A 57,671-nucleotide genomic window follows, 5' to 3' on the forward strand; every position below is an offset into this window, starting at 1 on the left:
AAACTGTTTTGACAAGGTCTTGATAGACTGGCCACTTTGACGTAGTTCATAGATTTTGATTTTATCTTCATAGCTCAATTTCATAAAAATAACACCCCAAAAGTTAGATTTTGTCTGTCTAACTTTTGGGGTACGGTTCAAGGTCAGCGTTTTTCCTTATTTTTTGGTCAGTGTAAAGGGTTGTCCAGCAGCCAAAACCTGGATACGTTCAGGATTTGTGACCTTTTCATAGAGGTCAGCTGGGTCCATGTTGAAAGTATTCATGTCTGGAGCATCCACCGTTCCCCAGTGCTGGCAAATCAAATCGGCATTTGGATAGGTATTGGCCAGGCGGACTGCATTTTGGAAGCCGATATGCCAGAAATTGTCCGACCAATCAAAGAAAATGGCATCTGGCGCAGGCATTTCATATTGCTCTGGAAGGGCTTTTGAATCACCAGGAATGTAGATAGAACCATCCTCAGTCCGAATATAGAAGCCGCATAGATCCTCCACGGCGTACTTACGGCCATATTTTGGAAAATCACTTTTCCAGTTGTGCCAGGCCCTAGTCACCTCAACCTCCACATTCCCAACTGAAAAAGTAGAACCAATGTCATGGCCTTGGGCAAGGAGGCCTTCTTTCCTAATCAAGTCTGCCACAAAGTGGGGCGCGTGATAGAGGTCAACAGTCTCTTTTGTATTGACACGGAAGCTTTTGCTAAAATGGTCATTATCATCATGGGTAATCAAAACAGCATCCAAATGAGGAATCTTGTCAGATGTGATGGGCATCTCAATCAAGAGCGGCATGTCAAAATCTTCCACCACAGGGTCAATCATCAGATTAGTCCCACGACTATTGATATGAAGACCAGAATTTCCCAACCAGCGAAGGACTGTTTCATCCCTTGCTCCAAAGGCGTCTGCACCATAAAACTGGGTTGCTGGCGGAGTTGCTTGTTTTTTAATGGAATTTGTCATCTGAATACCTCCAAAATTTTGCTTTCTAGGGATAGTTTATCCCATTAAAGATGGAATATCAAGACACAAGAGAAAAGTTGAAACCATATTTCACAAAAAAGGCGCACCTTCGTGCGCCTCTTATTAATCTCGCCAGTTTTCCTGGTTTTCCTTGAATTTTTTGAGCAAGGTCAGACCATCAGCATTGATATATCCCTGTACCTTAGCTACCTTGATCAATTCGCTGTAATTGGACAGAGTCACCAGTTTAACCCCAGCATTAGCAAAGTTTTCCTCAGCTTTTGGCAATTCATAAGTGAAAATTGCCACCACACCAAGAACATCGGCCCCTTCCCGTTCAGCAGCTGCCACAGCATCCAAAACAGAGCCTCCAGTCGAAATCAGGTCTTCGATAACCACCATTTTCTGGCCCTTGAAAATACGACCTTCCACCTGATTTCCTGCCCCATGATCCTTTGGTTTAGAGCGAATATAGGCAAAAGGCAGGTCCATCCGGTCTGCAATAATGGCTCCATGTGGAATCCCGGCCGTTGCCGTACCTGCAATGACCTCCACATCAGGAAACTCTTCCTTGATTTTTTGGACAAATCCATCCTCAATCAAGGTTCTGGTATCTGGATAAGAAAGGGTCACACGGTTGTCCGTGTAAATCGGCGACTGGATGCCTGATGCCCAGGTAAAGGGATTATCCGGCTGCAGATAAACGGCCTTAATGTCTAAAAGGTGTGATGCGATTTCTGTTGCTAATGTCATAAATTTCCCTGCTTTCTATGTTTAAATCCGTGCGCTTTCTCTATGGCCATCATAGCGAATGACCCTGTAACCCCCAAGGAAGGTCGGCTCCATCCGCGAACCCTTGTCCCCCTTGTAGCCTTGAAGGAAGACATTTTTGAGAAAATGCTCTGTCTTACCATCATTGTAACGATAAGTAAAGCCATCTAAAATGACATCCTTTGAAATGACCCTTCCCATTTTTACCTCCTAAATGAGTTCAATCCATGAATCGAAATATTGCTCCAAAAAATGCGTTGCTTCTTGGATACCCTCTTTTGTCAGCATTTCATCTTGACTGGTGATAACAAACTTGTCTTCAACGTCATCACGGCGATGAATAATAGCAGCAAGTTTTCCTTCAAAAGTAGAGAGTGGACCATTGACTGAATCAGAGATAATATAAGCATCCTGCTCCTCACCATCTCCCGCTAGCAACCCCGGAATATAGCCGTAGTTAATGGGGTAAATGGTTCCGAAGGAATCCTGATAACCTACTGACCTATCAACAAGGACTTTGTACCTCTTATTCAGCATTCCATTCCTCTTTAATCTGTAAGTAGGCCGCAACCGGATCGTCAGCCTGTGTGATAGGGCGGCCAACCACGATGAAATCACTGCCGATGGCTCGAGCTGCTGCTGGTGTCATGACCCGCTTTTGGTCACCGACTGCTGCACCAGAAGGCCGTATGCCTGGTGTCAGACAGATAAAGTCCGCAGTTGTTGCCTGCTTGATCAGCTCCACCTCTTGGGCTGAACAGACAACGCCATCCAAACCCGCTTCTGCGGTTTTTTTAGCATAGTGGACCACAGACTCTGCCAAACTGGTCTGGATATTTTGAAAGTCTTTCATTTGCTCCTCTGAAGTGGAGGTCAGCTGGGTCACCGCAATCAGTTTGGGACCAGTACCCAAACCAGCCCTAGCAGCCTTCATCATTTCAACCCCACCAGCCGCATGAATATTGGTCATATCAACACCCAACTTGGCCAAAACTGCCATGGCTGACTGGACCGTATTGGGAATGTCGTGGAGTTTCAAGTCCAGAAATACCGAGTGTCCCAACGATTTAGCATAGCGAACAATCTCAGGACCGACAGCATAATAGAGCTCCATCCCAATCTTGACATAGAGTTTTTCATCTGACGGAAAGCGAGCCAAGAAAAACTTGACCTGATCAAACGATGGGAAATCCAGGGCAATAATGGGACGTGATTCTCTCATATTTCTCCTTTCAGACTTACGACTCACGTGGAGTCCATTCCGGAACCTAGTCCGAGCCCAGCTCGAACTGCATCAATATCTCTAAGCTCTGCTGTATCCTTCGGATTTGCAATCGCTAAGAGATATAGAAAAGCCTCGCCAAAGAGGGCGAGGCTACACAAAATATGGGTACACTGCACCCTTTTCCTGTAGACCTTTGATGCCTCTCTGGACATGATTAAAGGTTATTTAATTACCAACATTGTAACAAGATGGTCATCAAATGTCAAGGTAAAACAGAGTGTTATGGGCTTATTAAATGTCTTTTCTACGACCAAGGGTAAGCGCAAGCACAACCACCTCTTCATCTACTATCTCACAGATGACTCGGTAATCTCCAATTCGATAGCGCCATTGGCCCGACCGATTGGCAGCAATTCCAACCTCTTTTGCAATGTTTTCAAGCCATAGAAATTCCTTCAACTTTGCCACAAGATCAACATGCCACAATCCGAATGGAATGACCTAGGTAGTTCATGATTTTTTCAAAATCTGAGTAGGCAATGTTGAGGGTGGTTGAGTTTATAAAAGGATGAAAACCAACCGTCAGAGAGTGGTCCACTGCTTCATCTACTATCACCTGAATCCGCTTTTCACCATCAAACATAAGCCCAAAAGGCGTTACAGTCCCCGCGGGTACATGGAGAAGTTCCTCCAGTTGCTCATCACTGGCGAAGGACAAACGCTTCTCGCCCAGGCGCTCCGCTAAGTCAGCCAGATTGGCCTGTTTTTCGTCATGCAGAATGACCATGTAAAAGTTTCTGCTTTTCTTGGTTTTCAAGACGAGATTTTTCACCTGTTGACCAGGCAGGGTAAAGTCCAAATCCTGAACTGAGGTAATAGCCTTATGGTCATGGCGATCATAGGAAATATGAAGTTTATCCAGCAAGTCATAGGCCTGGTCTTCTGTCGCAAATACCATAAATCCCTACTTTCTCAAAGAAGCCCTTACTTGCGCCCGCAAGCTTTCCAAATCAGAAATTCCATACTTATCCATGACAGTCGGCAGGTCATCGATGATGGTTGGGCAGGCATAGGGGTCCGTAAAGTTTGCCGTCCCAACACCAATGGCAGATGCTCCGGCAATCATCATCTCGATAGCCGCCTCTGCCGAATCAACCCCGCCCATCCCAATAATGGGCAGATCGGAAGCTAGGGCTACCTGACGAATGAGTTTGAGCGCCACTGGAAAGACAGCTGGCCCTGACATGCCGCCCTGACCATTGGCAATGATGGGCTTGCGAGTCGCCAAATCATAGCGGGTGCCAACCAGAGTATTGATCATGGTGAAACCAGTCGCCCCTGCTTCTTCCACTGCCTTTGCCACAGTGGTGATATCCGCTACACTGGGGGTCAATTTGACATAGACAGGCACTGCTGAGTTCTCTACACTAGCTTTGACTGCCGCATAGGCCAATTCTGGAACCTGCCCGATGAGGAGACCCGCATTGCCATGGTCCACATTTGGACAGGAAATGTTTAGCTCAATAGCCTTGACATTTGGAGCCTGAGAAACCTTTTCAGATACATAGGCATACTCGTCGTTTGAAAAACCAGCTACATTAGCAATGATAGGCAGGTCTGGATAATGCTCCTCTAGCCAGGTCAATTTATCCGCCAAAACAGCCTCCACCCCAGGATTTTGCAAGCCAATGGCATTGAGCATGCCAGATGGGGTTTCAGCTACCCGTGGAGTTGGATTGCCGAAACGGGCATGCTGGGTGGTGGCCTTAATCATGATAGAGCCCAATTTGTTTAAATCATAGTACTTGGCATATTCTTGCCCAAAACCAAAGCAGCCCGAGGCTGGAATGATGGGATTTTTCAAGTCCAAACCTGGCAGCTGGATGGCTAAACGATTTTTTGACATAAACCCTTCCTCCTATAAGACAATAGTACCTGTTTCAAAGACAGGACCATCTTCACAGACCCGCTGGTTGGCAGCCTGGTCCTGATGACGCAGGGGCACCACGCAGGCATAACAGGCCCCCATCCCGCAGGCCATCCGTGCTTCCATAGATAGGTATGCATGGGGATGATTCTCAAACTTGCTGTCTACATATCGGAGCATACCAGGAGCCCCACAGGAATAAACCGCATCAGGCTGCCAGTCCAATTCATCCACGACTGTAGACACATAGCCCGTTCTCCCATAGGAGCCATCATCCGTGGTCACATAGACATCACCATAGGAGCGCAGCTTTTCCTCCAAAATAACCGCATCCTTAGTGGCAAAACCAATGACCGAAGTCACCGTAACGCCCTTGGCCTGAAGCTGCTTAGCTGTCTCCACAAGGGGAGGAACACCGATTCCCCCGCCAATCAAGAGAGCCCGCTGGCCAGCCTCCAGAAAGGAAAGGTCAAAGCCATTGCCCTGAGGACCCATGGTATCCACCGAGTCACCAGTTGCCAAGCCAGACAAAATAGCCGTCCCAGCCCGCTCAACTCGGTAGACGATGGTCACCTGACCCTTTTCTTTATCAATCTCCGAGATGGAAATGGGCCTGCGCAGGAGCTTACTTGGATCCGGCACGCGCAGATGCAGAAATTGTCCTACTTCCATCTCCGCAACCATTTGTCCAGCCAGGACCATCTCAAAAATGCGAGGAGCAATCTCCCTCTGACCAACGATGGTCAAATCCTCTTTCAAAAACTGTTGTTTGGTGTGGCAACCACTGGTCATAATCTTTTCCTTTCCACAAAAAAGAACCCCGCCCCGAGGGCAAGGTTCATGAAAGGGCAGAGCTCACAAAAACTCCATCTTCTTCTCACTTGATTAGTCCGCAGACCATCCACCTTGCCAGCCTCACAGGACTTCGTTAAAGGTTATACTTACCTGCATTATAGCCTAAAAAAGAGGGAAGGTCAAGGGAGAGCTGGTAAAGAGATCGGAGGACCTTCACAATCATCAGGACCAAATTTTACAACTGTACCACTTATTCTTCAAGTCGAATTTTTTCTCAATGAATTCAAGTAGCCTCACAAAAACCATTGAGATAATAAGACTAATCAAGAAAGTCAAAATCGAGACTATAAGAATCATCAGAAGTTCATTCTCCACATTCAAAAAGGAAAGTGAAAATAAAATTTTATACACTAGTGTATGGAATAGATAGATATAAAAAGTAAGGGTAGAAAGTTTTGTTAGATTAGTAGAAATAGATAATGAACGGAATAGACTAAAGGTTAGTATTGAAAATAGTACAATAGCTGGAGAAAAGAAATTTGATTGAAAATCAAAAAGGAAAAAATCAAATCCCATAAATCGAATACCGAACGTTATCAAAAATAAACATATTAATGCTGCAAGTTTGATAGGAACATTTTTCGAAGCCACCTTCTTATTCTCACCATAAAACAGGCTACCAATCATATAATAGGGAAGGAATGCAAAAACAATTCCCAAATTATAAGAAATGGTAGAACTGGAGGTGATCTGAGATAGCATAGCCCAAATCATCAATACGATACTTGCAAATGTAAAAGTTCTCCTGCTAACCCTTTCCTTGACGAGAATAACGAAAGGTGTTATCAAGTACAAGCCCATTAACATGTACATATACCACAAATTATTGAAATTCCCACTTAAAATTCCTTTAATAGGAAGGAGCAAGCTTTCATGTTTTAAAAAGGCATTTAAAAGAGAAAAAAGGAAGTATATAAAGATGACAAGTATCGTTGGAAAAAGGACTTTATAGCTTGATTTTTTATAAAAACTTTTTATATCACTATTAGCAGCATTGTTTAATATAAAGTAGCCAGATAACATAACAAAAGCAGGAACTGAAAAACGAGTTATCAAGTTCAAACTACTTTGAACAACATAATTGACTTCAAACTGTGGCGATTGATACCTAAATTGGAAAAACTGGTAGTTGACATGAATCACGATAACAGATATCGTAGCAACTATTCTCAGTAAATCTAGATTATTTGAACGATTGCTTTGCATGTGTTACCTTAACTTTCTTTCAAGATGGTTTTTATATTTGTTGTCGCTTTTTTGATGGAGCTGGATTTATAAAATAGATAGAGACTGTAGCTGAAAAAATAAATGAGAAAGCCTACTAAAATAGACAAGGTCCATCCAGTAACTATAAAAATAAGTGCCATAGCTATTTCAAGAAAAACATCCTTTACTATCTCAATTTTTAGCCTCTTAGATAACAAAAACTCTGCCAAAAAACATCTAAACATAAGCAATAAGACAATACTTCCAATTGCCAGCTCAATATTTTTAAAAATCATCGTGGTCAAAATAGTTAAAGCAAAACTGCATAACATTGTCAAAACATTAACTCCTAGAATGACCCTCTCCATTCGCAAAGCTTTTAAATAAGTATTGATTAGTAGAGACATTTTTCCTTCAAAGATAGACATTGGAAAGACTAAAGCCATATATTTCAGACTATCGTTGTAGGCTGGCAGCCAGCCATCTAAAAAGAATCTTAAAGGATAATAAAGCAACATGACACCCAGCATTAAGACCATCAAATAATCTCTTAAGGCCTTATAGATAAGTGGAATATACTTCTCTTTCATCCGCTTAATCATAGGAAAAATCACAATACCGATTGCATTGATAAAAGTCATCATCAGATTTGAAATGCTCAACGTCAAGGAAACCTTTCCAAATGTTGCAACATCCCAGGTCCGCTCGATACCCATCCGAACAGTTCCAATAATGAGCATACTAGCAATATTTGAAAACATCAGATTGCTACCAGCTTTAATATTTTCAAAAATCTCAGACAAATTTAATTTGAACAGACTGAACTTGTTCCAAATTATACTCCTACATAAATATATCCCATACATCAAAGACATTAAACGACCAATGATATCAGCCCAAATCATCATCTGGTAATTTCTTTGTCCAAATAAGAGAAGACTTAATAATAAACAGATATAGATAAGACGATCAAAAATTAGAACTCGCGAACTTTCCTTAATGCGATTGGTTGTTTGAAGAATATAAACAATAAAAAATCTAAGATTTGTTAAAAAAAGTGTAATAGATAGGGTCAAAAAAATAAATTCTTTGTCACTACCACTAGAAATGAATGGTATTAGAATGAATAAACCAAGAGAAATCAGGCCTTGAAAAATAGCATAGAGAATAAATTGAGAATAAAAGTTAGAAACACCTAGTTCTGAATATTCTTTTCCACCATATTTAAGATAGATACCATCAATCCAACCTAAGTGAGCAAATCCCACATAACTCACGTAAAAAAGGTAGAGTTGCCAAAAACCATACTCCTCCACTCCAATCAGTCTTGGAAGAACAAGAATGACTAAAGTGGAGATAATTAGTTGAATCAAATTTGAGGCTACTGCATAGCTCGCATTGGAAAGAATTGGGAACAATTTTTCTTTTAGCATGGCTAGTTCCCCCATAATAAATTCTCAGTTAAAATAGGGAATGTTGTATATTTCATATCGCTCCAAACAAAAATTCGGTAAGCTAAAAATATCCAAGCAACTATCAATAGAATAATAAAGATTCTCTGCCTAGTAAATGGTGCCTTCATTCTAAAAAATACAGCTATCGTTGTCAGATATATAAAAACTGGAACTAATAACAGACGTTCAAAACTGATATTAACCAACATAAGAGGCATGGATAAAGTATTAATAAGGGTAGCTTTCAACGCTAACGATGCCAACTTTTGGTGCTTAGCTTGATAAAACTGAGAATTCTTCACAAAGTAATCATGTAGCAGCTGGAACAATAAAATACTAACAAGGGCAAATATCGCCTTTGCTAAAAATGAAATAAAGGAAGCGTCTATCCCTTTTGTATAGAGAGCAAATTTTGCCCCCAGTAATCTGGTAACAATTGGCAAAGCCATTGTTATCAGCGGATAACTAAGAACTAGGCCAATAAATGAACCATAATATAATTTTCTCAAACTGAACTTATAGGAGAAAAAATATAAGAAACTAAGCAGGGCACTAATATGAAATGAACTAGCTAGGACTAGCAAACTTAAACATACCAAGTTCTTCTGCCACTTATTATCTTCAGTCAAAAAAACAAAAGCAAGAGACACCAATGCACTGGCTATGAATTGTCTTAAAATAACTGCTTCGATGAAGAAAAAGCTAAATAAAAAGTAAAAGAAAAAATAAAAGTAATCTGCATTGTATCGTTTACAAACAAAAATAAGAATGGAAAAGATTAAAATCCCACATAATATAAGAAAACCTTGGTAGTCTAAGTTGAATCTATGTGCAAATGACATAAAATAGTTAAAACCGATATCCACTAAATTACCAAAATATCCCGGTCCCAATCTTCCAACATTACTATATCGAATCAAATACAGTGCCATGTCACCATTAGCAGTATTGAAAGAAAATAGAATAAACTGAAGCGCGATAATTGGGATGGCAAAAATAGTTGAAAGTCTGATTAGAACTTTCATTGTTAAACCCTCCTAAATAATATTAAAAGCTTTGTCAGAATTACCCACTTCTTACTCATCCCTTGAAAATATTGGCGTGAAGAAAAAGCAAATTTACTTGACTGAATAAAAGAACTCTGTGACTTTAGAAAGGCACGAATATAACCGCTATCGCTAGCTGGAACTGTTTCTAAATAAGTCAGTAATAACTGAGACAGTTGGGTACGTTGGTGTTTCCTTTTCTGAGAGACCATTCCTAATTTTTTCCAAATATAGCCAATCCGTCCTGTCAGACCAATGTAACTTCCAGCTGTATTGTGTGTGGAGACACGATACCCCATTGTTCTAGCATTATCAATATAAACCTGTCCAAGCGCATAAGCAAGGATTGTAATCCATGTATCATGCGCAGGAATAAATTCATTTGTATCCATCATTTGATAGGATGCCTTTAGATGTGTGTGTAAACTATCATTCCAAACCATCACACACCCGCGTTGATTTAAAGCAAATAACGAAGATTCTTTCGTAATCTTGTTCTGCTTATCTTCTTCATCACGGATAAATTGCCCTAGCTCATCAATAATCTGTTGATTTGAACAATATAAGATAGGCTCATTATTTCCCAGCGACTCTATATAATCTATTCCTTTAGCTAACTTGTCCTCATACCAGATATCGTCTTGGTCACAAAAAGCATAAAAATCAAATGATCTGCCTTCAGTTTTCAAAACTGCCGCCCTAAAAGAACGCTCAAAACCAACATTACTCTCTTTAAAAAGCAAAATGTCCATTTTATCAGAATAACTTTGAATCATCTCTACTGTCCTATCTGTAGAACCATCATCGCGGACAAATAAAGTTATATCAACACCTTCTTGTGAGAGTAGAGAATCCATCTGCTCTTTCAGATATTTTTCACCGTTATATGTAGACAGAATAACTGCAATTTTTTTCATTATATCTCCTTGATTGGTGAAACCAGAATATTTCTAAAGGTATCCTGGAGACCATCGGATAATTCAAAGACTTCTTCCCAACCCAAGGCTTTTAATTTCTGATTTGAAAGAAGAGAGTTTTGCACTGGAGAACCCGAATCTGTATTTTGAAGTTCAAACATCAATTCGACATCAGCAATCTCAGCTAATTTCTGTGCAAAATCAACTAGCCGCACATTGCCCGAATCAGAGGAGATATTATAAGCTCCACCTACTTCTCCTTTTAGAGCAACCGTTAGCATCGCTGATACACAGTCCAAGACATAGCAGTAAGATCTCTTCTGAGTTCCCTTAGATTTCATGACAATATTCTCTTTTGAGAGACATTTTTTTATAAAGTCAACATCAGCCCGAGTATTGGTCTCAGAAAATCTCGCTCCATAAATATAGGCAGGACGCACAATATTTGCTTCGACACCGAATTCTTTAATATAGGAGGCAATCATCGTTTCAGCCAATCGCTTACTTTCAGAGTAGCATGAGCGCGGGGACAAAATATCAATCATTCCATATTTATCTTCAAGATGAAACTCTGCTTTTTCAGGTAGTTCTCCATAAACTTCTGAACTTGAAACAAAAATAAGTTTGGCCGCCTTTTCTCTTGCTAGTTCTAGCGTATTCATTGTTCCCATCGTTGTCGTCATAATTGTCTCCACAGGGTACAAATCATAGGCTTTTGGATGAGCATTGCTGGCTGCATGAAAGATATAATCTAAATCAGATGCAAAGTGAATAGGTTCTTCAACGGACTGAATCATCTGGTTAATAACCTGATCGCGAAAAAAATCGTGAACATCCAGACGACTCCGCACGATAACTGACAGAGAAATATTTGCTTGATATTCTGAGTTTAAGAATAGAAAAAAATCAAGCAAAGTGCCACCGATTAAACCGTTGGCACCCGTAATCAAGATTGATTTATTAAAAAAATTCTTTGTTTCCTCTGTTACAATTTTATTTAAAGAAGAAAAGTAATTATCTTTATTGAATGGTCTCAACGGATAAAGTCATCCTTCCTAGTTGATAATAATGCTTTAAAGATTAACAAATCTTCCACAGTCGTGATTTTAAGATTCGTTTCCGCTCCTTTTGAGAAGTACACTTTCTTTCCTAATTCGTGCATCAAGACACATGTGGCTGCTGTATTGCTAATCCCTTTCTCTTTTGCCTCCTCATGTGCTGCCAGCACTTCTGAAATAGGATAAAGATGGGGAGTCTGAGTCCTGTAAAGCAGTTCCCGAGGCAAGGATTCTTCACTGATTAGCCCATCATGACTAGTAAATACCGCTTCAACAGTCGGAATGGCAGCAACTGCCGATCCGTATTTATTGAAAGTCGCTACAGCACTTGAAATAATTTCTGAAGAAACTAGGGGTCTATTGCCATCGTGAATCAAAACAGTGGAGTCATTGCCCGCAAAATTGACAATCGAATGAATACCATTCGCAATCGATTCCTGTCCCGTATTGCCACCGACAACAATATCCTTCAATTTTGTGATATTGAACTGCTTTGCATATGCTCGAACAACTTCAACCCAAGCTTCCAATGTCACTACAACAATACCATCAATGTTTGGGTCATTTTCAAACACTTCCATCGTGTAAATAATAATAGGTTTATTGTTCACATGAAGAAATTGCTTGGGAATGTCTTGACCCATTCTTGTCCCTGTTCCTGCTGCTGTTAGTAATGCCGTAATCATTTGATGATTTCCTTTCCATCTACTTTAAAATAAACGATACCATGGTTCATTTGATTTTCAACACTTGGAGGTGTCATATAATCTGGACCATACCGATTTGATAGATAGGCATGTATTTCTACTGGAGCACAAATCTGGTGGTCACAGAAGTCGATGTCCTTACCATTTCCAAAGACAGATTGAGGTAAAATTTCCCCAAAGTAATGTTTAGCGCCTCCAGGGAGGGTAATGTTTTTAGTTTGTTTATGCTGGTATTTCCCAAAACATTCAAAAGCCTTAGCATTCCAGTAGCTATAGGATTTAAAACCAAAGAATTTACCAATTAAGTTTACCAGTATTTGAGCTGGCTTCGATTTTCTGTCAAGCAGAAACCGACCATCTGTTGTAAAGAATACATACGAACCAAGCATGGAAAGAAATTCAGACTGGATACCGTGAATCATTTTTAGAATACCATTATCCGGAACATTTTCAATGGTAAAAATATCAATAAAAAGACGTTGGTCAAAAGCAACCTCATCATGGGTCTGTTTAAAAATAGAATTTTTTCGTAAAATTTTGGGAAAACGAACGTAATTTCCTGTCGAATCAATCTTGGGAATGTGGAGGTCGTATTTATCAGAGTCCTCTATGAGTTTTGACAACTTAACCAAATCACTTCTTCTTAGTGCAAAATCCAAATCATCATCCCACGGGATGAAGCCTTTATATCTGACAGCACCTAGCAACGTCCCCCCTACTGCATATAGGGGTATATTTGCTTGATGACACAGTTCTGTGATGTCCAGAACCATTTCAAGCAGATAGTCTTGCACAATTTTTAAATCACTTGATTCCATTATTCATCCTTTTCTTGAATCGATTTTCCTAAAATACTTTTTCTAGTTGTGAGTCCATTTATCTGTTATAAATTTCATGCATCTCTTTCATCACTGTTTCTTCCGAATACATGGTTGATTTCTCAAGACTACTTTGCCCATAACGTTCCAAACACTGCGGGGCATCCAGCAGTTCACAAATGGCCTTGGTCCAATCTTCTTTTGTGTTCTCCGAAACAATCATACCATTCACCTGGTTTTCAACTAAATCACTATTTCCACGACAGTTTGAAACAATCAGTGGCAATCCAGTTCCCATAGCTTCCATCAAATTGACCGGCAAACCTTCTTGCAAAGAACTCGACAGGGCAATATCAGATATCTGCATCAATTCTGCAATATCATCGCGATAGCCCAATAAACGAACATGTTCAGAAAGCCCCAAATTGGAAATTTTTTCTTTGTATTCAGATTTTAATGATCCTCGACCAACCAGTAACAGATAGGTATTCGGATGTTTTTTTAGGATGTCCGCCATTGATTCAATCAACACCATCTGATTTTTCCGCTTACTGAGCTCACCTACATATATTAAAACAGAATCTCTATCTGTCAGCGAAAGATGGGTTCGCTTTTCAACTTTTTTTTGAATCGAAACAGGAGTAAACTTGTTGTAATTCACTCCAATACCAGATACCAAATCCAATTTCTTCATCTTAAATTTACTGTTAGCTAAAGCAAAATCTTCATGATTGATAACAATTAACTGATCAGTGTACTTAGATAGAATTTTTTCAACCGGATAAAACAGGAGCCAATTTAGTATTGATGCGCCTTTGTAAAAATGAAAACCATGAGCTGTGTAGATAACTTTGGTATTCGGAAACTTCATTCCAACCAGTCTGCCAAGTACACCACCCACAGGTGCATGGCAATGAATGATATCGAACTTCTCTTTTTCAACTAATTTCAATAATTCTCTATAGGCTTTGAAATTGGCAACTGAAAAAGGGGAACGCTGAAAAGGAATATGGTGTTCAATAATATTCACTTCTTTTAATCGTTCACTTCTATCATCAAAGTTGGCCGCTCCATGTACTTCGTATCCGAGCTCCCTTAAAACACGAATATTGACTTGTTCAAATAAATAAAATTGACGGCTAACCGTTGACACGATAAGAACCTTCTTCATCTCAACTCCTTTTTATCCAATGGTGATAAACACTTGTAGCAGATTGAAAGATATAGCCATTTTTTGTATAGAAACGGATAGCTTCAACATTATTTATCTGTGTGCCAACTTTAATTCTCTCTACTCCTGACTTACTTGCATAAGCCTCTAGGTTTTGAAGCAACTTTGTCCCAATTCCCTTTTGAAGTGTTGATTTTTTGACTGCAATCAATTCAATTATAATCGTTTTTTCTTGTTTTGAGAAAAGGATGAAGCCATGACACTCCGAATCATGGATAAATTGAGCAAAATATTTTTCTTCTTTTCCAAAAGATGATTTGACCCAATTCCAGTAAACCAAGCTAGCCTTGTCTTTATTCAAATAAGGATCATTAAAAAAACGAGAATAATTAAAAGATTGGCTCGCAATCTCAAGAATATCATCCGTGGTAGGTAAAGCATTTGATATAATGACATGCTCAACCGATTCCTGAGAAAACTCTTTTGATGTTTTTAAAAATTGAACATTGATATCTGTTAGACTAGCTGAAGTTTCTTCTCCAAGCCAGATATTATTTGCTGCTAGATTGTTTTCATTGTAGATGACTGTAAATTGATTCTCCAGCAGTTTTTCTTGAATCAGCTTTTGATTTGAGCTTGAAATTTCTTCTTTTAAAACTATGCGTCCAGACGAAACTCCAAAAAAATCAGAATCCCAATTCAGATATGTATAATCAAATGAGTTACTGCTCATTCTTCTCCTCGACTTCTATAAATACTGATTTCCGACTTAGAATAGACCAAGCAGTTTTGAAGACAACACGGATATCCATCCAGAATGATAAGTGGTCAATGTAATAAATATCATTCTGGATCCGTTCTTTCCATGGAATCGTATTTCTAAAATACGCTTGGTTGTACCCTGTAATCCCAGGTCGAACTGATAACTTTCTTTTTTCAGATTCCGAATAAGCATTAAAGTGTTCAGGTAAATCTGGACGAGGTCCGACAATACTCATATCCCCTTTTAATACATTTAAAATTTGAGGGACCTCATCAATACTTGTTTTGCGAATAAATTTTCCGATACTTGTCAAACGGGGGTCATCTTCAGAGTTAAAGGTGGAACCATCTTCATTACGAATATCTGGTGCGTTCAATTTCATAGAACGAAATTTATACATTTTAAAAACTGTGCCATTCATCCCAAGGCGCTCAGCATTATAAAAAATGGTACCCTTGTCAGAGAAGTAAATAAGCGGACCAAAAATGAGCAGGATGATGAAAAAGATTGGTAGACACAATAAAGAAATCAGAACATCAAAAAATCTCTTAAAAATATGCTTATACATGTTTGACACTTTCTACTATATTTTTTAGATTTTCAATAATGTAATCTACTTCTTCATCACTTAGCTGGGTATGAAGAGGCAATGTGATCTCATTGACAAAGTAATCATAGGCATTTGGGTAATCTTCAATAGAAAAACCTATATTTCGGTAGGCTGTCAACATGGGAAGAGGTTTGTAGTGGACATTACAAGCAATCCCTGCTTCAGCCATCCGTTCAATAATAGCATTTCGCTGCTCTAAATCGATTCCCTCAATATGTGTAATATAGAGGTGCATCGAGGACTGATAATCTGCTCCTTGATGTTTCAAAGCTTTAATGCTACTTCCAGAGAAGCCGGCATCGTATCGTTCAACAATCGCTTTTCGGCGGTTAAGTAACTCTGGATAGCGTTTCATTTGGGCAAGCCCAATCGAAGCCATGATATCAGTCATATTGCACTTGTATGCTGGAAGAATAATATCATACTCCCAGGAACCTAGTTTTGTTTTTGCCAGAGCATCTTTGGTTTGACCGTGAAGGGAGTACATTTGAAATTCTTTGTATAATTCCTCGTCATCAAGCTTATCAGATCGTTTCCAGGTGACACTACCACCTTCAGCAGTGGTAAAATTTTTAACAGCATGAAATGAAAAAGAACTAAAATCTGCTATACTACCCGCTGGTATTCCTTTATAGACTGTTCCTAGAGCGTGCGCACTGTCGGATACAATAATGACTCGATTAAAGGCTTTTTGCCATTTAGTAGTTGCTTTAAACAGACTGGCCTTGCGATCAACAATCTCATACAATTTCTCATAGTCACAGGGGATGCCGGCAAGTTCAACTGGAATGATAACTTTTGTCTTAGAATTAATTGCATCTTCCAGCTGAGTATAGTCCATCTCAAAACCATCTTTTTGAATGTCAACAATCACTGGAGTAGCTCCCACGTGAGTAATAACACTGCATGAAGCTGTATAAGTCATTGCAGGGACAATTACCTCATCGCCCGGACCTACACCTAAGACTCTCAAAATCAACTCTAAACCAGCAGTTGCAGAGTTCAGACAGACCGTTTTATTGGTTCTTGTGAAATCAGATAATTGACGTTCTAACTCTTTCGTCTTTGGACCCGTAGTAATCCATCCAGATTGTAAGGTGTCTACCACTTCATCAATTTCCAGTTGAGAAATATCTGGTGGAGAAAATGGAATATTCATCTTACTCATTTTTCTTCTCCTAACTTTCCTATATTATTGTTTGGCAAATTCAACTAACATTTCTTTCAATGTGGCATTGTCCAAGTCTAGTAGACCTTCAATAAAAGCTTCAACTTCAGACAATGGCTTAGCAGTTACTTTACCGACAAAAATTTTCTCATGAACTTGATCGCTGATCCGTTCATCAGATGACAACAACTCCTCATAGAGCTTCTCACCCGGACGAATGCCTGATTCAACAATACCGATTTCATCAACAGTATGTCCACTTAACTTGATAACTTTTTCAGCTAAATCAACAATCTTGACTGGATCTCCCATGTCCAGCACGAAAATTTCGCCACCTTGAGCCAAGTAACCAGCTTGGATAACCAGACGACTAGCTTCTGGAATGGTCATAAAGTAGCGAGTCATTCTGAAATCTGTAACCGTTAGCGGGCCACCTTTGGCAATTTGCTCTTTGAAAACTGGGACCACACTGCCGCGACTGCCAAGTACATTTCCAAAGCGAACAGAAACAAATTGAGTTTTTCCCTCTTCGTTTAAACCTGTTACAATCATCTCGGCAACTCGTTTTGTTGCCCCCATGACATTTGGGGGATTAACAGCTTTATCAGTTGATACCATAACAAACTTAGCAACACCAGCAGCCTTCGCAGCTTCTGCGATGTTTTTTGTCCCAAATATATTGTTTTTGACAGACTCTTTTGGGTTATACTCCATCAATGGAACATGTTTATGAGCTGCTGCATGATAGACAAAATCAGGCTTGAATTCATTCATAAGATGAAACATGAGCTGCCGATCCTGAATATCTGCAATCACTGGGACGATTTCAAAACTATTTTTATAGCGAGTTGTTAACTCACGATGAATCAAATAGATAGAGTTCTCACCATGTCCCATCAAAAGAAGCTTCTTGGGATGGAATTTGGAAATTTGACGACAAATTTCTGACCCAATCGATCCACCTGCCCCTGTGACCAAAACAGTTTTTCCTGTAAAGTAACGATTAAATTGGCTCTGATCTAAGAACACTTCTTTCCGACCTAACAAATCAGCAATATCAATTTCTTTCAACTGTTGGGTGGATACTTTACCAACCACTACATCTTCTACACTAGGCATGGAGTTGACCGTCACATGAAGGTCATTACAGATTTCAACCAATTTTTCCCGTTCTGTACCATTAAGTGATGGAATGGCAATGGTTACTTGTTGAACATCATAGTTGTTCACAATTCGAGGGATATCATTTCGATTTCCCAATACCTTTATACCGTGAATATAAGTTCCTAATTTGTTAGGGTCAGCATCAACTATCCCGACTATTTCAATATCGCTCTTACCACTTAATACTGTCTTGACAAACAAACTTCCACCAGAACCTGCACCAATGACAAGGGTTCTGACTTTTTCAGTAGTTCCTGTACCAGTACTACGCTCATTTTTTTCACTGATTACTCGCCATATAATACGAGGGAGCATGAGAATTGGAATTGAGAAAAACCAGCCTAAGAATAAGAAGCGATAACTAAAAGAAGGAAAAAAGAAGGAACTTCCTAAAACAATGACATAGGCAACAGTAACTGAAATAGATAATTTTAGTAGTACTTTATAGTCCGTATATCGGTTAATAATTGAAAATATTTTGAATTTAAATGCAACACTAAAATAGGATGCTAGGAGTACTGCATAAGTGATAAGAAACTTGTCAAAACTGACACTTGCAAAAAAATCAATGAAACCATACGAAAGCTGCAATGCTATCAATAATAACATTGCATCAATTCCTATTAAAATGAACCTTTTTGTTGTTCTTTTTAAGTTATTCATTTTCATTTTCAAATCCCAATATTTCCAAATTTACCTAATTGTGTATCTATTAAGAATCCATCTCTGGTTCTCTACCATAATTTCCATAGTTACCATAGGCACCATACGCACCATATGAACCATATTTATCTTTTGTTGTATCTACTTTGTTGAGGATAACACCCAAGAACTGGGCACCACTCTGTTCCATTTGTTCCACAGCTTTTTTCACAAAACGACGACTAATCGCTCCAGATTCAGTAACTAAGATACTTCCGTCTGTTTTTTGAGCAACAATGGCAGCATCAACTACTAGCCCAATTGGCGGAGTATCAATGATGACGTAATCAAAGCGTTCACGGACGTATTCCAACAGTTTTTCAAAGCGCGCATTTTGAAGCAAGGTTGTTGGATTTGGAGGAACTTGTCCAGCTGGAATAATGTTCAGATTTTGTACACTTGTATCATGGATTACTTGATACATATCAACATGACCAGATAAATAGCTTGTCAATCCATGATATACTTCTTCAGCTTTAAAAGTACCTGTCATCACCGAGTTACGAATATCAGCATCAATCAAAAGAGTTCTATAACCAGATGTTGCAAAGGAAATAGCCAAATTGGTTGAAGTAGTTGACTTTCCTTCACCTGGCTGAACAGAGGTTACTGTGATAACCTTCAGCTCACTTCCACTAAACTGGATATTGACCTGAATCGCATTATAGTATTCCTCCATGGATTTAACCATTTGAGCCTTGGCTCTTCCAAGAGTAAATTGTGACATTTCTTTCTCCTTACATCTTCTCCGTATCTGGTACTACACCGATTAAGACTAGACCAAGTGCTTCTTCTACATCTTCTGGACGTCGTACACGGTCATCCAGAACTTCAAGCAACAGAACAAAAGCAACTGCAATGAAACCTCCGACTAAGGCTCCCAGCATTACATTCCGTTTGATGTTTGGAGATGATGGTGAAGTAGGAACTTTAGCTTCTTCAATCGTCGTTACATCTTCAACTTTTGTAACAACCTTAATTTTTTCCGCCGCAATTTCTCGTACACTATTTGCCAATTGCTGAGCATCTTGAGGGTCTTTGCTATTAACAGAAATCGTGATAATCCGAGTATCATTTGGGATTGACACTTGAATCATTCCTCGCAAATCACCCTCTGCCATTGTCAACCCTTCTCTATTGATGACATCTGACAAAACGGAATCAGAAATAATAATTTCCTTGTAGTCATTTACAAGGTAGGAACCAGCCTGCAAATCTTGTGCCGTCAAGTTATTAGTGCCGGCCGTCTGATTGGCAACATAGATTCTTGTTGAAGAAGTATAGGTTGGTTTTACAACAAAGGCACTGAAAACTAAGGCCACTAAACCAAACAATAAGGCACTAAAAATAATTAGCACTTTCTTTTGCCAAAGTTTTTTGAGCAAGTAAAGAATATCAATCTCGATACTCGTATTGTCCGTGGTATTCATAATATCTCCTATAAATAGTCATTTTCTAATAAAATTTGTGGATTGGTGTGGAATAGTTCGCTGGCCCTCTTTTGTCCAAAGTCCTTTTGGATAATTTGATAAGCCTCAGCCATGTACGGTTTTCGGCTGTCCAAATTATGCATATCACTGGCAACACAATGAACCAAATTTTCCTCCAAAAAGTAGCGTGCTCGTTTCTTAAAAACCTTATGCCTATCGCCAAATAACTTAGCTTTCAGGACATGAGAGCTATTGATTTGGGTATAACAACCCATGTCAATCAAATCTTGAACTCTCTTTGCCTCAAACTCAAGTGCATTGTAGCGCTCGATATGAGCGATAATGGGTGTGACACCAATAGCCAATAGATTTTTCAGAGCGGTATGCATTTCCTTCCAAGAGGTGGTCATACTGAACTCAATCAAGTAATATCGAGTATTCCCCATATTGGGCACCAATTTCTTTTCAATCTTTCCAAGTAAGGAATTGGTGAAATATAATTCACCGCCGAAATGCAGCACTAAATCAGGGTAGAGTTTCGCTGCTTCTTCCTTGACAATGGAAAAATGCTCAAAGATTTTTTCTTCAGGTTCCTCAAACATCCCTTTTCGCCGGTGAGAAGTCGAAACGATGGTTCGAACCCCTTGCGAATAGCTTTCCCCAATCAAGTCCAAACTTTCTTGAAGGGTTTTGGGTCCGTCATCAACATCAAATACAATATGTGAATGAATATCAATCATGACTCCGATTAATTTCCTTCCATGGTATTTTTAATAGCCTGTTTAGCCGTTTCCACACTTGTTTCATCCAAGCTCATCATATAGAGGGCCGCAGATGGCATCGCATAGGACGGCAACTGACCTGTAGAGCCGGTCCCCGTAACATCCTGAGAAGTTACCACAAAGGAACTTCCAGACGACAATTGGGTATTAGCCAACTGCATCATGGTATCGAGTGGCATATTGGTTTGGATAGATGTTTGTAGGCTATTGATAATGTTTGAGAAGTTGGTAATAGAGTTGACAGAGGCCAATTTATTAATGATGGCAGCAATCACTTTCTGCTGATTGCGACCGCGGTCAGCATCTCCGCCTTGTAGCGAATAGCGCTCACGGACAAAACCTAATGCCTGTGCAGAATTCAGAGTGATTTTTCCTTGTGGAAACTCGTAATTTCCTATTTTGCTCACAAAGGCCTGATCATTATTGACTTCAACTCCACATAGTACATCGATTAACTGCATGAAGCTGGTAAAGTTAATCCTCGCATAGTAGTCAATATCAACATCATAGAGATTTTCAAGGGTCTTCATGGAGGTCTCAACACCATAGATACCAGCATGAGTCAGCTTGTCATATTGGTCAGCTCCACCATCAGGGATTTGTACATAGGCATCCCGTGGTGTCGTTGTCAAGAGGACCTTATGGGTATCCATATTGACGGTCATGATGATGTTGACATCCGAACGGGATACGGTTGAGATGCTTCCATAAGTATCAATTCCACTGATGTAGATATTGACGACATTTGGATTGGTATTTTGTGCATTGGTTGCATCTGATTTAACTTCTTTAGTAATCTTATATGTGTAGAGTGTGCGGATTTTTGATGCATAGTCCGCATCACTTAATTCTAAAAGGCTGGAATAGGCACTATTCAGAACCATGGCCTGACTAGAACCTGATAGAAGATTTTCGTAAGCCTTTTGGTAAGATTCAACTGTTTCTGGAACTACCGCAAAATTTTTCTGGGTTTTCAAATCTGAAAGCAGGGCCTGGATATTTTCTGCATCATTATTGGTTGGCGCCTGCAGCTGCCCGACTTCAGAAATATCTTGAATCGTACTTCCAGTTGGAACCACAACACTCATCTCAATTTCAGAATAGGAGGCTGTTTTGTTGAGTTTTTCAGCAACTTGAACTGTGGACTGCACAAAGTAAAGTCCTGCCGCCGATACCAGAGTAAAGAGCAATAAAAAAATGGTTGTGAATATTTTAGCTTTTTTAAGCAGGAGTAAGATGACTGCAAACACAAAAATAGCGATCAGAACAGCCGTTAGAATGTGGTTAACGTTTCTGAAAGCAAGAAAATGATGTGAATACATTTTGAAGATAAAGAAACCTGCAAGAACTGTGTATAAGAACAAGAAAGCTGAATTGATTCCTAACCAAGTTTTACTTGTTGATTTACTTTTTTTTTCATTTCGTAAATGTCTGGACATATATTCTCCTAATCTAAAACGACTTTTAAGCCCGTATTGTGTAATAATAACACATTTCAAGGCTTTTTTCAAGAAAAATCCATGGTTCAGCTTACAAAAAATTGACCTTAAAACGATCATTTTTTCCTATTTTCTTGTCTAAATGTTATCGTTCGGTTTTTGCATAAAATCACAGCAATAGATTTTCTCCAAAATCCATAAAAATATGATAAACTTATTATATGAGAATCCAACAATTATACTATATCATCAAAATTGCTGAAACTGGCTCTATGAACGAAGCAGCCAAGCAACTCTTTATTACCCAACCGAGCCTTTCAAATGCGGTTAAGGACTTAGAAAAAGAGATGGGAATTGAAATTTTCCACCGTAATCCCAAAGGTATCACCATGACAAAAGATGGTATCGAGTTTTTATCCTACGCCAGACAAGTGGTGGAGCAAACAGAACTCTTGGAAGAACGCTACAAACAGCCTGATGGCAAGAGAGAGCTCTTTAGTGTCTCTTCTCAACACTATGCTTTTGTTGTTAACGCCTTTGTCAGTCTTCTAAAAAAGACGGATATGGAGAACTACCAGCTCTTTCTGCGGGAAACTCGGACCTGGGAGATTATCGATGATGTGAAAAATTTCCGTTCTGAAATCGGCGTCCTTTTCCTCAATGATTTCAATAGAGATGTTTTGGTCAAGATGTTGGATGACAATCGACTGACCTACACCCCTCTCTTTACAGCCAAGCCCCATGTGTTTGTCAGCAAATCCAATCCTCTTGCCGAAAAAACTTCTGTCCGCTTGGAAGACCTGGTGGACTTTCCCTACCTCAGCTATGAACAAGGAATTCATAACTCCTTCTACTTCTCAGAGGAAATTCTCTCTCAGGAACATCACAAAAAATCCATTATCGTATCCGACCGTGCCACACTTTTTAATCTCTTGATTGGCTTGGATGGTTATACAATTGCGACCGGTATTTTAAATAGTAACCTCAACGGTGATAATATTGTTGCCATTCCTTTGGACTATGATGATACGATTGAATTGATCTATATCCAGCATGAGAAGACAAATCTGTCTTACATGGGCGAAAAATTTATCCAATACCTCTTAGAGGAAGTTCCTCAAGAAATGTAAAAACTGCTATTATCTTACCATTTTTATCCTTTTATATATCTAGCACTGAAAAAAGTTGAAAACTTTCTGGCACAAAAATGAAAATAATTTCGTAATTTGTCGGTAAACGCTTTCACTTTTTTTCTTTTTATAGTACAATAGAGATATATTAAAAAAAGGAGTGATTATTTTGGCACATAACAAACTATTGGCGATGATTCTTGCCGGCGGACGTGGAACGCGTCTTGAGGGCTTGACAAAAAAAGTCGCAAAACCAGCTGTCGCTTTCGGTGGTAAGTATCGTATCATCGATTTCCCCTTGAGTAATTGTGCAAACTCTGGCATTGACGTTGTGGGCGTCTTGACCCAATATGAGTCTGTTCAGCTCAACTCCTATGTTGCCCAATCCCAACGTTGGGGTCTGGATGTTCAAGGATCTGGAATTTTCGTTCTCCCACCTCGAGAAAAAATTGAAGGTTTTGGTCTCTACAAAGGGACTGCCGATGCTATCACTCAAAATATTGATTTTATCGATTTGCATGAACCTGAGTATGTTCTCATTCTATCAGGCGACCACATCTATAAAATGAACTACGATAAACTTTTGGATTCTCATGTGCAAAATAATGCTGATGCTACAATCGCTGTTATTGAGGTTCCTATCAAGGAGGCTTCTCGTTTTGGTATCATGAATACGGATGAGAACTACCGTATCGAAGAATTCGAAGAAAAACCAGCTCATCCTAAGAGTAATCTGGCATCCATGGGGATTTATATCTTCACCTGGAAATCCCTTAAAAAATACTTGCAGGAAGACGATAAATCCGAAACATCGACACATGACTTTGGTCACGACATCATTCCGAAATATTTGGCAGATGGTAGACGCCTCTACGCACATCCATTCCGTGGGTACTGGAAAGATGTGGGGACTGTCAACAGCCTCTGGGAATCTAACATGGACTTGATTGATCACTCCAGTGATTTGGATTTGTCAGATCCTTCTTGGAAGATCTACTCAGAAGACTCTGGTTCTCCTGCTCAAGTGATTGGCGACTTAGCAAGTGTTCAAAATGCCTACATCGACAAGGGTGCTATCATTGATGGAACAGTTGAGCATTCAGTGGTGTCAACCGATGCTATCATCAACGAGGGTGCAGTCGTTAAAAATTCCGTCATTCTTCCTGGCGCTTCTGTTGGCGAAAACGCTCAATTAGATTATGTTATTGTGGCGGAAAACGTCAAGATTGCAGATGACATCAAACTTTCTGGTACTGCCGATGATGTCTTGTTGATTGATAAAAATGTGACCAAGTAAGAGGTGGAAAATATGTTAAGAAATACATTAGGAATTGTCAACATTGAAGGAACCAATGTTCATTTCGGTGATGTTATGAATCACCGCGGAGTTCAGGCATTTGGCTTTCTTGGTCGCTATCGGTTGATTGACTTTGTTTTGTCAAATATGTCCAACTCCGGTATCACCGATTTTCAGGTCTATACTCCTGCCAAAATGCGATCTACTATCCAGCACGTTGGGACAGGTAAACATTACAACATCAACAGCAAACGTGGAAAGCTTCGTCTGCTGAATAGTGTAACAGACCCGAATTCTATCTACCAGCACGATATTAAAGCTTTTACAGATAACCTTCATTATATTGAAAGTTCAAATAAGAAGTATGTCCTCATTGCACCATCCTATTTCATTTATAGTCAGGATTTTGCGAAGTTGCAAGAACAACATATTGAAACAGGAGCTGATATCACTGTTCTTTATAAGAATGTAACAGATGCCAAAGAAAGCTATATTGGTTGCCAAACACTAAAATTCGGAGAAGACAAACGGATTGTGGAATTCCATGAAAACCATGGAAAATACAAGAACAGACCGGTTTCCTTGGAAGCTTATTTCATGGAAAGAACTCTCTTCATCGAGTTGATTCATCGCGCCAATAAGATTTCGTCTCTCTATTGGCTCAAAGATATCCTGCGTGACTCCGTTGATCAGTATAAGATTGTGGGTTATGCCCATCGCGACTTTGTCGCTTGTATCAACACCGTTGAAGCCTACTTTAAGACACAACTTGAACTAATTGATCGTGATACCCGCAGACTTCTTTTTAAGAATAACTGGCCAATCTATACGCAAACCAGCGATAGTTCTCCTACTCTCTACGGACCGCTTGCTGAAGTGAAGATGAGTTTAATTGCAAATGGTGCCTTTATCAATGGTCAAGTTGAAAACTCTGTCATTGACCGCGATGTTTTCATTGAAGAGGGTGTTGTTGTTAAGAATTCAATTATTTTGAGTGGTGTTACCATCACAAGTGGTGCCAATATCGAAAATGCTATCATCGATAAAGCAACTAAGATTATCCACCCAATTGATATAAAGGGTGCTGAAAATGCACCTGCATACATCAAAGCATATCAAAATATCTAGGAGCTAATATGACTAAAAAATCTGTCCTATTTGTGGCCTCAGAGGGTCTTCCTTTTATTAAAACTGGTGGTTTGGCGGATGTTATTGGTTCCCTGCCTAAAGAGTTGGTAAGGCAAGGCCTGGATGTTCGTGTGGTTCTGCCACTCTATCTTAAAATGGCCATCAACAACCACAATGATTTTGATTATGTTTCTAGCTTTGATGTCCGGGCTGGAGAGATTCAATCCATGGCCAATGTTTATAGCCAAGTAGTAGATGGGGTAACCTTCTACTTTATCGAGCACCGTGATTACTTTGAACGTGATGAGCTCTATGGCTATGATGATGATGCCATGCGCTTTGGCTTCTTCCAACATGCTACCTGTCGTTTGCTAGAAGCTCTCAATTTCTTCCCGGATGTTATTCATACCCATGACTGGCACACTGCTGCTATCCCGTTCCTTTGTCGAACGTTCTATAGTTACCGCGAGGAATTCCGAGCTATTAAACAAGTCTTTACCATTCATAATCTGGCTTTCCAAGGCATCTTCAACGAGCACTATCTATGGGCGGCCTTGGGAATGGACCACGGTTATTATCGCGATGGGGTAGCCCGCTTCCATGACGACTGTATCAGCTTTATGAAGTTGGGTATCCTCTATGCAGACAAGGTCACCACTGTCTCTGAAACCTATGCCAAAGAGATTTTGACAGAAGAATTTGGCGAAAACATGCAGCATGTCTTAGAACTCCGTCATCACGATTTATGTGGCATTGTTAACGGTATTGACTATGATGTGTGGAATAGTCAAACAGACCAATATTTGGTGAAAAACTATGATTTGGCTACTATCGCTGATAAAAAAGCTAACAAGTTGGCCCTCCAAGCACAGTTCGGACTTCCACAAGATGAGCATGTCATTTTAGTCGGCATTGTTTCACGCTTGACTTGGCAAAAAGGTTTCTATCTGATGACAGAAGTCCTCGGACATCTGTTGCAGTCTCATGTTCAGTTTGTCATTCTTGGTAATGGTGAGCCAGATATTGAAAATGCCTTTAACCATTTCAAGGCAGCATATCCTGAAAAGTTTGCCTTCTACCGTGGCTACAACGAACCTTTGGCCCATCAAATTTACGCAGCTAGTGACCTCTTCCTCATGCCTTCCATGTTTGAGCCATGCGGTATCAGTCAGTTGATTTCCATGCACTACGGCACTCTGCCTTTAGTCCGTGAAACAGGTGGCCTTGTTGATACAGTGACTCCGTATGATATTGAGAATAAATCTGGAACTGGCTTTAGCTTTGGCGGCAAGGATGCTTACAGCATGAGACAGGTCTATGACTTGGCTCTACAGACCTATTATGACCGTCCTGAAGACTGGCAGGCCATGGTCCAAGAGGCGATGGAACGTGATTTTAGTTGGAGAGCTTCTGCTGAGAAGTATATCTGGCTTTATCGTGAAATCTCTGGATAATATCATTTGTTCCTGCTTTAACAGAAACAAATTGAACCTCATTTAGGGAGTGGGATCCGAATCCACTCCCTTTCAGCAAGGGAGAACCGAATGACTGAATTTACCGAACTCGATTTATATTACATGAACACAGGAGAGCATACCTCACTTTACGAAAAAATGGGGGCTCATCTGGTAAAAGAAAGAAATAAGATTCTTGGTACTAAATTCCGTGTTTATGCCCCAAATGCCCGAGAGGTATTTCTTGTTGGTGACTTTAATGATTGGTCTAAAAGTCATCCGATGACACAAGAACAAGATGGAGTTTTTACCATCTATGTTGATGGTCTTAAATCTCTGGCAAACTATAAATATCTCATCGTCACTAAGGAGGGCTGGGAGCTCTATAAGGCAGACCCTTATGCTTATTTTAGTCAAGTCCGACCTGATACGGCTTCCACTACCTACAATTCACGTTATAAATTTAAGGACGACTTGTGGATGTATCATAGGGTCAACTATGATTTCAAATCTCAACCCTTCTCTGTCTACGAAGTCCATTTGGGCTCCTGGAAACAAAAAGTGGTCAATAAGAACGAGGGGGGTGCACCAGCTAGTGCTTTCTATTCCTATAAGGAAATTGCCCCTCTTCTGATTGAACATGTCAAGGAAAACAATTATACCCATATTGAACTCATGCCTCTGGCCGAACATCCACTTGATGCTTCCTGGGGCTACCAGGTGACCGGCTATTACAGTCCAACCAGCCGTTATGGCAAGCCCGATGAACTCAAATATTTAGTAGACCAATGCCATCAGGCAGGAATAGGAGTTATTTTGGACTGGGTACCACTGCATTTCTGTAAGGATGCCCACGGCCTCTATCAATTTGATGGTAGTTGGCTCTATGAATACCCACATGAAAATGACCGCGAAAATCGGCAATGGGGTACTGCTAACTTTGATCTTGGAAAAGGGGTAACCCGCTCCTTCCTTCTTTCTAACCTCAAATATTGGCTGGAAGAATTTCACTTTGATGGTATTCGAGTGGATGCCCTCTCTTACCTACTCTATTGGCGCGGTGAGACAGAGGAAGACAAACTTAACCATACTGCAATTGACTTTATCAAACGGGTTAACGCCATGGTTCATCAGGAGTATAAGGGAGTGGTTATGATAGCCGAGGATTCCTCCAGTTATCCGAAAGTCACTCATCCGCTGGAATATGGTGGTCTTGGCTTTGATATGAAATGGGACTTGGGCTGGATGAACGATACACTCAAATACATGAGTCGCCCTGCCATCTACCGCCCATATCATGGCAATGAAATCACCTTTGGTATGTTTTACAATCCAAATGAACATTTCCTCCTGCCACTCTCACACGATGAAGTGGTTCATGGTAAACTCTCCATCGTCAATAAGATGGATGGAAATTACGAAGACAAGTTTCACTTGGCCCGTGCCTATTACAGTTTCTTCTTTGCCCATCCCGGAAAAAAACTGCTCTTCATGGGCAATGAATGGGGCCATATCCGCGAATGGCATGAGTATACGGAGATGGACTGGAGCCTCAAACTCTATCCCATCCACGAGGCCTTTTATCAAATGATGAAGACCTTATCGATATTCTATAAGGAAAATGATGCCTTCTGGAAATATGATTACCAGGCCCATGAAAAAGGCTTCAAATGGGTAAAAATTGAAGAACAAGCCAATCTTTACGCCTTTTCAAGGTACAGTGATGATCAAGAAATCTTAGTTGTCAATAATTTTAACGATCAAGAACTATTTGATGTCCATCTTGATTTACCTGAGAACGCAGAGTACAAGCTGGTCTTCTCCTCCAATGCCATTCCCATTGAACCATTCACCCTCTATGTCAAGGACGAGGGAGTCAAACTGACCATCCCACGCCTGACCACCTACTATTTCCAAAGGGTGGATCAGAAGTCCAAGAAAAAATAAAGTCCTTTCCGAAACCTAGCCCTTGAATAATGTACAATCTTATGTAATATCAACTATTGCATAAGATTGCTTTTTTAAAGGAGTAGCTTCCATCAAGAAGGAGATAAATCGATGAAGAAAAAGACAAAAATTACACTTATTGCCTGTGGATTGGCCCTTGCCGGTCTAGGATACGGTGCTTACCAACTATTGACCCCATCTGACACACCTATTGATACAAATGCCACCGTTTCTTCTAACTATTACCAGACTATTAACAAAGATTGGCTTTTGGAGGCTGAAATACCAAAAGATAGTCCGGCAATCAATGATTTTTATGAAATGGATAAGGAAATCAGGGAGACATTTTCAACTGACCTTGAAAACCTGGCCTCCGGCAAAGAAAGTTCAGACTTAGCAGGCATGACTGAATTTATTGAATTTTATAATCTGGCCACCGATTATGATGCCAGAGAGAAAGCTGGTATCACACCCATTCAACCATTTTTGGATGACATTGAGAACTTAAACAGTTTAGATGATTTATCGCAGAATATGGTCACCCGAACCCTTGATGGTTTGGCCCAACCCTTCAGTATTTCAGTCGGTCAAGATTATAAAAATACCTCGAAAAAAATTATCACTCTTTCTGCGCCCAGTGTCTTCTTGATTGACTCCAGTTATTATGAGGACGAAAATAGCAAGAAACAGTTGGAAGAACTCTATCAAAAAACGGCAATCGCAGTCATGACTAAGCTGGGTTATGATGAAAAAGATGCTGAAAAAATGGTTGAGCAGGCCCTGGCATTTGATAGTCAGATTGCTCCTTATATCCCGACTGCGGAAGAACTTTCTGAGGTGGAGGCGTCTTACAATATTCGAACAGAAGAGGAAATCAAAGCCTACTCACAAAAATTTGACTTTAGCAAGGCTATCAATGAACTTGTGGGGCAGGAAGTCACTGAGGTAAACGTTACAACGCCAGAATTTTTCGAGGCATTTGATCAGTTGATGACAGAGGATAATTTCGACAATATCAAATCCTGGTTGCAGGTCAGTCAAGCTATGGCCTTTGCCCCGTATTTAACAGAGGATCTTCGTGTAACCTCAGGAGAATTTTCACGGGCTATTCAAGGAATTGCCGAGCCAACCAGCAAGGAAGATGACACTTACGATCTGGTTACAGGCCTGTTCTCACAGACCCTCAGCACCTATTACGGTCAAAAATACTTCAGTCCAGAAGACAAAGAAAAAGTAACCAGCATGATTGATAATATCATTGAAGTTTATAAAAAACGGTTGAGTGAAAATGATTGGTTATCTCCTGAAACAAAGGCAAAAGCTATCGAAAAATTAGATAGCATGATTTACTATGTGGGCTATCCTGAGGAGGTTCCCCAAGAGGTTCAAGAAATCGAGATCGACCCTAATAAAAACATGGTGGACAACATCGTTGCCCTCTCTCGCAAACAAATCTCTTACGAGTTTAAGCACTTCAATGAACCTGTCGATAAGACACAATGGGCCTTCCCTTCCTTTATGGTCAATGCCTTTTATCGCCCTGACAACAACAGCATCAACTTCCCAGCAGCCATCTTGTCAAAGCCATTCTACAGCTCTAATCAGTCCGATGCCCAAAACTATGGCGCAATCGGAGTTGTGATTGGCCATGAAATTACCCATGCCTTCGACAACAATGGGGCTAAGTTTGATAAAGAAGGGAACCTGTCTGATTGGTGGACAGAAGCTGATTATCAAGCCTTTGAAGAAAAAACCAATGCCATGATTGACCAATGGGATGGGATTGAAATCTATGGCGGGAAAGTAAACGGAAAATTAACCGTGGGCGAAAACATTGCAGATGCAGGCGGCCTATCAGCCTCTCTGGAAGCCCTGAAAACACAGGATTCAGGTGTTAAACTAGAGCCATTCTTTGAACAATATGCTACCATTTGGCGGCAAAAAGCCAGCCTAGAATACAATCAGCTCCTCCTCAATATGGATACACACGCTCCTGCTGAACTCCGTGTTAATCAGCAGCTCAAAAATATGCCAGCCTTCTATGACACCTATGACATTAAAGAAGGGGACGACATGTATCTGCCTGAAGACCAACGCTTGAGTATTTGGTAATGTAGCCCAAGCAACAGGTATACTAAAAGTCTGAGACCAGCTGGTCTCAGACTTATTTTATTGGTAGGCTTATTCAACTACTGTATACTTGGCGGCTTCTTCTAGGTAGGTATTGTATTCACCGCTCTCGACGATTTCAGCGATAATCTTGTCAATTTCTGTTTTCAAATCACCGCTATCTTTTGGCATGGCAATGGCTTTGGCATTTTCTTCTTCTGCTTCAAAGGACAGGGCGGCGATGGCCAAGTCAGGATTTTGGCTGATATAGCCCTCAGCAACGGCAGAATCCAGCAAGATGGCCTTAACCTGACCGTTCTTCAATTCATTGACCGCTTCTCCCATCAAGGTCAGAGAGATGATATTGGCATTGGATAAGCTTTCACGGGCATAGGTTTCCTGGGTTGTTCCCTTTTGTACAGCTAAATCAAGCTGGTCCAGATCCGCAACTGTCGCAATTTTTTCTGCATCTGCCTTTTGTACCAAGAGGACATTTCCAACTTGGTAATAAGGATCTGAGAAATCGAAGACTTCCAAACGTTCTGGAGAAACGCTCAAACCAGCGATGGCCAAGTCAGCCTTACCATTTTGAACGCTATTGAGAACATTGTCGAAGTTCATGGAGGAAATCTCCAATTCCACACCCAACTCATCTGCAATCTTTTGGGCCAACATAATATCTGACCCCACAACCTTATTCTCCCCGTCCACCAGGGTTTGAAACTCAAAAGGTGCATAGTCAGGACTGGTCGCAACAACCAGGGTTCCCTTTTCTTTGATTTTTTCAAGTGGGGTCTGGGCAGTCTCGCTTGATGAGCAGGCTATCAGGCCAAGACTGGCAAAGAAGGCTACTGTTGTTACTAGGATTTTTTTCATTTTCATTATCTTCCCCTTTTCATTGGTTGGCAATCTATCTTTCAAGATGATGGTTTTATTCTATATTATTTTTATGCACCTGTCAATAAATTTATTTTATTATATTCATTAATTTGTATATTTTTTACTTTTATTCAAAAATTTCGATTTGTGATATAATTTTCCAAAGGAGAGAGATATGCTTTATCAAACAAGAGTTAGTAACCAATATGGCATTAAGGGCCAGTTGTATTTTTCAGATAATCAAGAATTAGTTACCAAGCACCCTTTGGAAGAGGGAACTGGCTACAATCCAGAGCAGCTAATTGCCAGTGCCTGGGCAACCTGCCTCAACGCCACTATCCAGTCCATTTTAGAGTCAAAAGGCCTCAGCCATGATTCTAGAGTTGACATCACAGTCACCCTCTGTAAGGAGAAGAATGAGCCTGGCTACTACTTCCAAGTGGATGCACAAGCCGCTATTGACCAGCTAAGCTTGGAAGACGCAGAAGCCATCATCGCTCAAGCCCACTTACGCTGTCCAGTTTCTAAACTGTTGGTAGGAGCAAAGACCCTCACTCTGAAGACAGTTGACTATTAGAAAAAAGAGAGTGGTACAGAAATCGGTAATTTCGAAGAAATTCGATTTCGTCAACAAGTCTTTATTTCCAGTTGTTGAGCTAAAACGGTCTATCCCCAGACCGTTTTACTCCCACCTCCGCACAGCTCCTAAGGTTTGGGGAACCTTTGGAGGTTGGAAATGGAGCGAACACCGTTCGCATCAATCGAATAGGGCTGTAAAAGCTGATTTATCAGCGCATTAGAGCCCACTCAACCACTGCGCCATAAGTACCTAAAACAAGTATAAAAGAGTTTGGAACTAATTTGTCCCAAACTCTTTTGATTACCAAAATTCCCGGATAAAATCGCCTTCTAAGCGTTGGGCATAGAAGAGTTCGGATAGTTCCTCTTCGTCAAAAACTCGGAGCAAATTGAGCATATCATAGGCCAAATCCAACTGTGGCAAATCCTTGCGGGCCACCCACTTGATTTCTCCTTCTTCTGTTGAGCGGATTTCTCCAGTGAATTCACCAGTCCGATAGAGAAAAACGAGATAGCGGATTCCTTCCTTGGTGTGCCAGTGCTTCATGCCGACTAATCGAGGTTTTGAAATGACCAAACCAGTTTCTTCATAAACTTCGCGCACTACTGCCTCATGCAGCGATTCACCAGCTTCGATATGACCTCCTGGCAGGGCCGCACCCGACCAGGCATAGCGCTCAGGATCGCGTATCTGCATGACAATTTGGCCTTGATCATCTTCGATGAGACACATATTGGTTAAAATGACGTTTTCTGTGCGGGGCATGGGGTCTCCTTATCCATTTACAAACTTGATGGTCTTTAACAATCCAGATAAAGGCCTTTTTCAACACTCTTATCGACCAAGTCGACGACTAGTTCCCACAGTTCTGGCGATTCATCCTGGATAAAGGCCTTTTTGGCCAGGACCTGAGACTTGGTCAAGTTTGCAGGATTTTCCTCTTCTTTGGCGATTAAGAGATGATTCATGACTGGGGCCAAGGCATCCAGACAGCGGGCATAGCGAGCCTCTGCTGTATTGGCCTGGGATTCAAATTCCATCCAAAGGTCCAAATATGTCTGAGCTTCTTCTTTGGGCAAGAGGGCCAGAGATTTCTTGACGGAAGCCAACTCACGCTCAAAGGAAGTTGCTTTGGCGACTTCATCGTAAGCCCAGCTATCTCCAGCTCCAATTTCACCAATCTCATGCAATAAGAGCATGAGCATAACTTTCTCCAAGTTTAGGTCCTCTGGAAAATACTGCCGAAAAACGGGTGCCATCAAGGCTACTTGCCAAGAATGCTCCGCAGCATTCTCCTGTCGGCCATCCAAGGTTTGATTCTGTCGAGTCACCGTTTTGAGCTTCTCAAGTTCATTGAAAAAGGCTAATGATTTGTAAATGGAAGTCATATCTACTCCTTATTCTCTGGATAAAATCTCAATCTGCTTCAAACATCATCAACGAAGTCACCAATCTGGAACACTGACACCATATCTTACTACTCTATCATTTTCAAAGTACAAGAAGAAGACACGCCAGTCGAATATAGGGTCTGGTACAACCTTATAATCATAAGCGCCCCGACCATCTATATCTGGCTCTCCAAGCAGGGCTCTGATTTCTTCTCTAGTCAGACCCTCTAATTCATAATCATCCATAAGACTATCAACAAACTTGTATCGTTGTTGCCAAGGCGTCTGTGCCCAGGCTTCAGGGGTAAACTTTTGCTGCGGTTGGAACCAGACAAATAAAATCCAAACTCCTAGAGTTGCAATAAACAGGGAAAAAATCCCTTTAATCAACTTTGATCTCATTATTCCTCCTAATCCATGGCTTTGAGCTCACTATTCACAAGTCCTAAGGACCGAATATAATAGTCTATCGCCTGAAAAATGGCTTGTATTTTAGGTTTGCTTTCAAAATGCCCAATCATTTTATTAATAGCTGACATTTCCTCACCTCTGATATTTTTCAATTACCTAGTCGCATCCGAATGGCGGTAACAGATTGTCCCAAGGTCAATTCTTTTTTCTGATCGTCTACGATAAAGCCACATTTTTCATAAAAATCAATCGCTTTTTGATTGGCTTGAAGAACCCATACAAAGACTTTCGAAAATTCAGATAGGTATTCTAAACAGGCTTGCATCAGTCGGTAACCAATCTTTTGCCCATGGTATTTTTCCAAGACATAGATGGCAAAGATTTCACCAGCTTCTTGCACCTCTTCATCGGCACATTCTCCATAACGAGCGAAACCAACAACTTGACTGTCCACTTGTGCAATCAGCGTATTTTCTGGGCAGTCAGTCGCAATCTGGAGACATTTTTCTCTGGTAATTGTCTGCAGGTAGTCCTTTGATAGGAGATCCTCATATGTCTCATGCCACGATTGCCAATGAACAGTACCCTTGCCAATCTTCTCTTCCTCTGTCTCCATATTTTTCACCAAAAATGTCATGGCTTTCCTCCTAATCCATGGCTTTCAGCTCCAAGACCATATCGCGGATTTCTGCAGCCAGTTCGAAGTCCAGCAATTCGGCAGCTTCCTGCATTTGCTTTTGAAGTTTCTTGATGGCTTCTTGACGTTCCTTCTTGTTCATGCTGCTGTAATCAGCGCTTTCTTCTGCCACATCGGTACCTGATGACTTGGTGATGGCGATGAGGTCGCGGATTTCTTTCTTGATGGTTTGGGGAATGATGCCGTGTTCTTCATTATAGGCCATCTGAATTTCCCGACGGCGGGCGGTTTCATCCATGGCCCGCTGCATGGAGTCAGTAATTTTATCCGCATACATGATAACATGGCCTTGCGAGTTGCGGGCTGCCCGTCCGATGGTCTGGATAAGTCCTCGTTCGTTGCGCAAGAAACCTTCCTTATCCGCATCCAGAATGGCAACCAGACTGACTTCTGGCACATCGATGCCTTCCCGGAGCAAGTTGATTCCCACCAAGACATCAAAGACACCCAAGCGCAGGTCACGGATAATCTCTGTCCGCTCCAAGGTCTTGATATCCGAGTGCATGTATTTGACCTTGACACCCATTTCTTTCAGGTAATCGGTCAAATCCTCCGCCATTTTCTTGGTCAGAGTGGTGACAAAGACCCGCTCACCCTTGTCTGTCCGAGCATTGATTTCGCCAAGAAGGTCATCCATTTGGCCCATGGTTGGTCGTACTTCTACCTCTGGGTCAAGAAGTCCTGTCGGCCGGATGATTTGCTCGATGATGGTATCGGTCTGTTCGCGTTCATAATCGCCAGGGGTGGCAGAAACATAGACAATTTGGTGGACATGGCTTTCAAATTCTTCCCTGCGCAGGGGGCGATTGTCCAGGGCTGATGGCAGGCGAAATCCGTAATTGACCAGCATTTCCTTGCGGGAGCGGTCTCCATTGTACATGCCCTTAATCTGGCCCATAGTCATGTGACTCTCATCAATCATGATGAGGAAATCTTCTGGGAAAAAGTCCAGCAGGGTGTAAGGAGGCTCTCCTTCGGAACGGCCATCCATGTGGCGGGAATAGTTTTCCACGCCGTTTGTGTAGCCCATCTCACGCAGCATCTCAACATCGTATTCAGTCCGCTGGCGGATGCGCTGGGCTTCAATCAGCTTGCCTTCTGCCTCAAAGAGCTTGACCTGCTCCTCCATTTCAGCGGTGATGTTGGCAATCGCTGCTTCCATGTGGTCTTCATTGGTCATAAAGTGGGTGGCTGGGAAAAGGACCAAGTGCTCTACTTCACCCAGGTTCTTGCCAGTCAAACTCTCAATCTCCCGTATCCGATCGATTTCATCCCCGAAAAATTCTACTCGAAAGGCATGCTCATCCCGGCTGGCTGGGAAAATCTCGACCACATCCCCACGAACCCGAAAACGGCCCCGCTGGAAGTCGATATCATTGCGCTCAAACTGGATATCCACCAGCTGATTGAGGAGCTGGTCGCGGGAAATCTCCTGACCGGGCCGCAAACTGACTGCCGAATCCGCATATTCTTTTGGTGAACCCAAACCATAAATACAGGAAACAGAAGCCACCACGATGACATCATTTCGCTCCAGAAGGGAGGAGGTTGCCGAATGGCGGAGCTTGTCAATCTCATCATTGACAGAACTATCCTTCTCGATATAAGTATCCGAGGAGGGTACATAGGCTTCCGGCTGGTAATAATCATAGTAGGAGACAAAATATTCCACAGCATTGTCAGGAAAGAACTCCTTAAACTCGCCGTAGAGCTGACCGGCCAGGGTCTTGTTGTGGGCGATGACTAAGGTCGGCTTATTGACCTTGGCAATAACTTGACTCATGGTATAGGTTTTACCCGTTCCGGTCGCCCCCATGAGAATCTGGGCCTTCTCTCCGCCTTCAATATTGTCCACTAGGGCTTCGATAGCCTGGGGCTGGTCACCAGATGGTTCATACTTAGAGACCAGCTTGAATGTTTGGTCTTCTCTTCTATCAATCATGTTTTGACTACAAGGACACAGCTTTCATCAGATACTGGTCCTCTTCCTTCCTTTTCTCTCAATATTCCTATTTTAACATATCAGCTACAAAAAAACTGGGTTCGCAAAACCCAGTTCATCATTTATGATACTTGTTTTTCTTTCTTGAGTTGCCATGCCAAGTAGAGGATGCCCGCCAGCAATACGAGACTGGCAAAGAGACTACCTTCTGTTCCAAAGGCTCCTCCAGAAATCCAATCAGCTGCATCAGGCTTAGCCCCAAATCGGAAGAACGAGAGCCCAGTAGAGGATCCGCTGACCGCTAGACCATAAATATTTCCTTGGGCGAAATTCCAAGCGCCATGCAGCCCAGCAACACCCCAGAGGTTGTCTGTCTTGAGCATGTAGAGAGCCATGAAAACACCCGAAAGGATGATGCTCAAGATGGACAGGAAGGTTACATGCGCGTTTGCCAAGTGCATAAGACCAAAAAGACTGCTAGAAACAGCAATGGCAATGACTAGGTTGGAGCGTTTGTTGATAACAGGAAGGAGCCAACCACGGGTCAGGAGCTCCTCTGTCCCACCCTGAATAAACCAAAATGGAATGGTGGAGAGCACATAGAGAATGGTCCCAGCCGAAAAATCAACACTGTGCAGTTCAAGACCACCAAAGAGATAGCTCAGCAGAAAGGCCAGACTAAAGATAAGCATGCCCACTCCCCAGCCCTTGGCAATTTCCAAAAACCATTTTTTCTTAAAAAAGCCAAGACTGGAAATCGGTCGCTTCTCAAACCACTTGACCCAGGCAAAGTTAGCTAAGGCTGGAAAGAGAAAAATGCCAAGTTGTAGATGTAAGGCAGTGAATATGGCCATCACTCCGCCTACACCTCCCATGTCCATTAACATAAATGGCACCATCAGAATGCCAAGCACAATGCCTCCAAGAAAAGTACCGCCAAAAAAGAAGGCTTCAACCATGAGACAGGCCAGGATAATCATTAACCAGGTTGGCAATTTTTCATAACGACTTGTTTCGACTGATAAAATTCGTTTCTTCATCACTTCTCCTTTTCAAATTTTACTGAAAACTAGGCTTGGCTTTGCTTCTTCTGGTATAAATTCCAAGCAAGGTAGAGGATATAGACGCCCATCACTAGGGAAGAAAAGAGGCTACCCTCTGGCCCAAATCCACCACCGGACATGAATTCAGGAACCTTCCCATTTTCAAACCTCATCGGAGCATAGGAAGTAGATAAACCAGATACACTTAAACCAAAGAAACTTCCTTGGAAACAATTCCATGCCGCATGGATGGCTGAAATTCCCCAGATATTATCTGTCTTCAGCACATAGAGACAGGCCAGGAGGCCAAACAGGGCAATATTTAAGAGGGAAATCCAGTTAATTGACGGATTTTGCAAATGGAGAATCGCAAAGAGCAGACTAGAAACAGCTGTGCCTATCCAAATACGAGTATGTTTTGATACGACTGGGAAAAGCCAACCACGGGTCAAAAGTTCCTCTGTTCCACTTTGGATAAACCAAAAAGGCATAATCAAGAGAAAACTGAACATATTTTCCCAGGAAAAATCAACTTGCGAGAGCTGAATACTGCCTGTTACAACTTGAAGCCCAACAACTGCTCCCATCATAACAAAACCGATCAGCCACCCCTTGAGAACCTCTAGCCAAGCTTTATCCTTGAAAAAACCCAGTCCTCTAGGAGACCGTCTTTCCACTGCCCAAACCCAGAGGCAAACAAGGGTTGCTGGAAATAGGAAGACCAGCAAATCCACAAACAGAGGATCAATGGTAAACATGAGGAACTGTAAAACATCCGAGGGTAATGCCATGACAGAACTCCAAAGAAACAGTCCGCCAATATATGAACCAAACTTGATAAATAAAACCAGTAAAAATATAGCAGCAAAAGCATAGAGCCAGGCCAATATTTTGTTCTTGAATGGCTTGACTGCTGTCATCATGCGAATCTCTTTCATCAAATTCCTCCTATTATTTCATTGGTTTATTATATCAAATTTCATGTAATATTGAAAGATTTTTCAGGAATTTATATCAGATGTTAGAAAACCTAACATTAGAAAGAGCTTCAATTTGCCAATTTTCAGAATTTATGGTATACTTTTCATTATATTTATTGAAGGAGATTGACATGAAGAAAAAAATGCTGATATTATTGGCAACTATTTTGCCACTATTCTTTGTCTATTCTAACGTACAGGCAGAAGAGAAGATTACCATTGTCTCAGACACCGCTTATGCCCCATTTGAGTTCAAGGACTCGGATCAAGTCTATAAGGGAATCGATGTTGACATCATCACTGAGGTTGCCAAGCGTGCGGGTTGGGATTATACGATGAACCATCCTGGCTTCGATGCAGCCGTCAATGCTGTTCAAGCTGGTCAAGCAGATGCCATCATGGCCGGAATGACCATCACGGATGCCCGTCAAAAAGTCTTTACTTTTTCAGATCCCTACTATGACACCAAAATTGTTCTCTACACTCGTGCTGATCAAAAAGTCACGGATTACAACGAGCTAAAAGGAAAGACCGTCGGGGTTAAAAACGGAACCATTGCCCAAACCTTTCTTGAAGAAAACAAGGACAAATATGGCTATATAGTCAAAACCTTTGATACAAGCGATTTGATGAATAACTCCTTGGATGCAGGCGCAGTTGATGGTGCTATGGATGACCAGCCTGTTGTTCAATTTGCCATCAAGCAAGGCAAACAGTACGCTATCAATATTGCTGGTGAATCTGTTGGTAGTTTCGGCTTTGCTGTCAAAAAAGGTGGCAAGCATGAGAATCTCGTTAAAGAATTTAATCAAGCTCTAGCGGAAATGAAAAAAGATGGCACCTATGACGCGATTATGACCAAATGGTTAGGAAGCGAAGATAAGGAAACATCCTCTAGTTCAGCTGCAGAGGCTTCTAGCAGCCTAACTCTAACTGGCGATGCAACAGCTAAGGCTACACCTGTCAAATCCAACTACAAGATTGTCATGGACTCATCCTTTGCCCCATTTGAATACCAAAATGATGCCGGTGAATATGTGGGAATCGACGTTGAATTGATCAAGGCCATTGCCGAGCAACAAGGTTTCACTGTGACCCTATCCAACCCTGGATTTGATGCAGCCCTGAATGCTGTCCAAGCCGGTCAGGCAGATGCCGTTATGGCAGGTATGTCCATCACGGATGCCCGTAAAGAAATCTTCGATTTTTCAGATCCTTACTACACTTCTAATATCCTTTTGGCAGTCAAAACAGGAAGCCCTTATGCGGCCTACGCTGACCTAAAAGGCAAAACAGTTGGAGCTAAAAACGGTACCTCTTCCTATGCTTTCCTAGAAGAACATGCCAAGGAATATGGCTATACTCTGAAAGCCTTTGATGAAGCTTCTACTATGTATGATAGTTTGAACTCTGGCTCCATTGAAGCTCTCATGGATGATGAAGCGGTCCTGCGCTACGCTATCCAACAAGGCCGCAAGTTTGATACTCCTATCCCTGGTGAACCATCCGGTGAGTACGGTTTTGCAGTCAATAAAGGAGCAAATCCTGAACTGATTCAAATGTTCAACAATGGTTTGGCTGCCTTGGTCAAATCAGGCAAATACGATGAAATTGTTCAGAAGTATCTGGGAAACAAGGAAACAAAAAAGGAAGCAGAAAACAAGACAGTTGATGAGACAACCATCTTTGGCCTCCTTTCCAATAACTACAAGCAACTCTTATCTGGTCTTGGAACAACACTTAGTCTGACACTGGTATCCTTTGCCATCGCCATGGTGATTGGTATTATCTTCGGTATGATGAGTGTTTCTCCAAACGGTGTCCTTCGTACCATCGCGTCCATTTTTGTTGATGTGGTCCGTGGTATTCCGTTGATGATTGTAGCAGCCTTTATCTTCTGGGGAATTCCAAACTTGATTGAATCAATGACCGGCAACCAAAGTCCAATCAACGACTTCGTGGCAGCCATGATTGCACTCTCTCTCAACGGCGGGGCCTACATTGCGGAGATTGTCCGTGGTGGTATCGAAGCTGTTCCGATTGGACAGACAGAAGCCAGCCGCAGTCTTGGAATCAGCTATGGTAAAACCATGCAAAAAGTCATCCTACCTCAAGCGGTTAAGCTGATGCTCCCAAGTTTGATTAACCAATTTGTCATCTCTCTGAAAGATACCACCATCGTATCAGCTATCGGCCTGGTTGAACTTTTCCAAACTGGTAAAATCATCATCGCCCGTAACTACCAATCTTTCCGCATGTATGCTATTTTGGCAGTTATCTACTTGATCATGATTACATTGCTGACACGCCTGGCAAAACGATTAGAAAAGAAGGTTAAATAATGGCAGAATTGAAAATTGATGTCCAAGATTTACATAAATCCTTTGGAAGTAACGAAGTATTAAAGGGAATTGACGCTAAATTTTATGAAGGCGATGTGGTTTGTATCATCGGCCCTTCAGGATCTGGTAAATCAACTTTCCTCAGAACCCTCAACCTGCTCGAATCTATTACGAGCGGTAAGGTGGTTGTTGATGGCTATGAACTCTCTGACAAAAATACAAATGTTGATAAAGCCCGTGAAAATATCGGGATGGTTTTCCAACACTTCAACCTCTTCCCTCACATGTCCGTTTTGGATAATATCACTTTTGCTCCGATTGAATTGGGCAAGGAAAGCAAGGAAACTGCTGAGCAACATGCTCGTGAATTGTTGGAAAAGGTTGGACTTTCTGATAAGGCTGATGCCATGCCTGAAAGCCTGTCAGGTGGTCAAAAACAACGTGTGGCCATCGCCCGCTCCCTGGCTATGAATCCTGATATCATGCTCTTTGATGAGCCAACATCCGCCCTTGATCCAGAAATGGTCGGTGATGTACTCAATGTTATGAAGGATTTGGCAGAGCAAGGTATGACCATGTTGATTGTGACCCACGAGATGGGCTTTGCCCGCAAGGTGGCTAACCGCGTCATCTTCACAGACGGCGGTCAATTCCTTGAAGATGGAACACCGGAAGAAATCTTTGACAATCCAAAACACCCACGTCTCATTGATTTCTTGGACAAGGTTTTGAATGTTTAGATAGACAAAAAATGGAGCTTGAGCTCCATTTTTTCTGTCTTATTTTTCAAACTGAAGGTTGATATCTCCTGAAGTAGCTTCTACTCGGAGCTGCTTGTTGCCTCCATCTAGTTCTTGAGGTAGGTTATTATCTCCGGAAGTTACGCTAGATTGAATGGTGTATTCTGTCATCTTGCCAAGCACATCGCCACTAATATCTCCAGAGGTCACTGATATCTCCGTTTTCTGTCCAGCCTTAAATTGAGAAAGTCTAATGTCGCCAGAAGTCGCCTCCAGCCTTGTTTGATTGGCCACTATCGCCCCCTCAAGTTGAATGACTCCTGAGGTGACTTCGAGATGAAGATCTTTTGCTACAACATTGGTTAGACCAATCTCACCACTGCTTAACTGCACAGAAGTTTCACCAGCAACTGTAACCGTCTGTAACTGGACAGCTCCTGAACTGAGATGCAAATCTAGATTTTCCTTTATGACCAACTTTTGAATGTCCACATCACCAGAAGAGCTGTCCAGAGTTAAATTATCCAGACTATCCACAGGTAGAATGACCTCAACCTCCCAATCCTTTGAGAAAAAGAAATCAAAACTAAAGATGCCAAATATCCGATCGTTCTTTTCCGAGATGGTCAGTTGGCCGTTTTCTTCTGTAATGGTATAACTTCTACTCTTGCTTTCAGGGTATTTGATAAGAACTTGGCCCGTGTCGTCACTGCCGGTCACTTTGACATCCGATGCAGTCATATCAAAACTGAGCTCTTTAATCTGGCTTGCCTCGAATGTTTTTTCTTTTTGCACCTGATTCTCATTGCCTAATTCTGAAAAATCGCCACCAGTCCGCACCAGAACAGTTCCGCCGACAATGAGACTGATGAGCAGAAAAACACCTGCGATACGTTGAATCGTTTTCATAGAGTTACCTACTTTCTGTACTGTTTGAAACGGGTTTTGACAAAGCGGAAAAGTTGAACGACCCAGCTAAAACAGAGTAGACCTAGTCCGATACTGAGACAAGAAATTGCTATGCTTAAAAGATAACTATTTAAATTATGATTGAAATTAAATGGTCCCACAAAGAGCATGGCGAATCCTGCTAAGATACCTGCAATCGCACCAACTCCAATGGAGGCAACTGCCACAACTATTGAAAATAGTATCGCCACTGCTGCTAGGAGCAAACTTCCCCATAATGGAAATCCCAGGATAAGGAGAATAATTTCCCAAGTCGCTAGACGGCGTTTGGGGATTAATTTCTCCTTGACTCGCTCCACCAAGGTCTGGTTTTCCGCTAATAGTTTGGCAGCAATCTCATCAACACGACCCATATCCGCAATGGCTTCTTCTTCTGTCATACCCTCATCTATCCGGTCATCAATCATCTCATTGAAATAGGCCAGAGATGACTGGATTTCCTGCTCTGGTAAATCTTTCAAGGCCAATTTTAAAGCCTCTGTAAATTCTTCTCTTTTCATGCAATCTCCTCCCCAGTAATAAAATCATAGGCTTTCTGTAATTTGTTCCACTCTTGCTTAAAATCCTCAATTTTACCCAATCCTGCCTGGGTAATCTGATAGTACTTTCGCAACCGTCCATTATGCTCTATGGAATAGACAGTCAGGTACCCATTGGACTCCAAACGTTTCAATATTGGATAGAGGGTCGACTCAGAAATCGAGAGATAAGGGGAAATGTCTTTTATTATCTGATAGCCATAGGAATCTTGCTTACGAATAGCTGCCAAAACACAGACTTCAATCAAACCGCGTTTGAGTTGTGATTCCATACTCATACCTCCTTTACACTTATACTATACAATACATAGTATGTTTTGTCAAGTAATATCTGTATATCAGAAAAAATCAAAGAAAAAGCCTTACTAATCGTAAGACTCGTGCATCCATTAGGTCAGAAATAAGCCGACCAGGGCTGCGATGATACCGTAGATAAACATGGGAACAGCAGTTTTCTGCATGATATAACCCTCTTTTCGATAGACACCAGATACAGATGAGGCTGCTATAATATTGTTGATACAGGTCATATTCCCCATGGCGCCACCGACAGACTGCATAGCCAGAATACTGGTCATATTGAGGCCGGTCTGGGTTGCGATAGATTGCTGGACACCGCCAAAGATTAAATTGGAGATGGTAGCTGACCCAGAGAAGAAGGCACCGATAGCCCCCAGATAGGAGGCAAAGAGCCCCCAATATGGTCCAGTAGCAGCAGCCAAAGAAATGCCGATGATAGAAACCATGGAGTTATTTCCATTGAGCAACATAAACTTGACCATGGTCACACCGCCCAGAAGAGCGAAAAAGGGTACCAGCATCTGGTTAGCAGTTTGAGCAAACATCTTGCCAACCTGCCCCTTCATCTTTACGTAGAGAGCCGCATGGGTTAGAACGATGAAAAAGAAGGGAATAAAGGCTGGAGCGTAGAGTAATTCGTAGGATTCGCTAGAGGTTGTTCCAAAGACATTGGCCAGACTAAATTTGAGGGCCTGAGTGACTTCCAATTCTGCAAAGCCAAGATTGGCCTTGAAAAGGATAGCATCTGTCCGCATCAAACCCTTCAATCCCAGTTGAGGAACCCGGGTAATAACCAAAATGAAGACCAATGAAATCAAGGGTAGGATAGCCTTGAAAAGTTCTTTAGTAGGCACTGCTTCTACTATCTGAACCTCTTTTTGTCCCGTAGCCAATCCAATATTTTTCTTTGCCATCCAAATGGAAACAACGAAACCAATGGCTCCTCCCAGAAGGGATGGAAACTCATAGTTAAAGGTTGCCAGCAAAGTCATAGGGATGGCACAGGCGAAAACCGTCACATAGATATAGATCAAATTTTGTTTGATTTCCTGCCAGCCAAAGACCTGCTTGAGGGCTAATAGAGGAATGATCAGCCCAGCCGTCAAGTGAATCATAGAAGCCTTCAATCCCAACTCTGTGATTTGATCTGTTGAAAGACCCAGAGAGCCAAATCCAAACCAGGTCGGTGTCCCAACAGCCCCAAAGGATACAGGGATGGAATTAAAAATCAGGACCGCTATCACCACCTTCAAGGGTTCAAAACCAAGGGCAATCAGAATAGGCGCTGCAATGGCCGCCGGTGTTCCAAATCCCGAAGCCCCTTCAATCATAAAGGCAAAGGCATAGCCGATTATCATCATCTGAGCAACTGGATTGGGTGTCAGGCTAGACATCCAGCGGTTGATAACGGTTTGATTGCCTGTCTGTTGCTGGAAGTTATTGAAAAGAACGGCTCCCATAATCACTGTAATCGGGGTCAGGGTCGCCCAAAATCCTGTCACCAGACCTGAATTGAGAAGGGCAAAGTCCGTCTTAAAATAGAACAGCAAGATAAGATAGACCAAGACTGCAATGCCAGGTAGGGCATAGTTGGCAGGGACCCGCATTTTTATCATCAAAAAAATCAAGATGACAATGGGCAAGACACTCAATACAATATCCATATATTTTTCATTTCCTTTTCATTTTCAGGCATGGACCCAAATACTTTATCCTATTATACCTTATGACAGCAAAGATTGGCAGTTGAAAGCACTGTTTATAGGTAAATGTCCGTTTTTTCAAACTGTTGACATCGCTTACATTATATGCTATGCTATTATTAGAAAAATAAGGAGGTAAGGGAGCCATGAAAAACTAAGAAATCACAGATGGATGTAGCGTGTTGTTCCCAAACGAAACGCTAAACTTTATCAAGTTGTGGTTTTTTAGTGCGCTCTGCTTCTCCCTCTGCTAGTCTTTTTTGCCTAGTCTTTTTGAAGTAGCCAAACTATCCCTGCTTGATAAAGTAGGGATTTTTGATTGCAGAGATAGAAAGGAAAAGACAATGAAACACTTAGACCAACTGAAAAAACAAGTAAAACAGCCACAAGGGAAGGGACAAACTGGCAAAACAGCTGATAAGAATGTCCGCCCTGGTCATACCAACCAGCACAGCAAGCCTATTATCAGTCATAATATAGGAAATCGCTAAGCTGGTCTCTTCTCCTAGGGAGGACCTATGCTACAACTAGAAAAACTCACCATTACCCATCAAAAGGATCTACAGAACCTAGTACGAGACCTGAATTTGGTCTTAAATCCAGGCGAAAAACTAGCCATTATTGGTGAAGAAGGCACTGGCAAGTCCAGCCTCATCAAGGCCATCGCTGCCCCCGAAATGCTGGCTTCCTATGCCCAACTCACAGGGACCATCACCAATCACTTTCACCAGTTCGGTTATTTGCCACAAGCCTTGGAAAATGAAGAACTCCAACTAACCGTCATGGATTTTCTCTATCATAATCTGGACTATGGATTCCTTGATTTCAACCTTTTTTACAAGTATGCCGACCAATTCAGGCTTGATTTGGACAGATTTGACGCTCAAAATCAAACTCTGGCCAGTCTGTCAGGTGGAGAACGCTTAAAAGTACAATTGCTGAAAATCCTAGCCACTGACCCTGACTTGCTGATTTTAGATGAGCCTTCCAGTGATTTAGACTTAGAAACCCTACAATGGCTGGAAAACTTTATCCGGCAATCAGACAAGGCCATCCTTTTCATTTCCCATGATGAGAGTTTGCTAGCTCGGGCAGCTACTGCTATTTTGCACCTAGAATTGCTCAAAAAGCGGACGGAACCTCGGGCAACTTTTTACCGTGGCAGCTATGATCAGTACCGTCAGGAGCGGACGGAAAAGTTTGAACACCAGCTCCAAGTGGCCAAGAAAGAGCGGGAAGAACATGCCAAGAAGATGGAGCGCCACCATCGCATCCACCAAAGCGTCGAGCATATCCTGCGCCAGACCCATGACAGCACAGCCGGTCGGCTCTTGGCTAAGAAGATGAAGAATGTTCTCAGTCAAGAAAAGCGATTGAAAAAAGAAGCCGAAAACCTGACCGAAATGCCGCAAAACATGGATGCCATCCAGCTCTTTTTCTCAGAAATAAAGCCCCTACCGGCCAGCAAAACCATTCTCACTTGGGAGCATAAGGCCTTGCCGACAGGTCAAACGGTAAACTTGCAGATTCGAGGCCAGGATAAGCTGGTCATCACTGGCAAGAATGGAATTGGCAAGACTAGGTTACTCAAACTAATCATGAAAGACTTGCTAGCTCGTCCTGACTTATCCGTTGGCTACATGCCCCAGCACTACGAGGAGGAGTTTGAAAATCAGGATACACCTCTGTCCTTTCTAGCTTCGGTAGCTGATGAAGAGAAGGCACGAACCCTTCTGGCCAGTTTAAAATTTACCAGACAAGAGGTGGTCCATTCCCTACATGATTTGTCAGGCGGGCAAAAGGCCAAACTTTTTCTGGCACGAATGGTCTTGGCTGGCAATGATGTACTTATCTTGGATGAGCCGACCCGCCACTTTTCACCAACCAGTCAGCCCCTCATTCGTCAGTTATTGATAGATTACCCAGGCGCCATCATCAGTGTTTCCCATGACCGCCGTTTCATCGAGGAGGTGGCTGCACTCCACTATCAGCTGGATGAGGAAAGCTTGCTGAGAATAAGATAATTGAAAAGCCTACTGTTTTCATGCAGTAGGCTTCATTTTATTCTTCACTATGTGTTTTTTCTTGCGCTTCTTCTTTGGCTAATCTTTCCCGCTCCAAGCGCAACTTGCGGTTGGGATTCAATTCGTTAAAGAGTTGCTCCAGACGGTCTGGATTCCAGACATCCGCCGCAGACCCAAAATTGCCATCCTTATCTTTAAAAGATACTAAGCCCATTTATCGACCTCGCTTTCACATTTCTTGGCTCAATCAAAGCCAACATACCTGACTGGTTACGACACGGAACCCAAATGGTCGATAATACCATTTGGGTGAAGTTAGTAAGGTTGGTAGGTAGATCGCCATAGCGGCTACCGTATCACATCAAGTCCTTTAGGACTTAGATGTGATTCCAACGTTAATCCACAAACTCAAATTCAAAGTTGCCGATGCGGACGATGTCTCCGTCTTTGGCGCCTCGGGCACGCAGGGCTTCGTCCACTCCCATTCCACGCAGTTGGCGGGCGAATTTCATGATGGATTCGTCCCGGTCCATATTGGTCATGACAAAAAGTCGCTCCAGCTTCTCACCAGACAAGACCCAGGTAGCATCATCATCACGGCTGATGTCAAATGGTGCCTCATCATCTTGGAACCCGTAGTAGACTTCCTCTTCATCCTGGAATTCTGCCTCATCATAGAGGAGGAATTCAGGTGTCTTATCAAGCAATTCTGCAGTTGCTTCCAAGAGATTTTCCAGACCTTGATGGGCCAAGGAGGAAATAGGGAAAATCATTGGTAATTCATCAAATTCATCATAGTTGGCAGCCAGCTTTTCCTTGAAAATCTTCAGGTTTTCTTGGGATTCTGGCATGTCCATCTTGTTTGCAACAATTATCTGCGGACGTTCCATGAGGCGGAGGTTGTAGGTTTCCAGCTCCTTGTTGATGGACAGGTAATCCTCATAGGGATCGCGACCTTCACTTGCTGACATGTCAATGACATGGAGGATCACTCGAGTCCGCTCAATGTGACGAAGGAACTGGGTTCCAAGACCCACACCCTGACTAGCCCCTTCAATCAAACCTGGCAAATCTGCTACTGCAAATGATTCGCCTGATTTGGTCCGAACCATTCCTAGGTTTGGCACAATGGTGGTAAAGTGGTAGGCACCGATTTTTGGCTTGGCTGAGGTGATGACACTGAGCAGGGTTGATTTTCCAACGGATGGGAAACCGACCAGACCGACATCAGCTAAGACCTTCAATTCCAATTCCAGTTGGCGCTCTTCCCCAGGTTCTCCATTTTCCGAAATCTCTGGGGCTGGGTTGCGGGGCGTTGCAAACCGAATATTGCCACGACCACCACGGCCACCGCGGGCAATGACAAATTCTTGGCCATTTTCAACCAAGTCAGTGATAATCTTGCCAGTTTCGGCATCACGGACGGTTGTTCCCTGCGGCACGCGCACAATCAAATCTTCTGAACCACGACCGTGCATGCCTTTTGACATGCCTTTTTCGCCATCCTTGGCCCTGAATTTACGGTTGTAGCGAAAATCCATGAGGGTCCGAAGGCCTTCATCGACACGGAAAACAACAGAGCCTCCCTTGCCGCCATCGCCGCCCCATGGTCCGCCATTAGGCACATACTTTTCGCGGCGAAAGGCCACCATGCCATCGCCACCCTTACCAGCCTTGACCGAAATCTTGGCTGTATCTAAAAACATACTCATACTGTAATTACTAGGACTTTCTGGTCCTTTTTCCTTTCACTTTGCCTGAAAAAAACGCTTGATAGCGTTTCTTAGAGGAGGGCGCTGATCGCTGGGAATACCAGACCAGCAATAGTTGCAATGACCATCAAAACGATGACCAGCATGGTGATTTTTTCAAATGTTGTCTTTTTGTGTTTTTCTTCTCCGAAAGCCATTCGACTTCTCCTTTTCATTAAGATACAAAGGCGTAGGTGACACACTGCAAAATGGGAAAACTGACAAAGATGATGGGCACCTAGGAAATCTTTATCATTTTGCATGGTGTCGTAGCCGTGTTCAGTTTTGTTCTTATTTCCTTATTTTATCATGAATAGGGGGAGATTTCAAACCTCATCTTCTTCGTCATTTCCATAAATTCTTCTTCTTCCGAAAAATAGGAAGCCCCCTCTCTACTAAAAAAACTTCAAGGGCAAACCATTTAGGAAATCTCGTTTGGAATTTCATATCCAGCAAGATGAGCAGAAAGATGGGACTGAAGCAGATGACTAGTGCCCAGAAACCTTGAATCTGAAAGAACATACACAAGCCCAAACTCAATAAGATCAGCGCTGGTAAGGTACTCCATAGCATGATACGGAGAAATGTAAAGAGAAACTGGTATCCCTTATGATGACTGGAATATAGCCTCGCATAGTCAGAACTGGTCTTGACGAAAATTGGTAACTCAAGCCGCCGTGTACCAGCACCCCAGGATTTCGTATGGGGCTCAGGATGATAGCCCAGTAAGCGCCAGAAACCAATGTTTGCTTCTCTTCCAATCAGATAAAGGGGCAGGAGACAGAGCAAGAGCAACCAATTGTTTGGCCCAAAGTTGTGGATGGCCAAAGTAACACAAGCATAAACAATGCAAAGTTGCAAAATCAAATAGAAAAAACTAATCATCCTTCTTCTCCAACTTCTCCTTGACAAGTTCAGCGACATTTCTTGGGATGCCGCAGTTGATGATGTCATCGATGTCGGCTTCTTGGATATTGGTCAGGTTTTTAAAGTGCTTAAGCAGGGCTTGTTTACGCTTGGGTCCTAGGCCTGCAATCCCATCCAGCTTGGAGCTGAAGGAATTTTTGGAGCGGAGCTGGCGGTGGAAGGTGATGGCAAAGCGGTGCACCTCGTCCTGAATGCGGTGGAGGAGGAAAAATTCTTCTGAATTGCGGGGCAAATCGATGACCTGCAATGGGTCGCCAAAGAGCAATTCATGGGTTTGGTGCTTGTCATTTTTTTGCAGACCAGCGATGGGAATATCCAGTCCCAGTCGCTCTTTGATAACTTCACGGGCTACATTGACCTGACCCTGGCCACCATCAATGATAATCAGGTCTGGCGGTGTCAAGCCATCCTTCATCACCCGGCTGTACCGGCGATAGATGACCTCCCGCATACTGGCATAATCATCTGGCCCGACCACTGTTTTGATTTTAAATTTTCGGTAATCCTTCTTGCTGGGCTTTCCGTCCACAAAGACCACCATAGCAGAAACTGGGCTGGTTCCCTGGATATTGGAGTTATCGAAGGCCTCAATGCGGACAGGCTTGGGAATATGGAGCAGGTCGCCCAGATTTTCAATGGCCCCTTGAGTCTTCTTCATATCCTTTTCCAGCAGGTCAAACTTCTGCTGGAGGCTGACCCGGGCATTTTTGGTAGCCAGATTAACCAGCTGCTTCTTCTCGCCCTTTTGGGGCTTGACAACCTTGACATCCACCAGAGCCTTGACCAAGTCCTCATCAATGTCTTGGGGAATAAAGATTTCCTTGGGCAAGAAATGCTTGCTGTCTCGGTAAAATTGGCCCATATAGGTCAGGAAATCCTCTTCAGGTTCATTATAGTAGGGAAAAAGATTGACATCTCGCTGGATGAGTTTGCCTTGACGAACAAAGAAAACTTGGACGCACATCCATCCTTTTTCCACATAATAGCCGAAAATATCCCGGTCCATCAAATCCTGATGCATGACCCGCTGCTTGGTGCGAAGGAGGCCAATGGCCTGAATCAGGTCCCGGTACTCTGCCGCCCGCTCAAATTCCATGAAGTCGGAAGCCTTGGTCATCTTCTCCCGCAGCTGGTTGATGATCTTGTCATCCTTGCCATTGAGGAAGTTTTTGACATCCTCTTTCAAGCCATTCCAGTAAGCCCGGTCTGTCTGGCAAATGGTATGGGCATTGCATTGGCCCAAATGATAGTAGAAACAAACCTTGTTGGCTGGATTGGTACATTTTTTAAAGGGAAAAAGACGGTCCAAGAGCCGCTTAATCTCAGTCGCAGCGCCCGAATCCGGGTAGGGACCAAAGTAGAGTCCGTCCTGCTTCTTGACCTGGCGGGTAATGAGAAGACGGGGATAGACTTCATTGCTGATCTTGATGTAGGGATAGGACTTGTCATCCTTGAGCCGAATGTTGTACTTGGGCTTGTTCTCCTGAATCAGGTTGATTTCCAAAAGCAGGGCTTCTGTGTTAGACTCGGTCACGATAAACTCGAAATCCTCAATTTCAGAAACCAAAAGTTCTGTCTTGGTATCATGACTGCCCCGAAAATAGGACCGCACCCGATTTTTGAGATTTTTGGCCTTACCCACATAGATGATGCTGCCGTTCTTGTCCTTGTGGATGTAGCATCCAGGGCTGTCTGGCAATAATTCTAGCTTGTGTTTGATTGTCTTATTCATAGGTCTATTGTACCATATTTGAGTTGGAAAAAAGCTAGCCAAAATATTAGCTAGCCCATTTGTTTATCATTCCTTTATTCCACTCACTCTTCTGCTTTCTTCCAAAAGTTTATCAATTCTTGGGTTAGTTCTGCTGGAACTTCCATAGGCAGGGAATGGGTGGTCTTTTTCCATTTTTTCATAGTGAGGTTTTTAAGGGCTTTGCATTGTCTGCGGTGGATTGGCTGGTGACCTTGCTCTTTTCAGCCAGAGCTAGGTAGACTGGGAATTTCCAGTTTTTAAGTACATCTTCAGAAATATGTTTTGAGTGTCATATATAAAAAACTTTGAAAAAGACACCTAGAATCCTAGATGTCTTGCGCAGCATTCAACTTATGAATGAGGTGTGAAAATCAGGTGCTCATTGACAAAAGCGTCGAAACCCAGCTGGCTGAGTTCGCGGCCATAGCCTGAATTTTTGATTCCTCCAAATGGAATTTCTGGATGGGAGGTCCAGCCTGAATTGATAAAGCTCATGCCTGTTTCAATTTTGGCAGCTACTGCCTTGGCATGTTCAATATCCTTGCTGAAAACTGTACCACCCAGCCCATAACTGGAATCATTAGCCAGTTCAATAGCTTCTTTTTCACTGTCAACCTGATAGATGGAAGCGACCGGCCCAAAGATTTCCGTATTGTAAATCGGATTGTCTTTGCTAATGTTGGTCAAAACAGTCGGATGAACGAAGTTGCCAGGGTGGTCAATCGGTTCATTGCCATAAACTGCTGTCGCCCCATGGTCCAGGGCCAGCTTGATTTGGGCAAGGACATCCTTTTTAGCCTCTGCTGATGAAAGAGGTGCCAGGGTGGTCTCCGGATCCATCGGATCCCCCCATTTCACCGTCTTGAATTTCTCAACAACCATGTCAACAAATTTTTGATAGTTCTCTTGACCGACCACTACAAAACGTTTGGAGGAGGTACAGACCTGTCCAGCATTAAAGAGGCGGGCAAAGAGGATAGTGTCATTTAAGAGGTCAAAATCCGCATCTTCCAAAATGATAAAAGCATCGTTTCCACCCAATTCCAGAGCAGATTTTTTAATGTTCGCTCCTGCTTCAGCTGCGATGGAAGCACCACCGCGTTCAGACCCTGTCAAGGCAACTCCCTGCACACGTGGATCTGCGATAGCCTTGCTGACTTGGTCATAGCTGAGAAAGAGATTTTTAAAGGAACCCTCCGGAGCCCCAGCCTCCTTTACCAGATTTTCAAATGCTTGTGCAGACCCAGGACAGATGGAAGCATGTTTCAAGACAGTCGGATTGCCAATCATAAAGTTTGGCGCAAACACCCGCATAATCTGATAGAAAGGGAAATTCCAAGGTTCTACCATGAAGATAACCCCCACTGCTTGTTTGAGACAATAGGCTTCTCCATGGATTGGTTCAAAAGATTGAGGCTGTAAGAATTCTTCTGCCTTGTCTGCAAAATAATCCGCAATCTCTGCACAAAGTTCTACCTCGCCCTTGGCCTCGGTAAATAATTTCCCCATGTCTTTGGTCATGGTTTCAGCGTAGAAATCCGCATCCCGGCGCAAGAGGTTGGCCACCTGATGAAGAATGGCCTTACGCTCCGAAAGACCGCCATCTGCTCGCCATTTTTTATATAAATCATGGCCAGCCGCTAGAGCCTTTTCAAGGTCTGCATCGCTGGCATTGTCGTAAGTCTGTAAGACTTCATTGGTGTAGGGGTAAATCGTTTGATAAGCCATAATATCCTCCTTATGATTGGGAAGGCTTAACTTGAACATCACTTCAAGCTAAGAGTGAGTGTATTCTTATGAACGATTATAGCACTTTGGAAATCGTTTACAAAACAAAAATAGAAGATACTTCTCTTTTCCCGAACATTCTCAAAAAAGACACCTAATGGATAGGTGTCTCATAGGATACGGAGCAAATCGGCATAGCTTTGAACGGTATAGGTTGGTCTGGCAATACTGGTATTGGCCAGGGACTCTGGATTGAACCAGGCGGTGTCAATGTTGGCATTGTTGCCACCCAGTATGTCTGCCATCAGGCTGTCCCCAATCATCAGGGCTCTTTCAACTTGAAAGTCTGCAACCGTTGCTTGAATAGAGTCGTAAAATGCCTTCTCAGGCTTATGGTAGCCCATTTCATCGGAAATAAAGATTTTTTCAAAATAGGGAGATAAACCCGACTGAGCCAGACGGCCTTTCTGGATATAGGTCACACCATTTGTAGCGGCCAGCAGACGGTAATCACGCGCTGTCAGCTCGGTCAAAAGCTCCTTGGCCCCAGAAAAAACCTGACCCTGTTGACTCAGAAATTCTTGGTAGCGTTGGGCAAAATAAGGCCCGTCCACTTTCTGACCAAAATGGGCAAAAAGCTTGGCAAAACGGGTCGCAATCAAGTCAGCCTTGCTGATTTTCCCCAGGGTCAAATCCTGCCACATGGCCTTGTTCATGGGCACATAATAATCACGATAGGCCTCTACATCCGCCACTCCTGCTTCCTCCAGCAACAGCCTCAAGGCCACATCCTCTGCCAAATCAAAATCCAGCAACGTATGATCTAAATCGAAAAGTAGAAATTTGTAAGACATGTATAGGATCCTTTCTGGGGGGGTCTGTTATCCATTATAGCACATATTATAAAAAGCACGAAGATTCCCTAATTGATACGATTGATAACACCTAAAATCATGCAATATTGACCAAAATATTATAAACACAAATCAGCAATAATCCCGCCATCATGGTGGAATAGATGCTATTGACCTGTTTGTTGGAGAGTTTGCGATTGAGCTGGGTTCCATATGTGCCGCCTAGGATGGCTGTGAGGACAAGGAGGGGGACCAGTTGCCATCGAAAACCAGCTGGCTGAACTATCAGGAGGATGGTGATGATTTTTGGAATTTGGGCAAAAAAAATCATGGCAATCGAATAGGGGGCAGAATCTTTGGTCGTGAGACCCATCAACCCCACCAAGACAATAACATTCAAGGGACCTCCGCCAATACCCAGAAATACAGAGAGAGCTCCAACAATGAGACCAAGGAGAAAAATAATGGGCAAACTTTGCAGCTGATAAGGTGGCAAGGAATGACTAAATCTTGTAAATAGCAAGACTGCCAGAAGGACGATAAAGAGAAGAATGGATTGAATAAGGGTCACTGAATGATTGGGGATTTCTTGCGTTAGCTGCTTGAAGATACTATCGCCAAGAAGGCCACCAAGCATCGAGCCCAAGGAAAGACCATAGAGAATCTTCTTATCAAACACCATCCCACTTCTGCTGTGTTTATAGATGGATGACAGGCACATGGAAAAGACTGCAAAGGTAGAATAGATGCCGATGACTGTCACATTATCAATCCCAATAAGATCAAAAACTGGCTTGATGATGGCCCCACCACCTACCCCAGAAATCGCCCCCAGCGCCGTTGCTAAAAATACGATGATTGGATAGAGAAGAATCTCCATGGTTTTCCTCCTTTCGTTGTTTATGACTCAACTATCTAAGTAGCCTGTCCATTACTTGCGGCAGCGTAGACTGGCCCTACTCCCTTGTGAAAAGACACTGACTTAGGTTTTAGATCAGTCCCATGTAGAAATCGAAGAAACAACTTTAAATTCCAAAGGTCTCCTCATCCTCATCTTCCCACACTCGTTCCCCATGGATCTTGATATATTCTTCACGTGCTTCATCCAACTCATCTTGAAGCGGTTCAAAGACAGCTTCCATTGTCAAAATTTCTTCCAAACTAATGTCAGTTGCTTCCTCATAGGTTAATGACAAAATTCCTGAGTGTTCTGCTTTAAATTCATCTACCGTCAGCCAAGTTTTTTTGTCATCTGTACTAATTTGACCATCAATGGCTGTTGCCACCTCAATTGCCATGATATAGGCAGCTCGTTTATCAACCGTTAAAAGATCTTGGTGAGTTGTGATGATGCGGAGATAATCACCACGCTCTCGATAGTCTGAAACGTAATGTTCCTCGAAATCTAAATCAATTGACTCAATCATTAACGAAATGATAACCTCTTCATTAACCGGAACATCAACTTGATTCCAACGGTCATCGTTGGCACGTTTATTTAACTTGAGGGTTATATCAGGATTATCATTAAATATTCTTAAATAGCCAGAATAGGAAATATCAAGTGGTTCACCATTTCTTTCCTTGAACCACATTTTTTCAGCTAAATAACGATAATCAAATAAAATATTTTTTGAATAATCACCTCTTATATATAGCCTCATTTAGTTACCTCTCACTTTCTTTATCCCATTGTAGGTATTAATACACACATTACCAGCACTTCTCATCTTCCCAAATCCGCTCACCATGTATTTTGATGTATTCTGCGCGTTGTTTTTTCAATTCTGCCCATATAGGATCCTTGACACATTCAATGTTGAAAACCTCTTTTAATCCCATCTCATGAGCTTCTTCAAAGCTTAATAAAAGAACATCCGCATGCCGTTCTTTAAATTCGTCAACTCTAATCCACGTAACTCTATCATCTTCACTAATTATCCCATCCAAAGCGGTCGCAACTTCTATAGCCATGATATAAAAAGCACGTTTATCAACAGTTAGAATATCCTTATGAGAGGAGGCAATTCTAAGATACTCCCCTGTTTCGCGATAGTCGCTTACACGAGCCAATTCAAACTCTAAACTTATATTTTCCATTTTCAAAAAAGAATGCAAGGCAACAATGTCAGAATTGCTCCATCTGTTATCATTTAGCCACTTATTATGATAAAGGCTAATAAGATTTTCTTCCTGCAATGTCTCATCATTACCTGAATGAGAAATACTAAGTTCTTTCCCATTAATCCTCTCAGTCCACATTTTGTGAGCTAATTCTTCATATCCAAAAGTAATTTTCTTTTTAAAGTCGCCTTTTATATAGAGTTTCAATTTTTTAATCTACCTCACCGTGAATAGCGATATATTCTTCTCTATGTTTATCAAGTTCCTTCCAAAGTGGATCTGCAACAGCGTCCATAGATGAAATCTCTTCAAGACTCATTTCATGAGCTTCCTCGAAAGTTAAGGATAATATCTTTTGGTGTTGATGCTTAAAGTCTTCAACACTTATCCATGTTGCCTTATCATTTTCACTAATCATTCCATCAATAGCTTTCGCAACTTCAGTCGCCATAATATACATAGCACGTTTATCAATTGTTAGAAGCTCCTGATGGGTTGATAAAATCCTAAGACAATCGCCTCTTTCTCTATAATCTGAAACATAAGCATTTTCAAATTTTAAGTCTAGCCATTCATCACGATGTGAAAAGAAACGGGACAAATCGGTATCCTTCAATGGAACAGTATTCCATCTCGCATCAAACAAACTTTTACCCCACATCAAGCTAACTGTTAAATCATCTTGTAAAGAGTCATTATTTCCTGCATTAGAATAAGTTTCTTGAATTTCCTCAGGAATCCACATTTTTCCTG

60 protein-coding genes (1 of these 60 running past the window's edge) are annotated in these 57,671 nt (G+C 42.0%); 11 read left to right on the top strand and 49 right to left on the bottom strand.

From position 1 onward, the window contains the following. Positions 1-156: 156 nt before the first annotated feature. The 25 genes from ACEYCN_RS08045 to ACEYCN_RS08165 form a co-directional block, all read right to left on the bottom strand. A complete protein-coding gene (locus ACEYCN_RS08045; protein ID WP_373713767.1) occupies positions 157-963 on the bottom strand; it encodes an MBL fold metallo-hydrolase in 807 nt (268 codons plus the stop codon). 123 nt (positions 964-1,086) lie between these two features. Then, positions 1,087-1,716: an orotate phosphoribosyltransferase gene (pyrE, locus tag ACEYCN_RS08050; RefSeq protein WP_373713768.1), complete on the bottom strand. Its 630-nt coding sequence runs from the start codon at positions 1,714-1,716 to the stop codon at positions 1,087-1,089. A gap of 21 nt (positions 1,717-1,737) precedes the next feature. Continuing rightward, positions 1,738-1,935, bottom strand: a complete 198-nt coding sequence (locus tag ACEYCN_RS08055) for a hypothetical protein (RefSeq protein WP_373713769.1) — start codon at positions 1,933-1,935, stop codon at positions 1,738-1,740. 9 nt (positions 1,936-1,944) lie between these two features. Further along, positions 1,945-2,271: an inorganic pyrophosphatase gene (locus tag ACEYCN_RS08060; protein WP_373713770.1), complete on the bottom strand. Its 327-nt coding sequence runs from the start codon at positions 2,269-2,271 to the stop codon at positions 1,945-1,947. Beyond that, positions 2,261-2,956, bottom strand: a complete 696-nt coding sequence (pyrF, locus tag ACEYCN_RS08065; RefSeq protein WP_373713771.1) for an orotidine-5'-phosphate decarboxylase — start codon at positions 2,954-2,956, stop codon at positions 2,261-2,263. The genes ACEYCN_RS08060 and pyrF overlap by 11 nt, the downstream gene beginning before the upstream one ends. Before the next feature lie 294 nt (positions 2,957-3,250). Beyond that, positions 3,251-3,427: a type II toxin-antitoxin system RelE/ParE family toxin gene (locus ACEYCN_RS08070; RefSeq protein WP_373713772.1), complete on the bottom strand. Its 177-nt coding sequence runs from the start codon at positions 3,425-3,427 to the stop codon at positions 3,251-3,253. Positions 3,428-3,431: 4 nt separating this feature from the next. Beyond that, positions 3,432-3,917 carry a prolyl-tRNA synthetase associated domain-containing protein gene (locus ACEYCN_RS08075; protein WP_373713773.1) on the bottom strand — a complete coding sequence of 162 codons (486 nt, stop codon included), beginning with the start codon at positions 3,915-3,917 and terminating at the stop codon, positions 3,432-3,434. A 6-nt stretch (positions 3,918-3,923) separates the two neighbouring features. Next, entirely contained in the window at positions 3,924-4,865 is a 942-nt protein-coding gene (locus ACEYCN_RS08080; protein ID WP_373713774.1) for a dihydroorotate dehydrogenase, read from the bottom strand. 12 nt (positions 4,866-4,877) lie between these two features. Next, positions 4,878-5,678, bottom strand: a complete 801-nt coding sequence (locus ACEYCN_RS08085) for a dihydroorotate dehydrogenase electron transfer subunit (RefSeq protein ID WP_373713775.1) — start codon at positions 5,676-5,678, stop codon at positions 4,878-4,880. Positions 5,679-5,903: 225 nt separating this feature from the next. Continuing rightward, a complete protein-coding gene (locus tag ACEYCN_RS08090; RefSeq protein ID WP_373713776.1) occupies positions 5,904-6,947 on the bottom strand; it encodes an acyltransferase in 1,044 nt (347 codons plus the stop codon). Between the two features lie 8 nt (positions 6,948-6,955). Next, a complete protein-coding gene (locus tag ACEYCN_RS08095) occupies positions 6,956-8,380 on the bottom strand; it encodes a lipopolysaccharide biosynthesis protein (RefSeq protein ID WP_373713777.1) in 1,425 nt (474 codons plus the stop codon). 2 nt (positions 8,381-8,382) lie between these two features. After that, entirely contained in the window at positions 8,383-9,426 is a 1,044-nt protein-coding gene (locus tag ACEYCN_RS08100) for an EpsG family protein (protein ID WP_373713778.1), read from the bottom strand. A gap of 2 nt (positions 9,427-9,428) precedes the next feature. Next, a complete protein-coding gene (locus ACEYCN_RS08105; protein WP_373713779.1) occupies positions 9,429-10,364 on the bottom strand; it encodes a glycosyltransferase in 936 nt (311 codons plus the stop codon). Next, positions 10,364-11,401, bottom strand: a complete 1,038-nt coding sequence (locus ACEYCN_RS08110) for an NAD-dependent epimerase/dehydratase family protein (RefSeq protein ID WP_373713780.1) — start codon at positions 11,399-11,401, stop codon at positions 10,364-10,366. Before ACEYCN_RS08110 ends, ACEYCN_RS08105 begins: the two co-directional genes overlap by 1 nt. Beyond that, complete coding sequence (locus ACEYCN_RS08115) at positions 11,398-12,108, bottom strand: 2-C-methyl-D-erythritol 4-phosphate cytidylyltransferase (RefSeq protein WP_373713781.1); 711 nt, start codon at positions 12,106-12,108, stop codon at positions 11,398-11,400. Before ACEYCN_RS08115 ends, ACEYCN_RS08110 begins: the two co-directional genes overlap by 4 nt. Next, positions 12,105-12,947: a phosphorylcholine transferase LicD gene (locus ACEYCN_RS08120; RefSeq protein ID WP_373713782.1), complete on the bottom strand. Its 843-nt coding sequence runs from the start codon at positions 12,945-12,947 to the stop codon at positions 12,105-12,107. Before ACEYCN_RS08120 ends, ACEYCN_RS08115 begins: the two co-directional genes overlap by 4 nt. 58 nt (positions 12,948-13,005) lie before the next feature. Further along, positions 13,006-14,118, bottom strand: a complete 1,113-nt coding sequence (locus ACEYCN_RS08125) for a glycosyltransferase family 4 protein (RefSeq protein ID WP_373713783.1) — start codon at positions 14,116-14,118, stop codon at positions 13,006-13,008. Position 14,119: 1 nt separating this feature from the next. Then, positions 14,120-14,851, bottom strand: a complete 732-nt coding sequence (locus ACEYCN_RS08130) for a GNAT family N-acetyltransferase (protein ID WP_373713784.1) — start codon at positions 14,849-14,851, stop codon at positions 14,120-14,122. After that, positions 14,841-15,449, bottom strand: a complete 609-nt coding sequence (locus ACEYCN_RS08135; RefSeq protein ID WP_373713785.1) for a sugar transferase — start codon at positions 15,447-15,449, stop codon at positions 14,841-14,843. The genes ACEYCN_RS08130 and ACEYCN_RS08135 overlap by 11 nt, the downstream gene beginning before the upstream one ends. Beyond that, complete coding sequence (locus ACEYCN_RS08140; protein ID WP_373713786.1) at positions 15,442-16,659, bottom strand: DegT/DnrJ/EryC1/StrS family aminotransferase; 1,218 nt, start codon at positions 16,657-16,659, stop codon at positions 15,442-15,444. The genes ACEYCN_RS08135 and ACEYCN_RS08140 overlap by 8 nt, the downstream gene beginning before the upstream one ends. A gap of 24 nt (positions 16,660-16,683) precedes the next feature. Beyond that, positions 16,684-18,492 carry a polysaccharide biosynthesis protein gene (locus ACEYCN_RS08145; protein WP_373713787.1) on the bottom strand — a complete coding sequence of 603 codons (1,809 nt, stop codon included), beginning with the start codon at positions 18,490-18,492 and terminating at the stop codon, positions 16,684-16,686. A gap of 43 nt (positions 18,493-18,535) precedes the next feature. Then, positions 18,536-19,252, bottom strand: coding sequence for a tyrosine-protein kinase (locus tag ACEYCN_RS08150; protein WP_373713788.1), 717 nt, complete (start codon positions 19,250-19,252; stop codon positions 18,536-18,538). Positions 19,253-19,262: 10 nt separating this feature from the next. After that, on the bottom strand, positions 19,263-19,955 hold the full coding sequence (locus ACEYCN_RS08155) for a Wzz/FepE/Etk N-terminal domain-containing protein (RefSeq protein ID WP_373713789.1): 693 nt from the start codon (positions 19,953-19,955) through the stop codon (positions 19,263-19,265). A gap of 8 nt (positions 19,956-19,963) precedes the next feature. Next, on the bottom strand, positions 19,964-20,695 hold the full coding sequence (gene cps4B, locus ACEYCN_RS08160) for a capsular polysaccharide biosynthesis protein Cps4B (RefSeq protein WP_373713790.1): 732 nt from the start codon (positions 20,693-20,695) through the stop codon (positions 19,964-19,966). Between the two features lie 8 nt (positions 20,696-20,703). Continuing rightward, a complete protein-coding gene (locus tag ACEYCN_RS08165; RefSeq protein ID WP_373713791.1) occupies positions 20,704-22,176 on the bottom strand; it encodes an LCP family protein in 1,473 nt (490 codons plus the stop codon). A 221-nt stretch (positions 22,177-22,397) separates the two neighbouring features. Between ACEYCN_RS08165 and ACEYCN_RS08170 the strand changes: the two genes are divergently transcribed. The 6 genes from ACEYCN_RS08170 (at position 22,398) to ACEYCN_RS08195 (ending at position 31,244) form a co-directional block, all read left to right on the top strand. After that, complete coding sequence (locus tag ACEYCN_RS08170; RefSeq protein ID WP_373713792.1) at positions 22,398-23,306, top strand: LysR family transcriptional regulator; 909 nt, start codon at positions 22,398-22,400, stop codon at positions 23,304-23,306. 169 nt (positions 23,307-23,475) lie between these two features. Then, a complete protein-coding gene (locus ACEYCN_RS08175) occupies positions 23,476-24,603 on the top strand; it encodes a glucose-1-phosphate adenylyltransferase (RefSeq protein ID WP_373713793.1) in 1,128 nt (375 codons plus the stop codon). Between the two features lie 12 nt (positions 24,604-24,615). Continuing rightward, complete coding sequence (glgD, locus tag ACEYCN_RS08180; RefSeq protein WP_373713794.1) at positions 24,616-25,731, top strand: glucose-1-phosphate adenylyltransferase subunit GlgD; 1,116 nt, start codon at positions 24,616-24,618, stop codon at positions 25,729-25,731. An 8-nt stretch (positions 25,732-25,739) separates the two neighbouring features. After that, complete coding sequence (glgA, locus tag ACEYCN_RS08185) at positions 25,740-27,185, top strand: glycogen synthase GlgA (RefSeq protein WP_373713795.1); 1,446 nt, start codon at positions 25,740-25,742, stop codon at positions 27,183-27,185. A 90-nt stretch (positions 27,186-27,275) separates the two neighbouring features. After that, entirely contained in the window at positions 27,276-29,132 is a 1,857-nt protein-coding gene (gene glgB / locus ACEYCN_RS08190) for a 1,4-alpha-glucan branching protein GlgB (RefSeq protein ID WP_373713796.1), read from the top strand. Between the two features lie 111 nt (positions 29,133-29,243). Continuing rightward, positions 29,244-31,244, top strand: a complete 2,001-nt coding sequence (locus ACEYCN_RS08195; protein ID WP_373713797.1) for a M13 family metallopeptidase — start codon at positions 29,244-29,246, stop codon at positions 31,242-31,244. Between the two features lie 69 nt (positions 31,245-31,313). Here the strand turns inward: ACEYCN_RS08195 and ACEYCN_RS08200 are convergent, their stop codons facing one another. Beyond that, positions 31,314-32,117, bottom strand: coding sequence for a transporter substrate-binding domain-containing protein (locus ACEYCN_RS08200; protein ID WP_373713840.1), 804 nt, complete (start codon positions 32,115-32,117; stop codon positions 31,314-31,316). Between the two features lie 178 nt (positions 32,118-32,295). On the opposite strand from ACEYCN_RS08200, the gene ACEYCN_RS08205 reads away from it, so the two are divergent. Further along, positions 32,296-32,697 (top strand): OsmC family protein, encoded by a 402-nt coding sequence (locus tag ACEYCN_RS08205; protein WP_373713798.1) that lies wholly within the window; start codon positions 32,296-32,298, stop codon positions 32,695-32,697. 303 nt (positions 32,698-33,000) lie between these two features. On the opposite strand, the gene ACEYCN_RS08210 is transcribed toward ACEYCN_RS08205, so the two are convergent. The 8 genes from ACEYCN_RS08210 to ACEYCN_RS08245 form a co-directional block, all read right to left on the bottom strand. Continuing rightward, the gene (locus ACEYCN_RS08210; RefSeq protein ID WP_373713799.1) at positions 33,001-33,465 is read right to left on the bottom strand and encodes an 8-oxo-dGTP diphosphatase; all 465 of its coding nucleotides are present in this window, start codon (positions 33,463-33,465) and stop codon (positions 33,001-33,003) included. Positions 33,466-33,500: 35 nt separating this feature from the next. Further along, positions 33,501-34,088: an HD family hydrolase gene (locus ACEYCN_RS08215; protein ID WP_373713800.1), complete on the bottom strand. Its 588-nt coding sequence runs from the start codon at positions 34,086-34,088 to the stop codon at positions 33,501-33,503. A 57-nt stretch (positions 34,089-34,145) separates the two neighbouring features. Then, complete coding sequence (locus tag ACEYCN_RS08220; RefSeq protein ID WP_373713801.1) at positions 34,146-34,493, bottom strand: hypothetical protein; 348 nt, start codon at positions 34,491-34,493, stop codon at positions 34,146-34,148. A gap of 8 nt (positions 34,494-34,501) precedes the next feature. Further along, positions 34,502-34,630, bottom strand: a complete 129-nt coding sequence (locus ACEYCN_RS08225) for a hypothetical protein (protein WP_373713802.1) — start codon at positions 34,628-34,630, stop codon at positions 34,502-34,504. Positions 34,631-34,650: 20 nt separating this feature from the next. Beyond that, positions 34,651-35,139: a GNAT family N-acetyltransferase gene (locus ACEYCN_RS08230; protein ID WP_373713803.1), complete on the bottom strand. Its 489-nt coding sequence runs from the start codon at positions 35,137-35,139 to the stop codon at positions 34,651-34,653. 10 nt (positions 35,140-35,149) lie between these two features. Continuing rightward, positions 35,150-37,141, bottom strand: a complete 1,992-nt coding sequence (uvrB, locus tag ACEYCN_RS08235) for an excinuclease ABC subunit UvrB (protein ID WP_373713804.1) — start codon at positions 37,139-37,141, stop codon at positions 35,150-35,152. A 122-nt stretch (positions 37,142-37,263) separates the two neighbouring features. Beyond that, complete coding sequence (locus ACEYCN_RS08240; protein WP_373713805.1) at positions 37,264-38,184, bottom strand: CPBP family intramembrane glutamic endopeptidase; 921 nt, start codon at positions 38,182-38,184, stop codon at positions 37,264-37,266. Positions 38,185-38,210: 26 nt separating this feature from the next. Further along, complete coding sequence (locus ACEYCN_RS08245; protein WP_373713806.1) at positions 38,211-39,122, bottom strand: lysostaphin resistance A-like protein; 912 nt, start codon at positions 39,120-39,122, stop codon at positions 38,211-38,213. 173 nt (positions 39,123-39,295) lie between these two features. Here ACEYCN_RS08245 and ACEYCN_RS08250 point away from each other — a divergent pair, with 173 nt between their 5' ends. Continuing rightward, positions 39,296-41,506 (top strand): ABC transporter substrate-binding protein/permease, encoded by a 2,211-nt coding sequence (locus ACEYCN_RS08250; RefSeq protein ID WP_373713807.1) that lies wholly within the window; start codon positions 39,296-39,298, stop codon positions 41,504-41,506. Continuing rightward, the gene (locus ACEYCN_RS08255) at positions 41,506-42,246 is read left to right on the top strand and encodes an amino acid ABC transporter ATP-binding protein (protein WP_373713808.1); all 741 of its coding nucleotides are present in this window, start codon (positions 41,506-41,508) and stop codon (positions 42,244-42,246) included. The genes ACEYCN_RS08250 and ACEYCN_RS08255 overlap by 1 nt, the downstream gene beginning before the upstream one ends. A gap of 39 nt (positions 42,247-42,285) precedes the next feature. Here ACEYCN_RS08255 and ACEYCN_RS08260 read toward each other — a convergent pair whose 3' ends face one another. The 4 genes from ACEYCN_RS08260 to ACEYCN_RS08275 form a co-directional block, all read right to left on the bottom strand. Then, positions 42,286-43,155, bottom strand: coding sequence for a DUF4097 family beta strand repeat-containing protein (locus ACEYCN_RS08260; protein WP_373713809.1), 870 nt, complete (start codon positions 43,153-43,155; stop codon positions 42,286-42,288). Positions 43,156-43,163: 8 nt separating this feature from the next. Further along, positions 43,164-43,715, bottom strand: coding sequence for a DUF1700 domain-containing protein (locus tag ACEYCN_RS08265; RefSeq protein WP_373713810.1), 552 nt, complete (start codon positions 43,713-43,715; stop codon positions 43,164-43,166). Then, on the bottom strand, positions 43,712-44,026 hold the full coding sequence (locus ACEYCN_RS08270; protein WP_373713811.1) for a PadR family transcriptional regulator: 315 nt from the start codon (positions 44,024-44,026) through the stop codon (positions 43,712-43,714). The genes ACEYCN_RS08265 and ACEYCN_RS08270 overlap by 4 nt, the downstream gene beginning before the upstream one ends. Positions 44,027-44,143: 117 nt before the next feature. Next, entirely contained in the window at positions 44,144-45,718 is a 1,575-nt protein-coding gene (locus tag ACEYCN_RS08275) for an L-lactate permease (RefSeq protein WP_373713812.1), read from the bottom strand. A gap of 383 nt (positions 45,719-46,101) precedes the next feature. On the opposite strand from ACEYCN_RS08275, the gene ACEYCN_RS08280 reads away from it, so the two are divergent. Beyond that, positions 46,102-46,248: a hypothetical protein gene (locus ACEYCN_RS08280; RefSeq protein WP_373713813.1), complete on the top strand. Its 147-nt coding sequence runs from the start codon at positions 46,102-46,104 to the stop codon at positions 46,246-46,248. A 27-nt stretch (positions 46,249-46,275) separates the two neighbouring features. Continuing rightward, positions 46,276-47,781 (top strand): ATP-binding cassette domain-containing protein, encoded by a 1,506-nt coding sequence (locus ACEYCN_RS08285; protein WP_373713814.1) that lies wholly within the window; start codon positions 46,276-46,278, stop codon positions 47,779-47,781. Between the two features lie 37 nt (positions 47,782-47,818). Here the strand turns inward: ACEYCN_RS08285 and ACEYCN_RS08290 are convergent, their stop codons facing one another. From ACEYCN_RS08290 to ACEYCN_RS08340, 11 genes are all read right to left on the bottom strand, one after another. Continuing rightward, the gene (locus tag ACEYCN_RS08290) at positions 47,819-47,995 is read right to left on the bottom strand and encodes a hypothetical protein (protein ID WP_373713815.1); all 177 of its coding nucleotides are present in this window, start codon (positions 47,993-47,995) and stop codon (positions 47,819-47,821) included. A 181-nt stretch (positions 47,996-48,176) separates the two neighbouring features. After that, positions 48,177-49,493: a GTPase ObgE gene (gene obgE / locus ACEYCN_RS08295; protein ID WP_373713816.1), complete on the bottom strand. Its 1,317-nt coding sequence runs from the start codon at positions 49,491-49,493 to the stop codon at positions 48,177-48,179. Between the two features lie 71 nt (positions 49,494-49,564). Further along, on the bottom strand, positions 49,565-49,690 hold the full coding sequence (locus ACEYCN_RS08300; protein ID WP_373713817.1) for a DUF4044 domain-containing protein: 126 nt from the start codon (positions 49,688-49,690) through the stop codon (positions 49,565-49,567). Between the two features lie 187 nt (positions 49,691-49,877). Continuing rightward, a complete protein-coding gene (locus ACEYCN_RS08305) occupies positions 49,878-50,417 on the bottom strand; it encodes a hypothetical protein (protein WP_373713818.1) in 540 nt (179 codons plus the stop codon). Continuing rightward, on the bottom strand, positions 50,410-52,191 hold the full coding sequence (uvrC, locus tag ACEYCN_RS08310) for an excinuclease ABC subunit UvrC (protein ID WP_373713819.1): 1,782 nt from the start codon (positions 52,189-52,191) through the stop codon (positions 50,410-50,412). The genes ACEYCN_RS08305 and uvrC overlap by 8 nt, the downstream gene beginning before the upstream one ends. A 372-nt stretch (positions 52,192-52,563) precedes the next feature. Then, positions 52,564-53,940 carry an NAD-dependent succinate-semialdehyde dehydrogenase gene (locus ACEYCN_RS08315; RefSeq protein ID WP_373713820.1) on the bottom strand — a complete coding sequence of 459 codons (1,377 nt, stop codon included), beginning with the start codon at positions 53,938-53,940 and terminating at the stop codon, positions 52,564-52,566. A 170-nt stretch (positions 53,941-54,110) separates the two neighbouring features. Beyond that, positions 54,111-54,794: a YjjG family noncanonical pyrimidine nucleotidase gene (locus ACEYCN_RS08320; RefSeq protein WP_373713821.1), complete on the bottom strand. Its 684-nt coding sequence runs from the start codon at positions 54,792-54,794 to the stop codon at positions 54,111-54,113. A 97-nt stretch (positions 54,795-54,891) separates the two neighbouring features. Continuing rightward, a complete protein-coding gene (locus ACEYCN_RS08325) occupies positions 54,892-55,674 on the bottom strand; it encodes a sulfite exporter TauE/SafE family protein (RefSeq protein ID WP_373713822.1) in 783 nt (260 codons plus the stop codon). Between the two features lie 145 nt (positions 55,675-55,819). Continuing rightward, on the bottom strand, positions 55,820-56,458 hold the full coding sequence (locus tag ACEYCN_RS08330) for a hypothetical protein (protein ID WP_373713823.1): 639 nt from the start codon (positions 56,456-56,458) through the stop codon (positions 55,820-55,822). Positions 56,459-56,507: 49 nt separating this feature from the next. After that, a complete protein-coding gene (locus ACEYCN_RS08335; RefSeq protein ID WP_373713824.1) occupies positions 56,508-57,125 on the bottom strand; it encodes a hypothetical protein in 618 nt (205 codons plus the stop codon). 4 nt (positions 57,126-57,129) lie between these two features. After that, a protein-coding gene (locus ACEYCN_RS08340; protein WP_373713825.1) for a hypothetical protein crosses the window boundary here: on the bottom strand, positions 57,130-57,671 show its 3' portion. 61 nt of this gene lie beyond the right edge of the window; the window shows 542 of its 603 coding nt (coding positions 62-603); the start codon falls outside the window, past its right edge; it ends in the stop codon at positions 57,130-57,132.

Source organism: Streptococcus sp. (genome assembly GCF_041802885.1).
GTDB lineage: Bacteria > Bacillota > Bacilli > Lactobacillales > Streptococcaceae > Streptococcus.

What these genes read in the sequence shown, in the direction of transcription:
- ACEYCN_RS08045 (WP_373713767.1), bottom strand. Translation starts at nt 963, where the DNA reads ATGACAAATTCCATTAAAAAACAAGCAACTCCGCCAGCAACCCAGTTT.
- pyrE (WP_373713768.1), bottom strand. Translation starts at nt 1,716, where the DNA reads ATGACATTAGCAACAGAAATCGCATCACACCTTTTAGACATTAAGGCC.
- ACEYCN_RS08055 (WP_373713769.1), bottom strand. Translation starts at nt 1,935, where the DNA reads ATGGGAAGGGTCATTTCAAAGGATGTCATTTTAGATGGCTTTACTTAT.
- ACEYCN_RS08060 (WP_373713770.1), bottom strand. Translation starts at nt 2,271, where the DNA reads ATGCTGAATAAGAGGTACAAAGTCCTTGTTGATAGGTCAGTAGGTTAT.
- pyrF (WP_373713771.1), bottom strand. Translation starts at nt 2,956, where the DNA reads ATGAGAGAATCACGTCCCATTATTGCCCTGGATTTCCCATCGTTTGAT.
- ACEYCN_RS08075 (WP_373713773.1), bottom strand. Translation starts at nt 3,917, where the DNA reads ATGGTATTTGCGACAGAAGACCAGGCCTATGACTTGCTGGATAAACTT.
- ACEYCN_RS08080 (WP_373713774.1), bottom strand. Translation starts at nt 4,865, where the DNA reads ATGTCAAAAAATCGTTTAGCCATCCAGCTGCCAGGTTTGGACTTGAAA.
- ACEYCN_RS08085 (WP_373713775.1), bottom strand. Translation starts at nt 5,678, where the DNA reads ATGACCAGTGGTTGCCACACCAAACAACAGTTTTTGAAAGAGGATTTG.
- ACEYCN_RS08090 (WP_373713776.1), bottom strand. Translation starts at nt 6,947, where the DNA reads ATGCAAAGCAATCGTTCAAATAATCTAGATTTACTGAGAATAGTTGCT.
- ACEYCN_RS08095 (WP_373713777.1), bottom strand. Translation starts at nt 8,380, where the DNA reads ATGCTAAAAGAAAAATTGTTCCCAATTCTTTCCAATGCGAGCTATGCA.
- ACEYCN_RS08100 (WP_373713778.1), bottom strand. Translation starts at nt 9,426, where the DNA reads ATGAAAGTTCTAATCAGACTTTCAACTATTTTTGCCATCCCAATTATC.
- ACEYCN_RS08105 (WP_373713779.1), bottom strand. Translation starts at nt 10,364, where the DNA reads ATGAAAAAAATTGCAGTTATTCTGTCTACATATAACGGTGAAAAATAT.
- ACEYCN_RS08115 (WP_373713781.1), bottom strand. Translation starts at nt 12,108, where the DNA reads ATGATTACGGCATTACTAACAGCAGCAGGAACAGGGACAAGAATGGGT.
- ACEYCN_RS08120 (WP_373713782.1), bottom strand. Translation starts at nt 12,947, where the DNA reads ATGGAATCAAGTGATTTAAAAATTGTGCAAGACTATCTGCTTGAAATG.
- ACEYCN_RS08125 (WP_373713783.1), bottom strand. Translation starts at nt 14,118, where the DNA reads ATGAAGAAGGTTCTTATCGTGTCAACGGTTAGCCGTCAATTTTATTTA.
- ACEYCN_RS08130 (WP_373713784.1), bottom strand. Translation starts at nt 14,851, where the DNA reads ATGAGCAGTAACTCATTTGATTATACATATCTGAATTGGGATTCTGAT.
- ACEYCN_RS08135 (WP_373713785.1), bottom strand. Translation starts at nt 15,449, where the DNA reads ATGTATAAGCATATTTTTAAGAGATTTTTTGATGTTCTGATTTCTTTA.
- ACEYCN_RS08140 (WP_373713786.1), bottom strand. Translation starts at nt 16,659, where the DNA reads ATGAGTAAGATGAATATTCCATTTTCTCCACCAGATATTTCTCAACTG.
- ACEYCN_RS08145 (WP_373713787.1), bottom strand. Translation starts at nt 18,492, where the DNA reads ATGAAAATGAATAACTTAAAAAGAACAACAAAAAGGTTCATTTTAATA.
- ACEYCN_RS08150 (WP_373713788.1), bottom strand. Translation starts at nt 19,252, where the DNA reads ATGTCACAATTTACTCTTGGAAGAGCCAAGGCTCAAATGGTTAAATCC.
- ACEYCN_RS08155 (WP_373713789.1), bottom strand. Translation starts at nt 19,955, where the DNA reads ATGAATACCACGGACAATACGAGTATCGAGATTGATATTCTTTACTTG.
- cps4B (WP_373713790.1), bottom strand. Translation starts at nt 20,695, where the DNA reads ATGATTGATATTCATTCACATATTGTATTTGATGTTGATGACGGACCC.
- ACEYCN_RS08165 (WP_373713791.1), bottom strand. Translation starts at nt 22,176, where the DNA reads ATGTCCAGACATTTACGAAATGAAAAAAAAAGTAAATCAACAAGTAAA.
- ACEYCN_RS08170 (WP_373713792.1), top strand. Translation starts at nt 22,398, where the DNA reads ATGAGAATCCAACAATTATACTATATCATCAAAATTGCTGAAACTGGC.
- glgD (WP_373713794.1), top strand. Translation starts at nt 24,616, where the DNA reads ATGTTAAGAAATACATTAGGAATTGTCAACATTGAAGGAACCAATGTT.
- glgA (WP_373713795.1), top strand. Translation starts at nt 25,740, where the DNA reads ATGACTAAAAAATCTGTCCTATTTGTGGCCTCAGAGGGTCTTCCTTTT.
- glgB (WP_373713796.1), top strand. Translation starts at nt 27,276, where the DNA reads ATGACTGAATTTACCGAACTCGATTTATATTACATGAACACAGGAGAG.
- ACEYCN_RS08195 (WP_373713797.1), top strand. Translation starts at nt 29,244, where the DNA reads ATGAAGAAAAAGACAAAAATTACACTTATTGCCTGTGGATTGGCCCTT.
- ACEYCN_RS08200 (WP_373713840.1), bottom strand. Translation starts at nt 32,117, where the DNA reads ATGAAAAAAATCCTAGTAACAACAGTAGCCTTCTTTGCCAGTCTTGGC.
- ACEYCN_RS08205 (WP_373713798.1), top strand. Translation starts at nt 32,296, where the DNA reads ATGCTTTATCAAACAAGAGTTAGTAACCAATATGGCATTAAGGGCCAG.
- ACEYCN_RS08210 (WP_373713799.1), bottom strand. Translation starts at nt 33,465, where the DNA reads ATGCCCCGCACAGAAAACGTCATTTTAACCAATATGTGTCTCATCGAA.
- ACEYCN_RS08215 (WP_373713800.1), bottom strand. Translation starts at nt 34,088, where the DNA reads ATGACTTCCATTTACAAATCATTAGCCTTTTTCAATGAACTTGAGAAG.
- ACEYCN_RS08220 (WP_373713801.1), bottom strand. Translation starts at nt 34,493, where the DNA reads ATGAGATCAAAGTTGATTAAAGGGATTTTTTCCCTGTTTATTGCAACT.
- ACEYCN_RS08225 (WP_373713802.1), bottom strand. Translation starts at nt 34,630, where the DNA reads ATGTCAGCTATTAATAAAATGATTGGGCATTTTGAAAGCAAACCTAAA.
- ACEYCN_RS08230 (WP_373713803.1), bottom strand. Translation starts at nt 35,139, where the DNA reads ATGACATTTTTGGTGAAAAATATGGAGACAGAGGAAGAGAAGATTGGC.
- uvrB (WP_373713804.1), bottom strand. Translation starts at nt 37,141, where the DNA reads ATGATTGATAGAAGAGAAGACCAAACATTCAAGCTGGTCTCTAAGTAT.
- ACEYCN_RS08245 (WP_373713806.1), bottom strand. Translation starts at nt 39,122, where the DNA reads ATGAAAGAGATTCGCATGATGACAGCAGTCAAGCCATTCAAGAACAAA.
- ACEYCN_RS08250 (WP_373713807.1), top strand. Translation starts at nt 39,296, where the DNA reads ATGAAGAAAAAAATGCTGATATTATTGGCAACTATTTTGCCACTATTC.
- ACEYCN_RS08255 (WP_373713808.1), top strand. Translation starts at nt 41,506, where the DNA reads ATGGCAGAATTGAAAATTGATGTCCAAGATTTACATAAATCCTTTGGA.
- ACEYCN_RS08260 (WP_373713809.1), bottom strand. Translation starts at nt 43,155, where the DNA reads ATGAAAACGATTCAACGTATCGCAGGTGTTTTTCTGCTCATCAGTCTC.
- ACEYCN_RS08265 (WP_373713810.1), bottom strand. Translation starts at nt 43,715, where the DNA reads ATGAAAAGAGAAGAATTTACAGAGGCTTTAAAATTGGCCTTGAAAGAT.
- ACEYCN_RS08270 (WP_373713811.1), bottom strand. Translation starts at nt 44,026, where the DNA reads ATGGAATCACAACTCAAACGCGGTTTGATTGAAGTCTGTGTTTTGGCA.
- ACEYCN_RS08275 (WP_373713812.1), bottom strand. Translation starts at nt 45,718, where the DNA reads ATGGATATTGTATTGAGTGTCTTGCCCATTGTCATCTTGATTTTTTTG.
- ACEYCN_RS08280 (WP_373713813.1), top strand. Translation starts at nt 46,102, where the DNA reads ATGAAACACTTAGACCAACTGAAAAAACAAGTAAAACAGCCACAAGGG.
- ACEYCN_RS08285 (WP_373713814.1), top strand. Translation starts at nt 46,276, where the DNA reads ATGCTACAACTAGAAAAACTCACCATTACCCATCAAAAGGATCTACAG.
- ACEYCN_RS08290 (WP_373713815.1), bottom strand. Translation starts at nt 47,995, where the DNA reads ATGGGCTTAGTATCTTTTAAAGATAAGGATGGCAATTTTGGGTCTGCG.
- obgE (WP_373713816.1), bottom strand. Translation starts at nt 49,493, where the DNA reads ATGAGTATGTTTTTAGATACAGCCAAGATTTCGGTCAAGGCTGGTAAG.
- ACEYCN_RS08300 (WP_373713817.1), bottom strand. Translation starts at nt 49,690, where the DNA reads ATGGCTTTCGGAGAAGAAAAACACAAAAAGACAACATTTGAAAAAATC.
- ACEYCN_RS08305 (WP_373713818.1), bottom strand. Translation starts at nt 50,417, where the DNA reads ATGATTAGTTTTTTCTATTTGATTTTGCAACTTTGCATTGTTTATGCT.
- uvrC (WP_373713819.1), bottom strand. Translation starts at nt 52,191, where the DNA reads ATGAATAAGACAATCAAACACAAGCTAGAATTATTGCCAGACAGCCCT.
- ACEYCN_RS08315 (WP_373713820.1), bottom strand. Translation starts at nt 53,940, where the DNA reads ATGGCTTATCAAACGATTTACCCCTACACCAATGAAGTCTTACAGACT.
- ACEYCN_RS08320 (WP_373713821.1), bottom strand. Translation starts at nt 54,794, where the DNA reads ATGTCTTACAAATTTCTACTTTTCGATTTAGATCATACGTTGCTGGAT.
- ACEYCN_RS08325 (WP_373713822.1), bottom strand. Translation starts at nt 55,674, where the DNA reads ATGGAGATTCTTCTCTATCCAATCATCGTATTTTTAGCAACGGCGCTG.
- ACEYCN_RS08330 (WP_373713823.1), bottom strand. Translation starts at nt 56,458, where the DNA reads ATGAGGCTATATATAAGAGGTGATTATTCAAAAAATATTTTATTTGAT.